Annotated in this window: 53 protein-coding genes (2 of these 53 running past the window's edge); 15 read left to right on the top strand and 38 right to left on the bottom strand. The window is 69.3% G+C overall.

Features of this window, described 5'->3' with window-relative positions:
* Positions 1-658 carry the 5' portion of an aldo/keto reductase gene (locus ACFV9C_RS24790; protein ID WP_380197141.1) on the bottom strand. The gene continues 332 nt to the left of window position 1, outside the view, so 658 of the gene's 990 nt are visible here — the first part of the coding sequence; the start codon lies at positions 656-658; the stop codon falls past the left edge of the window.
* Positions 659-809: 151 nt separating this feature from the next.
* On the opposite strand from ACFV9C_RS24790, the gene ACFV9C_RS24785 reads away from it, so the two are divergent.
* The 3 genes from ACFV9C_RS24785 (at position 810) to ACFV9C_RS24775 (ending at position 5453) form a co-directional block, all read left to right on the top strand.
* Complete coding sequence (locus ACFV9C_RS24785; RefSeq protein ID WP_380197139.1) at positions 810-3908, top strand: FtsX-like permease family protein; 3099 nt, start codon at positions 810-812, stop codon at positions 3906-3908.
* The gene (locus ACFV9C_RS24780; protein WP_380197137.1) at positions 3905-4741 is read left to right on the top strand and encodes an ABC transporter ATP-binding protein; all 837 of its coding nucleotides are present in this window, start codon (positions 3905-3907) and stop codon (positions 4739-4741) included. The genes ACFV9C_RS24785 and ACFV9C_RS24780 overlap by 4 nt, the downstream gene beginning before the upstream one ends.
* 64 nt (positions 4742-4805) lie before the next feature.
* Positions 4806-5453, top strand: coding sequence for an ATP-binding cassette domain-containing protein (locus ACFV9C_RS24775; RefSeq protein WP_380197135.1), 648 nt, complete (start codon positions 4806-4808; stop codon positions 5451-5453).
* Here ACFV9C_RS24775 and ACFV9C_RS24770 read toward each other — a convergent pair.
* The 9 genes from ACFV9C_RS24770 to leuA all read right to left on the bottom strand — a co-directional run bounded on the left by ACFV9C_RS24770 (position 5412) and on the right by leuA (position 15423).
* Complete coding sequence (locus tag ACFV9C_RS24770; protein ID WP_380197133.1) at positions 5412-5708, bottom strand: SAV_915 family protein; 297 nt, start codon at positions 5706-5708, stop codon at positions 5412-5414. The two genes, ACFV9C_RS24775 and ACFV9C_RS24770, sit on opposite strands and share 42 nt — an antisense overlap.
* 53 nt (positions 5709-5761) lie before the next feature.
* A complete protein-coding gene (locus ACFV9C_RS24765) occupies positions 5762-7216 on the bottom strand; it encodes a GNAT family N-acetyltransferase (RefSeq protein ID WP_380197131.1) in 1455 nt (484 codons plus the stop codon).
* A gap of 42 nt (positions 7217-7258) precedes the next feature.
* Positions 7259-9118, bottom strand: a complete 1860-nt coding sequence (locus tag ACFV9C_RS24760; protein WP_380197129.1) for an ABC transporter substrate-binding protein — start codon at positions 9116-9118, stop codon at positions 7259-7261.
* 63 nt (positions 9119-9181) lie between these two features.
* Entirely contained in the window at positions 9182-9388 is a 207-nt protein-coding gene (locus ACFV9C_RS24755) for a hypothetical protein (RefSeq protein WP_344189960.1), read from the bottom strand.
* Positions 9388-10431 carry an ABC transporter ATP-binding protein gene (locus ACFV9C_RS24750; protein ID WP_380197127.1) on the bottom strand — a complete coding sequence of 348 codons (1044 nt, stop codon included), beginning with the start codon at positions 10429-10431 and terminating at the stop codon, positions 9388-9390. The genes ACFV9C_RS24755 and ACFV9C_RS24750 overlap by 1 nt, the downstream gene beginning before the upstream one ends.
* Positions 10428-11504 carry an ABC transporter ATP-binding protein gene (locus tag ACFV9C_RS24745; RefSeq protein WP_380197125.1) on the bottom strand — a complete coding sequence of 359 codons (1077 nt, stop codon included), beginning with the start codon at positions 11502-11504 and terminating at the stop codon, positions 10428-10430. The genes ACFV9C_RS24750 and ACFV9C_RS24745 overlap by 4 nt, the downstream gene beginning before the upstream one ends.
* Before the next feature lie 5 nt (positions 11505-11509).
* A complete protein-coding gene (locus ACFV9C_RS24740; protein WP_380197123.1) occupies positions 11510-12406 on the bottom strand; it encodes an ABC transporter permease in 897 nt (298 codons plus the stop codon).
* A 4-nt stretch (positions 12407-12410) separates the two neighbouring features.
* Complete coding sequence (locus ACFV9C_RS24735) at positions 12411-13511, bottom strand: ABC transporter permease (protein ID WP_380197121.1); 1101 nt, start codon at positions 13509-13511, stop codon at positions 12411-12413.
* Between the two features lie 238 nt (positions 13512-13749).
* A complete protein-coding gene (leuA, locus tag ACFV9C_RS24730; RefSeq protein WP_380197617.1) occupies positions 13750-15423 on the bottom strand; it encodes a 2-isopropylmalate synthase in 1674 nt (557 codons plus the stop codon).
* Positions 15424-15711: 288 nt separating this feature from the next.
* Between leuA and ACFV9C_RS24725 the strand changes: the two genes are divergently transcribed.
* Both ACFV9C_RS24725 and ACFV9C_RS24720 read left to right on the top strand, forming a co-directional pair.
* A complete protein-coding gene (locus ACFV9C_RS24725; protein ID WP_380197120.1) occupies positions 15712-16131 on the top strand; it encodes a PPOX class F420-dependent oxidoreductase in 420 nt (139 codons plus the stop codon).
* 41 nt (positions 16132-16172) lie between these two features.
* Complete coding sequence (locus ACFV9C_RS24720; protein WP_380197118.1) at positions 16173-17159, top strand: GNAT family N-acetyltransferase; 987 nt, start codon at positions 16173-16175, stop codon at positions 17157-17159.
* A gap of 56 nt (positions 17160-17215) precedes the next feature.
* Here the strand turns inward: ACFV9C_RS24720 and ACFV9C_RS24715 are convergent, their stop codons facing one another.
* From ACFV9C_RS24715 to ACFV9C_RS24685, 7 genes are all read right to left on the bottom strand, one after another.
* Positions 17216-18169 (bottom strand): hypothetical protein, encoded by a 954-nt coding sequence (locus tag ACFV9C_RS24715; protein WP_380197116.1) that lies wholly within the window; start codon positions 18167-18169, stop codon positions 17216-17218.
* A 117-nt stretch (positions 18170-18286) separates the two neighbouring features.
* Positions 18287-18955, bottom strand: a complete 669-nt coding sequence (locus ACFV9C_RS24710) for a GNAT family N-acetyltransferase (RefSeq protein WP_380197114.1) — start codon at positions 18953-18955, stop codon at positions 18287-18289.
* Positions 18955-19884 carry a GTPase Era gene (era, locus tag ACFV9C_RS24705; RefSeq protein ID WP_380197112.1) on the bottom strand — a complete coding sequence of 310 codons (930 nt, stop codon included), beginning with the start codon at positions 19882-19884 and terminating at the stop codon, positions 18955-18957. Before era ends, ACFV9C_RS24710 begins: the two co-directional genes overlap by 1 nt.
* Entirely contained in the window at positions 19868-20200 is a 333-nt protein-coding gene (locus ACFV9C_RS24700; protein ID WP_380197110.1) for a cytidine deaminase, read from the bottom strand. The genes era and ACFV9C_RS24700 overlap by 17 nt, the downstream gene beginning before the upstream one ends.
* A 17-nt stretch (positions 20201-20217) precedes the next feature.
* A complete protein-coding gene (locus ACFV9C_RS24695; protein WP_380197109.1) occupies positions 20218-21522 on the bottom strand; it encodes a hemolysin family protein in 1305 nt (434 codons plus the stop codon).
* A 7-nt stretch (positions 21523-21529) separates the two neighbouring features.
* Complete coding sequence (ybeY, locus tag ACFV9C_RS24690; protein ID WP_380197107.1) at positions 21530-22006, bottom strand: rRNA maturation RNase YbeY; 477 nt, start codon at positions 22004-22006, stop codon at positions 21530-21532.
* Positions 22003-22929 (bottom strand): PhoH family protein, encoded by a 927-nt coding sequence (locus ACFV9C_RS24685; RefSeq protein ID WP_380197614.1) that lies wholly within the window; start codon positions 22927-22929, stop codon positions 22003-22005. Before ACFV9C_RS24685 ends, ybeY begins: the two co-directional genes overlap by 4 nt.
* 283 nt (positions 22930-23212) lie before the next feature.
* Here ACFV9C_RS24685 and ACFV9C_RS24680 point away from each other — a divergent pair, with 283 nt between their 5' ends.
* Positions 23213-23722 carry a SigE family RNA polymerase sigma factor gene (locus ACFV9C_RS24680; RefSeq protein WP_380197105.1) on the top strand — a complete coding sequence of 170 codons (510 nt, stop codon included), beginning with the start codon at positions 23213-23215 and terminating at the stop codon, positions 23720-23722.
* Complete coding sequence (locus ACFV9C_RS24675; protein WP_380197104.1) at positions 23719-24795, top strand: Gmad2 immunoglobulin-like domain-containing protein; 1077 nt, start codon at positions 23719-23721, stop codon at positions 24793-24795. Before ACFV9C_RS24680 ends, ACFV9C_RS24675 begins: the two co-directional genes overlap by 4 nt.
* A 1-nt stretch (position 24796) precedes the next feature.
* Here the strand turns inward: ACFV9C_RS24675 and ACFV9C_RS24670 are convergent, their stop codons facing one another.
* From ACFV9C_RS24670 to ACFV9C_RS24645, 6 genes are all read right to left on the bottom strand, one after another.
* Positions 24797-25129 (bottom strand): ArsR/SmtB family transcription factor, encoded by a 333-nt coding sequence (locus tag ACFV9C_RS24670; protein WP_380197102.1) that lies wholly within the window; start codon positions 25127-25129, stop codon positions 24797-24799.
* Positions 25130-25167: 38 nt separating this feature from the next.
* Positions 25168-25884: a 16S rRNA (uracil(1498)-N(3))-methyltransferase gene (locus tag ACFV9C_RS24665; RefSeq protein WP_380197101.1), complete on the bottom strand. Its 717-nt coding sequence runs from the start codon at positions 25882-25884 to the stop codon at positions 25168-25170.
* Positions 25885-26105: 221 nt separating this feature from the next.
* The gene (gene dnaJ, locus ACFV9C_RS24660) at positions 26106-27251 is read right to left on the bottom strand and encodes a molecular chaperone DnaJ (RefSeq protein ID WP_380197099.1); all 1146 of its coding nucleotides are present in this window, start codon (positions 27249-27251) and stop codon (positions 26106-26108) included.
* A gap of 25 nt (positions 27252-27276) precedes the next feature.
* The gene (gene hrcA / locus ACFV9C_RS24655) at positions 27277-28299 is read right to left on the bottom strand and encodes a heat-inducible transcriptional repressor HrcA (RefSeq protein ID WP_380197097.1); all 1023 of its coding nucleotides are present in this window, start codon (positions 28297-28299) and stop codon (positions 27277-27279) included.
* Between the two features lie 49 nt (positions 28300-28348).
* Positions 28349-29452 (bottom strand): Gfo/Idh/MocA family protein, encoded by a 1104-nt coding sequence (locus tag ACFV9C_RS24650; protein ID WP_380197095.1) that lies wholly within the window; start codon positions 29450-29452, stop codon positions 28349-28351.
* Entirely contained in the window at positions 29437-30078 is a 642-nt protein-coding gene (locus ACFV9C_RS24645; RefSeq protein WP_380197093.1) for a ThuA domain-containing protein, read from the bottom strand. The genes ACFV9C_RS24650 and ACFV9C_RS24645 overlap by 16 nt, the downstream gene beginning before the upstream one ends.
* Positions 30079-30171: 93 nt before the next feature.
* Between ACFV9C_RS24645 and ACFV9C_RS24640 the strand changes: the two genes are divergently transcribed.
* The 4 genes from ACFV9C_RS24640 to ACFV9C_RS24625 all read left to right on the top strand — a co-directional run bounded on the left by ACFV9C_RS24640 (position 30172) and on the right by ACFV9C_RS24625 (position 33773).
* Complete coding sequence (locus tag ACFV9C_RS24640) at positions 30172-30552, top strand: EF-Tu/IF-2/RF-3 family GTPase (protein ID WP_380197091.1); 381 nt, start codon at positions 30172-30174, stop codon at positions 30550-30552.
* A 10-nt stretch (positions 30553-30562) separates the two neighbouring features.
* Entirely contained in the window at positions 30563-31330 is a 768-nt protein-coding gene (locus ACFV9C_RS24635) for an MBL fold metallo-hydrolase (RefSeq protein ID WP_380197089.1), read from the top strand.
* A gap of 79 nt (positions 31331-31409) precedes the next feature.
* Positions 31410-32939: an NCS1 family nucleobase:cation symporter-1 gene (locus ACFV9C_RS24630; protein ID WP_380197087.1), complete on the top strand. Its 1530-nt coding sequence runs from the start codon at positions 31410-31412 to the stop codon at positions 32937-32939.
* A 9-nt stretch (positions 32940-32948) separates the two neighbouring features.
* On the top strand, positions 32949-33773 hold the full coding sequence (locus tag ACFV9C_RS24625; protein WP_380197085.1) for a DUF3097 domain-containing protein: 825 nt from the start codon (positions 32949-32951) through the stop codon (positions 33771-33773).
* On the opposite strand, the gene ACFV9C_RS24620 is transcribed toward ACFV9C_RS24625, so the two are convergent.
* The 13 genes from ACFV9C_RS24620 to ACFV9C_RS24560 form a co-directional block, all read right to left on the bottom strand.
* Entirely contained in the window at positions 33748-36324 is a 2577-nt protein-coding gene (locus ACFV9C_RS24620) for a DUF3376 domain-containing protein (protein WP_380197083.1), read from the bottom strand. The genes ACFV9C_RS24625 and ACFV9C_RS24620 overlap by 26 nt on opposite strands.
* Positions 36325-36383: 59 nt before the next feature.
* Positions 36384-37070, bottom strand: a complete 687-nt coding sequence (locus tag ACFV9C_RS24615) for an N-acetylmannosamine-6-phosphate 2-epimerase (RefSeq protein WP_380197082.1) — start codon at positions 37068-37070, stop codon at positions 36384-36386.
* Complete coding sequence (locus ACFV9C_RS24610; protein ID WP_380197081.1) at positions 37067-38053, bottom strand: ROK family protein; 987 nt, start codon at positions 38051-38053, stop codon at positions 37067-37069. Before ACFV9C_RS24610 ends, ACFV9C_RS24615 begins: the two co-directional genes overlap by 4 nt.
* A complete protein-coding gene (locus ACFV9C_RS24605) occupies positions 38050-38763 on the bottom strand; it encodes a GntR family transcriptional regulator (RefSeq protein ID WP_380197079.1) in 714 nt (237 codons plus the stop codon). Before ACFV9C_RS24605 ends, ACFV9C_RS24610 begins: the two co-directional genes overlap by 4 nt.
* A gap of 2 nt (positions 38764-38765) precedes the next feature.
* Positions 38766-39590: a carbohydrate ABC transporter permease gene (locus tag ACFV9C_RS24600; RefSeq protein ID WP_380197077.1), complete on the bottom strand. Its 825-nt coding sequence runs from the start codon at positions 39588-39590 to the stop codon at positions 38766-38768.
* Positions 39587-40456 carry a carbohydrate ABC transporter permease gene (locus ACFV9C_RS24595; RefSeq protein WP_380197613.1) on the bottom strand — a complete coding sequence of 290 codons (870 nt, stop codon included), beginning with the start codon at positions 40454-40456 and terminating at the stop codon, positions 39587-39589. The genes ACFV9C_RS24600 and ACFV9C_RS24595 overlap by 4 nt, the downstream gene beginning before the upstream one ends.
* Before the next feature lie 2 nt (positions 40457-40458).
* A complete protein-coding gene (locus ACFV9C_RS24590; RefSeq protein WP_380197076.1) occupies positions 40459-41802 on the bottom strand; it encodes an extracellular solute-binding protein in 1344 nt (447 codons plus the stop codon).
* A 110-nt stretch (positions 41803-41912) separates the two neighbouring features.
* On the bottom strand, positions 41913-42995 hold the full coding sequence (locus ACFV9C_RS24585; RefSeq protein ID WP_380197074.1) for a S1C family serine protease: 1083 nt from the start codon (positions 42993-42995) through the stop codon (positions 41913-41915).
* Between the two features lie 55 nt (positions 42996-43050).
* A complete protein-coding gene (locus ACFV9C_RS24580; protein ID WP_380197072.1) occupies positions 43051-44058 on the bottom strand; it encodes a LacI family DNA-binding transcriptional regulator in 1008 nt (335 codons plus the stop codon).
* Positions 44059-44163: 105 nt separating this feature from the next.
* Complete coding sequence (locus ACFV9C_RS24575) at positions 44164-45474, bottom strand: extracellular solute-binding protein (protein ID WP_380197070.1); 1311 nt, start codon at positions 45472-45474, stop codon at positions 44164-44166.
* Between the two features lie 126 nt (positions 45475-45600).
* Positions 45601-46701, bottom strand: a complete 1101-nt coding sequence (locus tag ACFV9C_RS24570; RefSeq protein ID WP_380197068.1) for a LacI family DNA-binding transcriptional regulator — start codon at positions 46699-46701, stop codon at positions 45601-45603.
* A complete protein-coding gene (locus ACFV9C_RS24565) occupies positions 46661-48721 on the bottom strand; it encodes a DUF2264 domain-containing protein (RefSeq protein WP_380197067.1) in 2061 nt (686 codons plus the stop codon). Before ACFV9C_RS24565 ends, ACFV9C_RS24570 begins: the two co-directional genes overlap by 41 nt.
* Positions 48722-48962: 241 nt before the next feature.
* A complete protein-coding gene (locus tag ACFV9C_RS24560) occupies positions 48963-50027 on the bottom strand; it encodes a hydroxyacid dehydrogenase (RefSeq protein WP_380197065.1) in 1065 nt (354 codons plus the stop codon).
* A 150-nt stretch (positions 50028-50177) separates the two neighbouring features.
* Here ACFV9C_RS24560 and ACFV9C_RS24555 point away from each other — a divergent pair, with 150 nt between their 5' ends.
* The 4 genes from ACFV9C_RS24555 to ACFV9C_RS24540 are packed head-to-tail and all read left to right on the top strand — an operon-like array spanning position 50178 to position 54956.
* Complete coding sequence (locus ACFV9C_RS24555; protein ID WP_380197063.1) at positions 50178-51143, top strand: ABC transporter permease; 966 nt, start codon at positions 50178-50180, stop codon at positions 51141-51143.
* A complete protein-coding gene (locus ACFV9C_RS24550; protein ID WP_380197061.1) occupies positions 51140-52033 on the top strand; it encodes a carbohydrate ABC transporter permease in 894 nt (297 codons plus the stop codon). Before ACFV9C_RS24555 ends, ACFV9C_RS24550 begins: the two co-directional genes overlap by 4 nt.
* Before the next feature lie 5 nt (positions 52034-52038).
* Positions 52039-53700, top strand: a complete 1662-nt coding sequence (locus ACFV9C_RS24545; RefSeq protein ID WP_380197060.1) for an extracellular solute-binding protein — start codon at positions 52039-52041, stop codon at positions 53698-53700.
* Entirely contained in the window at positions 53697-54956 is a 1260-nt protein-coding gene (locus tag ACFV9C_RS24540) for an alpha-L-fucosidase (protein WP_380197058.1), read from the top strand. Before ACFV9C_RS24545 ends, ACFV9C_RS24540 begins: the two co-directional genes overlap by 4 nt.
* Before the next feature lie 52 nt (positions 54957-55008).
* Here the strand turns inward: ACFV9C_RS24540 and ACFV9C_RS24535 are convergent, their stop codons facing one another.
* Both ACFV9C_RS24535 and ACFV9C_RS24530 read right to left on the bottom strand, forming a co-directional pair.
* On the bottom strand, positions 55009-56358 hold the full coding sequence (locus ACFV9C_RS24535) for a M60 family metallopeptidase (protein ID WP_380197056.1): 1350 nt from the start codon (positions 56356-56358) through the stop codon (positions 55009-55011).
* A 79-nt stretch (positions 56359-56437) separates the two neighbouring features.
* A protein-coding gene (locus ACFV9C_RS24530; protein ID WP_380197055.1) for a polysaccharide lyase 8 family protein crosses the window boundary here: on the bottom strand, positions 56438-56461 show its 3' portion. The gene runs 2352 nt beyond the window's last position; 24 of the gene's 2376 nt are visible here — the last part of the coding sequence; its start codon lies off the right edge, out of view; it ends in the stop codon at positions 56438-56440.

Below are 56461 nucleotides of genomic sequence, written 5' to 3'. Positions count from 1 at the left end.
CCGCCTCGGACGTGATCTGCCCGGTCAGGAACCCACGCCCGAGCGGGCTGAACGGCACGAACCCGATCCCGAGCTCCCGCAACGCCGGCAGTACGACGGTCTCCGGGTCGCGCGTCCACAGCGACCACTCGCTCTGTACGGCGCTGATCGGATGGACGGCGTGCGCCGCGCGCACCGTGTCGCCGTTCACCTCGGACAGCCCGAGGTACCGCACTTTCCCCGCCTCGACCATCGAAGCCATCGCGCCGACCGTCTCCTCGATCGGGACCTGCGGGTCCCGCCGGTGCAGGTACCACAGGTCGACGTGGTCCACGCCGAGCCGGCGCAGCGACGCGTCCAGGGCCTGCGCGGCGTACGCCGGGGAGCCGTCGACGACCGTCGGTACGTCGGACGCCGCGGCCGGGCGCTTGAACCCGAACTTGGTCGCGAGCACCACCTCGTCGCGGCGGCCGGCCAGCGCGCGGCCGACCAACTCCTCGTTCGCGCCGTCGCCGTACACGTCCGCGGTGTCGAGGAACGTGCAGCCCGCGTCGATGGCGGCGTGCAGGGTCGCGATCGACTCGGCGTCGTCCTGGCGGACCCCGTACGACTGGGACATCCCCATGCAGCCGAGGCCGAGGCTGGAAACGGTCAGGTCACCGAGCTGGGAAGAACGCATGTGCCGAACCTACCGCCGCGGCCGTCCGGCGGGCGAAAGGGGCACCGGGATTCCTGTCTGGACAACATTAATGTGACATTTTGCCGCCGCCGGCCCCAGTCGCCGAAACATTCCGTACATTCGGCGGGCGACACGGACGCTGGGGGTGGCGATGTTTCTACGACGGGCGCTGCAGTACCGCTGGGCACAGGCCCTGGTACTGACCGGCGTCAGCCTGCTGATCGGCACCTGCGCCGTGTTCGGGCCGTGGTTCGCGCGGGCCGTCGAGCAGACCGTGATGACCGAGACCCTGGACGGCCAGCGGCTGCCGGCGTCCTGGCTGATCGTCAGTCGCAGCGCGGTCGCTACGCCCGGTTGGAAGACCAGTACGACCAGTGATGCCCAGGTCACGCCGGAACAGCTCGACACACTCCTGCCCACCGATCTCCGGTCGCACTTCACCCCGCCCGTGCACGGGCTGTACGTCGACAGTTCGTGGCGCGCCACGGCAGCGGACGACCCGATCACGATGCGGCTGCGCTGGGGGGACGGGTACTGCGCCCAGCTCACGGTTGTCGAAGGCGCATGCCCGAAGGCCGCGAACGAGGTGATCGCGTCGGTCGCGGACAAGTCGCTGTGGGATATCAATGTCGGGCAGACCCTGGCCGCGGCGACCAGCGGCAGTTACCCCGCCCAGCCGGTGAAGGTGGTCGGCTTCTACCGCCCGAACGAGGCTCGCGGCGACTACTGGTTCGGCGACTACCCGACCGGCCACTCGCGCAAGCCGGCCGGCGACGAGCCCGGGTGGTCGGACGAGATGTTCACCGAACGTACGACGCTCACCGGCAACGCCAACTTCGCCGCCAAGGCCACGTCGGACCTCCGGCCGCTGCCCGGCGTGAACCGGCTCGACGACCTGGACCGGCTGCAGAACGCGACCCGGACCGTGAACGGGAACGCCCAGGAGCAACTCGGCGGCCTGGCCGAGGTGACGTCGTCGCTCGCCTCGCTGATCGATCAGATCCAGGCGGAACGCCAGCAGGCGACCACGATCATCCCGCTGGTGATGGTGCAGGTCGCGCTGTTCGCGGTCGTCGTACTGGCGCTCGCGCTGGCGGCGGTCGTCGACCAGCGCCGGCCGGAGATCGCGCTGTCGCGGTTGCGTGGTTCGTCTGCGCGCCGTACGCACCGGGTGCTGGCGATCGAGCTCGGGTTGCCCGTGCTGGTCGGGACGTTGCTCGGAGGCGTGCTGGGCTTCGGGATCCTGACAGTCGTCCGGCATACGTGGCTGCGCGGTGGCGCGCCGGCGGAGTTGCCGTGGACGGTGCCGGCCGCGCTCGGGGCGGCCGTTGCCGTCGCGCTGGCGGTGGTGGTGCTTGAGGTGCGTGGCGTCGTACGGCGTCCGATCTCGAGCCTGCTGCGGCGCGTCGCGCGGCGGCATGGGCGGGCGATCGGGGTCGCTGATCTGTGCATCATCGTGTTCGCCGTGGCCGGGCTGGTGGGAGCGCTCACCGGGAACGGGCGCGGGCCGTTGCCGGTGCTCACACCGGCGCTGCTGGCGCTCGCGGCCGGGCTGGCGTTCGCGCATCTGTTGCTGCCGGCGGCCGGGCTGATCAGCCGCGGCGCGCTCCGCCGTGGACGGCTTGGCCTGGCGCTCGGTGCGTTGCAGGTCTCGCGTCGTCCGGCGGTGGCCCGGATCGTGGCCGCGGTCGCGGTGGCCGCCGCGCTGCTCACGTTCGCCGGTCAGGCTGCGTCGGTCGGTTCCCGCAACCGCGATGACCGCTCCGGGTACGAGACCGGCGCCGAGGGCGTACTGCGGATGAACTCGCTGTACTTCGCCGACTTCCTGAGCGCGGTCGACACGATCGACCCGGACCGGCAGTGGCTGACGCCGGTGGTGGTGTCCCGGCCGGGCTCACCCGACGCCCTGCAGACCGAGATGATCGAGCCGGACAGCTTCCGCCGGATCGCGTTCCACGGCGAGCAACTGACCGACGCCGACGGATGGCGGACGTTGACGGCGCCGGACGTAGCACCGATCGAGCTTCGCGGTGCTCAGTTGACGATCACACTGTCGACCGGGCCGATCACCGCGCGGGCGACGACGACCACTGGCAGCGGCAAGCCGAAGTCCGTCGTCCTGCGGGCGAACGTCGTGAGCCATCGTGACGGTGCCCGGTACCTGGTCTCGTTCCCGCCGCTGACGCTGCCCGCCACGAAGCCGGTCGTGCTGCGGGCACCGATCGAGTGTCAGGCCGGGTGCGACCTGCTGCGACTCGGCATCGGGCGCGAGACGGCCGACCAGGTCGGGATGGAAGGCGATCTGACGATCAGCAGATTGTCGACAGCTGACAATCCGGCCGTCACGCTCGGGACGCCGAAGGACTGGTCGACGGTCAGTACGGTCGACGACGACCAGGGCTCGGCCACCGCCAAGCCCGGTGGATTGCTGACAATCGGAATGAAGAGCTTCGGCAACGACCAGTTCATGCAGTACCGGACGGTGCCGGCGGCGGTGCCCGCGCTGGTCACGCCGGAGTACCACTACGACAGCACCACCACCAGCCCGGGGATCGACAGTTCGCCGATGAAGCTGGACCGGATCGACCGGCTCCGCGGCCCGGTCAACCGGTACGGCACGCACACCGCGGTGGTCGATCTGGAGACGGTCCGCCGGCTCGGCGGTGCCGTGGACGAAGGCGGAACCGACTTCGAGGTCTGGCTGAACAAGGCCGGGATGGCGAACGTCGACCGGATCGCCGAGCAGTTCACGAAAGCCGGGCTGAACGCCGAGCTGGTCGATCGGCGGGACGACCGGATCGCGTCGTACGGGCGGTCCGCCAGCGCGCTGGCGCTGCAGCTGACGCCGGTCGTCGGCCTCGCCGCGTGGGTGCTCGCGATCGTCGTCCTATTGTTGACAATCGTCACGTCCTGGCGTTCGCGGGCGCAGGACTACGCGAGCCTGCAGCTCACCGGTGTACCGGCGAGTGCGACGGGACGGGCGGCGCGGTGGGAACAGACCGGTCCGGTGGCGCTCGCCGTACTGCTCGGGACGGTCTGCGGGCTGGTTGGCGCACGGGTCGCGTTGCCGATGATCCCGTTGTTCGCGAACAGCGACAGCCCGGTGCCGCTCGACCTGCGCTTCAACTGGCCGATCGCGATCGCCCTCTGGGCGGGAGGTACGGCGGTCCTCGCCACCGTGACGCTGATGCTCGGCAGCGGCGTGAACAGACGCTCCAGCTACAGCCGGATCCGGGAGGAGCTGACATGAGCGGGCTGGCCATCAGTACGACGGGGCTCGTGCACATCTACCGGGCGCACGGGCATGACGTCGCGGCGCTGTCCGGGATCGGGATCACCGTGCGGCCCGGCGAACTGGTCGGGCTGCTCGGGCCGTCGGGCGCCGGGAAGTCGACCCTCCTGCAACTGTGTGGCGGCCTGCTGACGCCGAGCGCCGGCCGGCTGCAGATCGGTGAGCACAACGTCGCGACGATGACCGAGGCCGAGCTGGACCGGATGCGCTCCGGCGACGTCGGCATCGTGCTGCAGGGCGCCGGCCGGAACCTGATCCCGTATCTGACGCCCGCGGAGAACATCCGGTACGCGCAACAGTCCGCCCCAGCAGGCCACCACCTCCCCGAACCGCGGGAGATTCTCGAACTCGTTGGCCTCGGCAACCATGCGGCGGCCGAGCTGGCCAGGTCGACGCCCGGACAGGTCCAGCTCTGCGCGGTCGCCGTCGGCATCGCCACGATGCCCGGTCTGCTGCTCGCGGACGAGCCGACCAGCCAGCTCGACCATCGCGCGCGCGACGAAGTACTCGAGGCGCTACGCACGATCAACCGCGAGACCGGGATGACCGTACTGCTGGTCACCCACGACCCCGAGGTGGCGGCGACACTCCCCCGGACGATCACGATCCGGGACGGCCGGATCGCCTCCGAGGGTCGTTCCGGTGAGGAGTACGCCGTGGTCGCGGTCGACGGGTCGTTGCCGCTGCCGCCGCATGTGGCGGAACTGCTGCCGGCCGGCACGCTCGTCCAGGTCAGCACCGATGGCGGCGAGATCCGGCTGACCCCGGTACGGCAGGAGGGCGACGAATGATCGAGGTCGGCCAGGTAACAGTCCGACACGGCGACCCGACCCCGGTGCGACAGGAGGAGCACGGATGATCGAGGTCAGCCAGGTGACGGTGCGGTACGGGGAGCTGACCGCTGTGTCGGACGTGTCGTTCACGGTGCCGCCCGGGTTCGTGCTCGCGGTCAGCGGTCCGTCCGGCGCCGGTAAGACGTCGTTGCTGTGGGCAATCGCCGGCGCGGTGCCGGTCGCCAAGGGGGAGGTCGAGATCGACGGGCTGGTGATCGCGAACCGGCCGGCCGCGGCGAGGCACGGCGTCGTACTGATCCCGCAGGGGAACGGGCTGGCGCGGGTCCTGACCGCGCGCGAGAACCTGTCGATCCCGTTGCTGGCGGAGAATCCGCCGGGCGAGGACGTCGACCGGCGGATCCAGCAGGCGCTCGAAGGTGTCGGGCTGGAGGAGAGCGGCGACCACCTGGTGGAGGAGCTGTCCGGCGGCGAGCAGCAGCGGGTCGCGGTGGCGCGCGGGATCGCCCAGCAGGGGCGGGTGATTCTCGCCGACGAGTCGACCAGCGAGCTCGACAGCAGCAACCGCGAACGGGTCCTCGGCCTGCTGCACGAGGAGGCCCGCCGGGGCGCGGCCGTTGTGATCGCCACCCACGACCCGAACGTCGCCGACAGCGCCGACGGCCACGCGCTAATGGACGAGGGCAGGCTGAGCTGGATACGACGGCTGTAGCACCGGATCCGGACCGACGAACACCGGGTCCAGTTGGATCCGGGTAATGCCGAGGGGTGTGAGGGTATCGCGGAGGGCTTGTTCGGTGAGCCGCATCCACTCCTGCCCGGGTCCGGACGCACGGCGGAGGTTCGCCAATGTGGTGAAGGCGATGCCGACCCGGGACCTGTCGGGCAGCCGCCCGATTCGCGGGGCGGCGATGTCGCCGATGGAGTGGACGGGGACGAACCAGTCAGCGGTATGCGGAGGCTTCACACCATCCACGCTAAGCCGGTTCGTTGCCCGGAGCGCCTTTTCTCACAGCACTCTTACAGCAGTGTAACCGGGGTGGTCGGAGGGCCTGACTCGAGAGCCCGGCGCAGCAGCGCAGGGAGATCAGCCGGCGCGAAGCGGCCTTCGTGGGCGGCGAGTTCGTCGGCCGTCCACCAGCGCATCGCGTGCACGTTCTCGTCCCGGAGCTCCGCGGCCGACATGGAGCCGGAGGGCTCGAAGTGGTCGGTGCGGATCAGGAAGTAGTCGTTGAGTACGCCGTCGTACCCGGCCGCGTGACCCTCGGCGACATGTTCCTCGTGCCACACGTGCGGCGGGTCGGCGAAGTCCCTGAGCCCGACCTCCTCGATCAGCTCACGACGCAGCCCCTCGAGCACGGTCTCACCGGCTTCCAGGCCGCCGCCCGGAGTCGCCCACACCGGCCCGTCGGCGAACTCGAAGCGCACCAGCAGCACCTGATCGGCAGGATCCACGATCACCCCGCGAGCAGCAGGCCGCAGCCGCGGCAGTTCGAGCTCCAGTTCACGATTCTGCTCGACGGCACGGAACCCGAAGCGGGCGTTGACCTTGCGCATCGGTGTGTTCGACAACGCGGTCCAGGTGTGCAGATACCGTTGCGAGGTGCGGTGTTTCGCCAGCTGCGAGAGGTTCGCGAGCTTCAGGAACGTGCCGAGGTTGTGGCCACGGTGCTCACGCAGTACGAGCGTGTCGTCCTGCTGGGCGTGCTCGGCGTTCGCGCGCGGCAGGTAGATCAGCGTGTACCCGGCCGGCGCACCGTCGAGCGTGTGCGCCATCGTCACCAGCGCGAGGTAGTTGCGGTCGACCCGCGCTTCACTCGCCTCCAGCTTCTCGACGGTCCACGGCACGATCTCGCGGGTCATCCCGCCGGTCGGTACGTCGAGGTCCATCGCGCTGTGCAGGTCGGCGTACGCCTGCCGATGTTCCGGCGGGCACACCCCCGCCCAGGACGTCAGCCGGTACCCGTCCAGCCGCCCCGCCGAGGACCGCAGATCCTCCAGCAGCAGGTCGTCGTACGGCAGCGGCACGACGAGATGCTCCTCCACGTGCTCGACCGCGAACCCGAGCCGCGCGGCGAACGTTGCCCCCGACCACGGATCCGCCGGTACGCCGAGCTCGGTCTGCACGATGGTCCGCCCGAGTTGCGCCGCGCGGGTGACGGCCCACTGCCACAGCGCCGTACCGATCCCCCGCCGCCGGTGCTCCGGCGGTACGTCGATCTCGACCTCGACCGCGTCCAGGTTGTCGGCCAGCCGGTACTCGAACAGCATCGCCCCGAGCACCCGGTCGTCCTCGAACGCGCCGACCGCGCGCCGGGTCTTCAACGGGCCGGGGTTCCGCAGCGAGGACCCGAGCGCCTCCCGGGTCTCGACCAGCGCCGCCTCCCGCCCGGCGACCGCGCCGGCCCGGAGGGCGTCGTACCACTCGTCGAACAGGGCCAGGTCGGCCGGGTCGATCTCGCGTATCACGATCACCCGGCCGACCCAATCAAACAAACAGGTCAGAACGCCAGTCCTTTAGACCGGGGCGACCTTGCCCTGGTACATGTACATGATCACGAAGTTGTCCGCGTACGGCGCGTTCTTCAGGATCGGGTCGTCGTCCGCCGGGAACTTCGCGACCCGCTTGCCCTCGAGCGCCGGGTTGTTCCCGTAGCGCTCCCAGAGCGGGATGATCGGCAGCAGTTCGTTGAACGCCATCGCCGCGGCGGTGACGTTCTTCTTCTGCGCGTCGAGGTCCAGGCCCTGCGCGGACTTGTCCACCACGGCCTTCAGGTCGATCGGACCGGTCGAGGTGGTCTGCTTGAGCGGGAAGTTCATGCCCTTGCCGCCCTGGTTCGCGGCGACCACGTAGTTGAAGGTGTACAGGTCCTGGACGTACGCGAAGTACGGGTGCGGGTGGTTCGACGCGCCCCAGCTCTGGATCGCGAAGTCGAACTTCCCGGTCAGGACGTCGGGGTTCAGCTGGGTGAAGGTGATACCGCGCTTGGTGATGTTGAAGCCGAACTTGTTCAGCTGGTCGGCCGCGTTGGTGGCGGCCGGGTTCCAGTCCGCGAACTCGGTCGGGAACTTGATGTCGTAGGCGGCCGGCTTGCCGTTCGGCAGCATCCACTTGCCGCCCGTCTTCTTCCAGCCGGCGGCCTGCAGCAGCGACGTGGCCTTGGCCTCGTCCTTGTCGTACGCCTGGAGCTTCTTCTGGTCCGCGTCCGAGACCCAGTCCGGCACCAGGATGTCGGAGAAGCCGGCCATGAACTTGCACGGCTTGCCCGAGTCGCCGAGCGCGACCGTGCCGTTCTCGGCCCGGTCCAGGACGTACGCGATCGCCTGCCGGACGCGCGGGTCGGACAGCTCCGGGTGCGCCGTGTAGTTGAACACCAGCGCCGGGCCGGAGTACACCGGCGGCCGCAGGATCCGGAAGCCGCTGCCGAGCAGGGTCTTCTCGGTGGCGACGGCGAACCCGTGGGTGGCGTAGTCGACGTCCTTGTTCAGGACGACCGGCGTGACGTCGGAGGTCTCACCGTTGTACAGCACGACCTTGTCGAAGCCGATCTTGTCGGCGAACAGGCCCTTGGGGTTCTTGACCAGCGTCATCTGCGAGTTGGTCATGCTCTTGACGTCGAAGTTGAACGGACCGGAGACGACCGGGTTCTCCGGGCGGAACTTCTGGAAGTCGCCGTTCAGCTGCTTGCCGTCGCCGCTGTCCAGGCTGCCCTTGGCCTTCCGGACCGTCTCGGCCTTGGTCGCCCACTCGCCGTACACCGAGTCCGGCAGGATCGGCGCCCGGAGGATGAAGCGCTCCAGCACCGTGGAGGGCGTGCCGATGGCGAACACCACGGTGGTGTCGTCCTTTGCCGTGACGTCGGACAGGAAGTCCCACGGGGGCTGCCGCATCAGCCACTGCAGGTTGAACGTCGACACGACGTCCTTCGCCGTCACCGGCTTGCCGTCGCTCCAGGTCAGCCCGGAGCGCAGTTTCATCGTGTAGGTCTTCGTCGCCTCGTCCAGCGTGCCGGACTCGGCCATCATCCATTCCCACTTCTTGTCGGCCCAGTAGTACAAGCCGGCGCTGGGGTAGATCAGGTCGTTGTACGGGCTGGTCGCCATCTGGATGCCGTCGAGAACACCCGCGGCCAGGTTGAAGTGGCCCTTGGGCGGCAGCTGGTACGGGTACGCGCCGTGGAACTCCTTGCTGCCACCGCCGTTGCCGCCGCTGGCGTTCGGCTTGCTCGGCGAGCAGGCCTCCAGGGACCCGATGCCGGCCGCGCCGACACCGGCGATGCCGAACAGCTGGAGCACGTTGCGGCGGGAGATGGCATTGGTCCGGGCGCTCGCGCCCGTCCCGTTGGAGCCGGAATCGTTGGTGCCGGTGGGACTCATTCCTTGGTCCTTTCTGGACTGACCGCACGCCCATGTGGGTCAGGTACTACTCATTGGTGGGGACTAACTACCGCCCTCGCGTTTCTCCCGCCGCCGGGTGATGACCACCCCGACGACGACCACCAGGCCCAGCAGCAGGCCCAAACACAAGGTGAACAGGGTGACGACGAACTCCGGGGTGCCCGGCGTCAGGGTGAGCAGCAGGACCCCGCTGGCCAGCACGAGAAACGCTGCCCAGCCGAGCGCCGCCCGGCCGATCTGGGGGCCCATCAGCTCCCCGGTTGCTGTTCGGGTACGCCGTCGCGCGCGACCACGTGGCACGCGGCCGACTGCCCGGACCGGATCTCGATCAGCTCGGGGACCTTCCCGTCGCACAGCCCGTCCTCGAACTGCGGGCAGCGCGGATGGAACGAGCACCCGGACGGCAGGTGCGCCAGACTCGGGATCTCCAGGCTGCGCAGGGATTCCCGGCCCTTGGTCTTGGTCAGGTCGGGGTCCGGCTCCGGGATCGCGTCGATCAGCGCCCGGGTGTACGGGTGCGTCGGCGCATTGATGATCTTCGGCGTCGGCCCGAACTCGACGATCCGGCCGAGGTACATCACCGCGGTCTTGCCGCGCCAGCCGAAGTACTTCGCGATCGCGAGGTCGTGGGTGATGAACAGGAAGCCGACGCCGAGGTCGTCGCGGAGCCGGCCGAGCATCGCGAGCACGCTGATCCGGATCGACACGTCCAGCATCGAGGTGGACTCGTCGGCGATGATCAGCTTCGGGTCGAGGGTCAGCGCCCGGGCCACCGCGACCCGCTGCCGCTGCCCGCCGGACAGCTGGTGCGGGTACTTCGGCAGGTAGTTCTCCGGCGGCGTCAGGTCGACCTGGGTGAGCAGTTCGGCGGCCTTGTCCGCGGCCTCCTTCTTGCCCTTCACGAGGCCGTGCTTGAGCAGCGGAGCAGTGAGGGTCTGCTGGATCGTACGCGTCGGGTTCAGGGAGGCGTACGGGTCCTGGTGCACGTACTGCACGCTGCGCCGGAACTTCGTGAAGTCGCCGCGCCGCAGCGACCAGATGTCGGTGCCCTCGAACGCGACCTGCCCGCTGCTCGGCCGGGCCAGACCGGCCGCCATCCGGGCCGCCGTGGTCTTGCCGGAGCCGCTCTCGCCGACCAGGCAGAGCACCTCGCCGGGGTTGATCGACAGGTTGATGTTGTCGACTGCCCGGATCGGGCCGGCCTTGGTGTCGAACACCTGGCTGACCCCGCCGAGCGTGATCAGCGGTGCCGTGTTCGCGGTGGCCTCGGGGGACTTCTCGAGTGCGCTCATGATGCCGTCCCCAGGTTCTCGCTCGGCACCTCGCGCTCGAGGTGCACGTCCTTGGCGTGGATACAAGCTGCCTCGTGCGCGTCACCCGGTTCGTCGGTGATCGGGGTCAGCGGCGGGTCCGTCTCGTTGCACTCCTCGGTCGCGTACTTGCACCGCGGCGCGAAGGTACAGCCGGCCGGCAGCGACGCCAGGCTGGGCGGGCCGCCGGGGATCGACTCCATGTCGGGCAGGTCGCCGACGATCGGCGGCACCGCCTTGATCAGGCCGAGCGTGTACGGGTGCCGCGGGCGGTAGAACATGTCCCGGACGCCGCCGGTCTCGATGATGCGTCCGGCGTACATGGTGGCGACCCGGTCGGCGAGCTCGGCGGCCAGCGACAGGTCGTGCGAGATGAAGATCATCGAGAACCCGAGCCGGTCCCGGACCTCGTGCAGCACGTCGACGACGGACCGCTGGGTGAGGATGTCGAGCGCGGTGGTCGGCTCGTCCAGGATCAGTACTTCGGGTTCCAGCAGCAGGCTCATCGCGATCAGCACGCGCTGCCGCATCCCGCCGGAGAGCTCGTGCGGGTAGCTGTCCATCACCCGCGACGGCTCGAGCCGGACCAGCCGGAGCAGCTCGCCGGCCCGGTCCTCGATCTCCTGCTTGGAGGCCTTGGTGTGCGCGCGCATCGTGTCGTGCATGTGCGCGCGGATCTTCAGCACCGGGTTGAACGCGTTCATCGCGCCCTGGAACACCATCGCCGCGTCCCGCCAGCGGAACTCTCGCAGGTCCCGGCCGTCCAGCCCGAGTACGTCGATCTCGGTACCGTCGCCGCGGTTGAACTGAACCTTCCCGCTGGCGTGACCGAGCCGCGGCAGCAACCGCAGCAGGCCGAGGCCGAACGTCGTCTTGCCGCAGCCGCTCTCCCCCACCAGCGCCAGGCTCTCGCCCGGGTACAGGTCGAGGTCCACACCGCGGACCGCCTGCACGGTCGCGCCGGCACCGGTCCGGTACTCGACGTGGAAGTCACGCACCGACAGCAGCGGCTTGCCTTCGCCGCCACGTTTCGCCCGAGTGTTCGAAGTGGTCATCGAGATCACCGGTCCCGGAGCCGCGGGTTGAGGATCTCTTCGAGGGACCGAGTCATCATCACCAATCCGACCAGCAGCAGGACGATCGCGATGATCGGGCTGAGGATCCAGCCGAGGCTCGCGTCGTTGAAGATCGCGCCGGCAATCCAGGCGCGGTTGAGCATGATCCCCCAGTTGGAGCCGGTCAGCGGGGCGAGACCGAGCAGGTACAGGCCGACCAGCTGGTAGATCGCGTTGGTCACGCCGATCATGAAGTTCATCAGGATGAAGCTGGCCATGTTCGGCAGGATCTCGACGAACACCACCCGCGCGGTGCCGAGGTCGAGCAGCCGGGCCGCCTCGACGAACTCGCGCTCCTTCAGCGAGAACACCTGGGCCCGGACGGCCCGGGTCAGCACCGGCCAGGACAGGCCGCCGACCAATAGCGCGAGCAGCAGCGGCGAATCGAGCTTGAAGAACGCGCCCAGGACCGCGAGCAGCACGATCTGCGGCACCGTCAGGAAGACGTCGGCCAGCGTGACCACGACGGAGTCGACCCAGCCGCCGAGGTACGCCGCGAGCGAGCCGAGCACGATCGCCAGCGCGGTCGAGATCGCGGCCGCGAAGAAGCCGACGAAGATCACCGTCCGGCCGCCGCCGATCAACTGGATCAGGACGTCCTTGCCCTCGTTGTCGGTGCCGAGCAGGTGCCCGGGCGAACCGGCCGGGAGCAGGATCTCCTTGACGTTCGGCGACACGTCCGGGAGGAAGAACGGCACGATCGCGGTGATCAGCACCATCAGCGCGACGATCACGAACCCGATGAACCCGGCCGGGCTGCGGCGCAGCGACCTGAGGATGCCGGCGAACCGGGAGACGCCCGGCGTACCGATCGCGGCGACGGGAATGGTTGCCTCGGTCATCTCGTCACCCCTTGCCCTTGCCCTGGACCCGGATCCGCGGATCCAGCTGGCTGTACAGCAGGTCGGCCAGCAGGTTCGCGACCACGACCGAGATCGTCACGACCAGGAAGATGCCCTGCAGTACGGCGTAGTCGCGGCCGTTGACCGCGTTGTACAGGCTGAACCCGATGCCCTGGTAGCCGAAGATCCGCTCGACGAAGATCGAGCCGCCGACCACGAACCCCAGCGACACCGCGAGCTGGCTGAACAGCGGCAGTACGGCGTTCCGCCCGACGTACCCGGACCGGATCCGGTTGTCCGACAGGCCGCGCGCCCGGGCCACGGTCACGTAGTCCTCGCCGAGTGTCTCCACGGTCGACGACTTCATCACCAGCGCCCACGAGCCGACCGTGGTCAGCGCGTACGCCAGGATCGGCAGCGTCGCGTGGTAGAAGATGTCGTTCAGGAAGCTGAAGCTGAACGACGGTGTCACGCCCGGTGTGTACGAGCCACGGGCGGCCGTGAGGTCGAAGAATTGCAGCTTCACGCCGAGGAAGACCACGATCAGGATCGCCAGGATGTAGTTCGGGATCGCGTGCAGCACCGAGCCGATCGACGTCAGCAGGTGGTCGATCCAGGTCTCCCGCCGGTACGCCATGATCATCCCGGCCACGATGCCGATGACGAAGCTGAACACCGTCGCGACGCCGACCGAGAACAGCGTCCACGGCAGGTACGTCTTGATCACCGAGGCGACCGTCGTACCCGGCGACAGCAGCGAGTTGCCGAAGTCGCCGTGCAGCATGTTGACCATGTAGTGGAAGTACTGCGCGATCAACGGCTCGTTCGGGTCCAGCGAGAACAGGTTCTTCGCCTGCGCGGCCGCCGCCTCGTACGAGATACCCGTCTGCGCGATCTGCGTCTGGATATAGGTGTCGACCGGGTTACCGGGTAACAATCTGACCAGGAAGAACGTCCCGGTTGTCACGATGAAGACTGTCAGGACCGCTTTGAACAGTCTTCGCACCAGCCAGGCGTTGAAGAACCGCCGTACGGCCGAAGGTCTCGGTTCGACGGCGGGACCTTCGATCAGTTCCGCCGCGGACGTGTCGACCGCACCACTCACTGCTCACCTCCACGCGACTACCAGGGAAAGTCGGTGGCGCAGATCCCACTCAGCTCGACTTAGTAACACTGTCTTGCAAGGATCTGCGCATAGTGTCGCTAGTGTGCGCAACCTCAGTCACCGAGTCAACGACTTGAGGCAACAGTGAGACAACGTTGCGGACCGTGACGAAACGGTACCGGGGAGTGCAGGAAGTGCCCGCCTCCGACACGGAGACGGGCACTCGGGGTTGCAGGGGTCAGCGAGTGGCGCGGTTGACCGCCGAAACCACGGCCTTCAGCGAGGCAGTGAGAATGTTGGCATCCCGGCCGACACCCCAGAACACCTCGTCGCCGACCTCGCACTCGACGTACGCCGCCGCCAGCGCGTCACCGCCGGCCGAGAGCGCGTGCTCGTGGTAGTCCAGCACCCGGACGTCGTACTTCAGCGGCTGCAGCGCGTCCACGAACGCCGACACCGGGCCGTTGCCCTCGCCGACCAGCTCGTGCGGTACGCCGTCGGCGTACACCTGGACGCGGAGCTGGTCGCCGTGCCCCTCGCCGGACGTCGAGTTGACGCTCAGCAGCGAGAGCTTGCCCGGCGCCAGGTACTCGGCCGCGAAGATGTCCCACATCACCTGCGGGCCGACCTCGCCGCCCTCGGTGTCGGTGTGCTGCTGGATCACCCGGCTGAACTCGATCTGCAGCCGGCGCGGCAGGTCGAGCCGGTGCTCCGACTTCATGATGTACGCGACGCCGCCCTTGCCGGACTGCGAGTTGACCCGGATCACGGCCTCGTACGACCGGCCGACGTCCTTCGGGTCGATCGGCAGGTACGGCGCCTCCCAGGCGATCTCGCCGACCGGCCGGCCCTCGGCCGCGGCCTGCTTGTCGAGCGCCTCCAGGCCCTTCTTGATCGCGTCCTGGTGCGACCCGGAGAAGGCGGTGTAGACCAGGTCACCGGCGTACGGCTGGCGCTCCGGGACGCGCATCTGCGTGCAGTACTCGACCGTACGGCGGATCTCGTCGATGTCGGCGAAGTCGATCTGCGGGTCGATGCCCTGGCTGAACAGGTTCATCCCCAGCGTCACCAGGTCGACGTTGCCGGTCCGCTCGCCGTGGCCGAACAGGCAGCCCTCGACGCGGTCGGCGCCGGCCATCAGCGCCAGCTCGGTCGCGGCCACCGCCGTACCGCGGTCGTTGTGCGGGTGCAGGCTGATCGTGCTGTGCTCACGGCGGGTCAGGTTCCGGCCGAACCACTCGATCTGGTCGGCGTACACGTTCGGGGTGCACATCTCGACGGTGGCCGGCAGGTTCAGGATGATCTCGCGGCCCTCAGCGGGCTGCCAGACGTCGCTGACCGCCTCGCACACCTCGAGCGCGAACTCCAGTTCGGTGCCGGTGAAGATCTCCGGGCTGTACTGGTAGCCGAACTCGCAGTCGCCGAGGATCTCGTCGGCGTACTTCATCACGGTCTCGGTGCCCCGTACGGCGATGTTGCGGCACTCGGCCTTGTCGACGTTGAAGACCACCCGGCGGAACAGCGGCGCGGTCGCGTTGTACAGGTGGATGGTCGCCTTCGGCGAGCCCTGCAGCGACTGCACGGTGCGCTCGATCAGCTCCTCACGGGCCTGGGTCAGCACCGAGATCGTCACGTCGTCCGGGATCACGTCGTCCTCGATCAGGCTCCGGACGAAGTCGAAGTCGTACTGGCTGGCGCTCGGGAAACCGACCTCGATCTCCTTGTAGCCCATCTTCACCAGCAGGTCGAACATCCGCCGCTTGCGGGCCGGCGACATCGGCTCGACCAGCGCCTGGTTGCCGTCCCGGAGGTCGGTGGACAGCCAGCGCGGGGTCCGGTCGACGGACTTGGCCGGCCAGGTGCGGTCCGGCAGCTCGATCGGCGGGAACGGGCGGTACCGGTGGATCGGCATACCGGACGACTGCTGGACGGGCTTGGGCTGGTTCTTCGGTGCCACGGGGTTCTCCTCGCGAGTACGGGTGTCGTGCGGGACGACCGGCGTACGACAGAACTCCGCGGCGAGGAAACCGGCCTGGGTCAGGCCTCGCCGCGGCAGCGAAGGAGGAGAAGCTGGTGCCGAATGATGCAGCCGAGTTTATGCACACCTCCCCCACCCCGTCGAACCGGGGGTCTCACCCGCCGAGACACGCAGCGTGACGTTCCTTGCCTTCAAGCGCGCTTGAGTTCATACAGTGGCGGCATGACAGAAACTCTGCTCGACCGGGTCGGTACGCACGGGCTCGCGGCGCTGGTGACGATCAAGCGGGACGGGCGGCCGCAGCTGTCCAATGTCACCTATGTGTTCGACGGCACCCGGATCCGGGTCTCGCTCACCGACGATCGCGCGAAGACCAGGAACCTCCGCCGCGACCCACGCGCGAGCCTGTACATCAACGGGCCACGTGGGCGCTCATACCTTGTGCTGGAAGGGAAGGCCGAGCTCAGTGCGGTTGCGGCGGACCCGCACGACGAGGTCGTCGAGGACCTGGTCGACTACTACCGGACCGCGTCCGGCGAGCACCCGGACTGGGACGAGTACCGCGCCGTGATGGTGCGGGACAACCGGCTGATGTTCTCGATGACGGTCGACCACGCGTACGGAATGCCGGCCCCCAGATAAACCAGATGCGGGAACCGAGCGTTCCGGTGGACGCTGGGGGCGTGAAGATCACCCAACTGTCCCCCGACGACGAGGTCGGATGCGCAGAGGCCGTGGCCGTGGACTCGGCCGGCTGGAAGCTGGACTGCCCTGAGTTCGTCCAGCACACCCCGCGGACCTTCGCGAACATGCTGCGCTACGGCTGGGACCTGGAGCCCGCGCAGGCCTACCTGGCCCGCGAGGGCGACACCCCCGTCGGTGTGCTCACGGTCAACGTCCCGCAGTACGAGAACACCAACCAGACCTGGCTCGACGTCAAGGTGCACCCGGACCACCGGGGCCGCGGGATCGGCTCCACACTGATCGAGTACGGCGAACAGGTCACCCGCGACCTCGGCCGGACGACGACCGGCCTCGGCGGGCTCGACCTGCCCAAGGCCGAGGCCTTCGCCCAGCGGCACCGGTACGAGCAGAAGGCCGTCGAGGTGAACCGCCGCCAGGACCTGGCCGGCCTCGACTGGGGCCTCGTCCAGCGGATGTACGACGAGTCGCTGGCCGCGGCGTCGGCGTACGAGCTGGTCAAGCTGACCGGGCCGCTGCCGGAGGAGCTGCTCGAGGACATGGTCGCGGTGACCGAGTCGATCAACGACGCGCCGAAGGACGACCTCGACCTGGAGGACGACGTCTACAGCCCGGAGCGGCTGCGGGCGTACGAGGAGGCGCAGGCGAAGAGCGAGCGCACCGTCTACCGGGTGATCGCCCGGCGGAAGGACACCGGCGATCTGGCCGGCCATACGGTGATCGCCGTCGAGCGCGAACGCCCGTACATCGGCGAGCAGCACGACACTGCGGTCTCCCGGGACCACCGCGGCCACCGCCTGGGCGCGCTGCTCAAGTCCGGCATGCTGCTCTGGCTGCGCGCGGCGGAGCCGGCGCTGACCCAGATCGACACCTGGAACGCCGAGTCCAACAACCACATGATCGGGATCAACGAGGCGCTCAACTACCACATCGTCGCCCGCATCCTGAACTACCAGAAGAACCTCTGAGACAGACCGGGGGCGCCGCGTCGAGCGGCGCCCCCGGGCTCTGCACTACTGCGGGATCACTCGCCCACGAGCTGGTTCCAGTGCCCGGTGACCGAGAAGATGCCGGTACCCGGGACGGTGCCGCCAGGGATCCGGCCGTAGGACGTGATCGCGGTCTTCGAGCCGTTGAACTTGCTCATCGCGTACTGGTAGACCGAGTCGGTGTCGTTGTCGAAACCGGTCACCAGCGTGCCGCCCTTGGTACCACACTCCATGGCGGCCAGGGACTCGTACGCCGCGAAGCCCGTGCTCCGGACCAGCTTCAGGATCGGCTTGGTCGAGGCCGCGGCCGGGATCCGGACCGTCCAGAGCGCGCCTGCCTTCGTGGTCATCAGCAGCGTGTCGTAGGTCGGGTTCTCGGAAATCACGGTCATCGCCTTGAAGCCCTTGAAGCCCGCGAAGTGTCCGAGCGCCCGGAAGGTGGCGCCCGACGCCGCGTAGCGGTACAGGCTGCCGTTGGTGCTCAGCCCGTACAGGTACGACCGGTTCGGCGCGGTGATCGCGTAGTTCGACGTCACGAGCTGGGTGAAGCTGGTCCAGCCGGAGCCGATCCGCGCGTACGTCGGCCGCGCGTTGTCGGTGTCGAAGTAGGTGACGCCGCGGTACAGCGTGCCGTTCTGCACGAACAGGCCGTGGTAGTAGAAGTGCGCGTCGGTCTGCACGCCGTACCACGCCGTGTTGAGACGGGTGCCGGCGAACGGGAACTCGGCGTACCACTGACCGCGCGGCGGCCTGCCCGGCGTCACCAGGACGTCGTTGATCCCCGGCTTCGGGGTGTTGAAGCCCACGTCCTGGTTGCATCCCCCGGAGGCGAGCTTGGTGTTCGGCGTGGTCTTCAGGTTGCCCTTGGCCGGATGCGCGATCGCGGGCGTCGGGTCGGACCGGACGGCGGCGGTCGCCGGGCCGGCGGCGGCCGTGGCGGCGAGCATGCCGACCCCGGCCAGGGCGAGCGCGAAGCGCTGCAGTTTCATCGTGGGACTCCCCCTCAGGAGACGAACAACCTCGATGGGCCTCGAGATCGTGCGCGCGAGCATAATGCGCGCGGGGGCAGGACGCGCCGCGATTGCACCTTGTTGCAACGTTCCAGGCTAGACCGCTGACACGATCGTTACCTTCATCTCGTTCGACAGCGTGAAGCCGAGCGAGTTGTAGAGCCGGATGGCGCTGGCGTTCGTGCCACCGGTGTGCAGGAACGGGTGCCGGCCGGTCGCCGTGATCTCCGCGGCGACCGCCCGGATCAGCCGGGTCGCGAGGCCCTCGCCGCGGGCCGACGGGTGCGTGCAGACCGCGCTGATCTCGACGTACCCGGGCAGGCTGAACCGGGTGCCGGCCATCGCGATCAGCTCGCCGCCGCGGCGGATGCCGAGGTACGTCCCCAGCTCGATCGTGCGGCTGCGGAACGGGCCCGGGTCGGTCAGTGCGACCAGCGCCAGCATGTCCGGTACGTCGTCCACGCCGAGCAGGACCGCCTCCGGGTCCGCCGCGGGCAGGTCGTCCGGCGCGGTGAACTGGACCAGGTCGAACACCCTGTCGATCTTGATCCCGTCCGGGACCTCGAACTCGGGCCGCATCATCGCGGCCGATCCGCCGGCCCGCAGCAGCTCGGTCGCGTCCATCCAGTCGGCGTCGGTGAGTACGTCGGGCAGCCCGAGGAAGGGCGCGACCGCGGCCGGGTAGCGGCGGGCGTTGCCGGACACCTCGGCGAAGGACGCGTGCGGGCCGGTCAGGGCGCCGTACACCGGATTCTGCAGGATCATCAGAACCCCAGTTTGCGCAGGTTCTTGGCGTCTGTCTGCCAGTTTTTCGCGATCTTCACGTGCAGATCGAGGTACACCGGCGTACCGAGCAAGGCCTCGATCTGTTTGCGGGCGGCCGCGCCGACCTCGCGCAGCCGGGCGCCCTTGTGGCCGATCACGATGCCCTTCTGGCTCTCCCGCTCGAGGAAGATGTTCGCGTACACGTCCAGCAGCGGCTTGTCCGCCGGGCGGTCCTCGCGCAGGTTCATCTCGTCGATGGTGACCGCGATCGAGTGCGGCAGCTCGTCCCGGACGCCTTCGAGCGCGGCCTCGCGGATCAGCTCGGCGACGAGCGTCTCCTCGGGCTCGTCGGTGATGTCGCCGTCCGGGTACAGCGGGAAGCCCTCGGGCAGCAGCTTGACGAGCTCGTCCGCGACCAGGTCCACCTGGAACCCGGACGTCGCCGAGACCGGGATCACCGCGGCCCACTCGATCCCGGCCGACTCGCCCAGCGCCGCGATCTCGGCGAGGTGCTCGACCATCCGGTCCGGCGCGACCAGGTCGGCCTTGGTGGCGAGTGCGACCTTCGGGGTATTCGCGACCTTGGCCGCCTCGCCGACCAGGAACCGGTCGCCAGGGCCGATCTTGTCACTGGCCGGCAGGCAGACCGCGATCACGTCGACCTCGGCCCAGGTGGTCTTGACCAGATCGTTCAGCCGCTCACCGAGCAGCGTGCGCGGCTTGTGCAGACCGGGCGTGTCGACCAGGATCAGCTGCGCGTCCTCGCGGTGCACGATTCCGCGCACCGCGTGCCGGGTGGTCTGCGGCTTCGACGACGTGATCACGATCTTCTTCCCCACCAAGGCGTTGGTGAGGGTGGACTTGCCCGCGTTCGGCCGGCCGACGAAACATGCGAAGCCGGACTTGAAGTGCTCAGGTGTTGACGACATCGCGGACCTCTCCGGTGCCTTGCGCAAGTACTACGGGAATGTTGGCGCCGGCGAAGTGCCGTACGACGTTCACGTCCGGGGCCTCGCCGTCGGTGACCACCGCGGCAGCCTCCAGGCCCTTCACGCCCGAGGCGAGCGCCATCGCGACCGCCAGCTGCAGCGCGGTCAGCTCGACGGTGTCGAGCGCCACGGTGCAGGCGGCGTACGTCCGCCCGTCGGAGTCCCGTACGGCGGCGCCTTCCAGTGCACGGGTACGGGCGCGCGCGGCGCGAGCCAGCGTGACGAGTTTGGCGTCCTCGGCGGACAGGTCAGACAAAAGTACTCCTCAGGCGATCAGGCGTGCTGGTGGTTCTGGTCGTGCGGCGCGGGGGTTGGCTCCTCGCGCCGTACGAGAACCGTACCTACCTGGTTCCGGCGGCCGGACGGGCGCTCCGCGGTCAGCGACAGGCCCTCGATCGCGACCTCCGCCCCGGGGATCGGCACCTTGCCGAGCAGTTTCGCCATCAGCCCGCCGACGGTGTCCACGTCGTCGTCGTCCAGCGGTACGCCGAACAGCTCGCCGAGCTCGTCGATCGGCAGCCGGCTGGAGACCCGGTACGCGCCGTCGGACAGCTGCTGCACCGAGTCCGGGTCCTCGTCGTACTCGTCGGTGATCTCGCCGACGATCTCCTCCAGGATGTCCTCGATCGCGACCAGGCCGGCGGTGCCGCCGTACTCGTCGACGACGATCGCCAGGTGCATCCGGGCGGCCTGCATCTCGCGGAGCAGCTCGTCGGCGGGCTTGGAGTCCGGGACGTACATGCACGGCCGCATCACCGACTCGACCCGCTCGGTCGACTCGGACTGGGCGTTGTCGTACACCCGGCGCATCACGTCCTTGAGATAGACGACACCGACGATGTCGTCCAGGGACTCGCCGATCACCGGGATCCGCGAGTACCCCGAGCGCAGCGCCAGCGAGGTGAGCTGGCGGAGCTTCTTCTGCTTCTCGATGAACACCATGTCGGTCCGCGGCACCATCACCTCGCGGACGATCGTGTCGCCGAGCTCGAACACCGAGTGGATCATCTGCCGCTCGCCGGACTCGATCACGGCGGACTTCTCCGCGTAGTCGACCAGCGCGCGCAGCTCCGCCTCGGTCGCGAACGGGCCCTCGGCGAATCCCTTGCCCGGGGTGAGTGCGTTGCCGATCAGGATCAGGAACTTCGGCAGCGGCCCGAGGATCCGGGTCAGCGCCATCACCGGGCCGGCCGAGATGATCGCGAACCGGTCCGAGTGCTGCCGGCCGAGCGTCCGCGGCGCGACGCCGATGATCACGTACGACACCAGCACCATCACCACCGCGGTGATCAGGATGTGCTCCCAGGTCACCGACAGGACGCCGGACAGCGCCTGGGTCACCAGGACGATCGCGGTGATCTCGCAGATCAGCCGGAGCAGGAGCAGCGAGTTCAGGTACCGCGGGGCGTCGGAGAGCAGGTCCCGCAGCCGGACCGCGCGCAGGTTGCCCTGCTCGACCTGCTCGTTCGCCCGCACCTTCGAGTACGACGACAGCGCCGCCTCCGCACCGGCGAACAGCCCGGCCAGCAGAACGAGCACCGCAGCCACAACCAGCAGAACCAGGTCGTGGGAAGTCATCGGATTATCACGCCTCTAGCCGATTACCAGGGGCGCGCCATGCTTCCAGCAGGCGGCCCTGGACGTCCCACATCTCGGCTTTCTCGGCGGGTTCCGCGTGGTCGTACCCGAGCAGGTGCAGGATGCCGTGCACGGTCAGCAGCTCCAGCTCGGCCCACGTGCCGTGGCCGGCCTTCGCGCCCTGGGCGGCGGCCACCGTCGGGCAGAGGGCGATGTCGCCCAGGTGCCCGAGCGGCAGGTCCTCGTCCGCCTCGCCGTCCGAACCCGGCCGCAGCTCGTCCATCGGCCACGACATCACGTCGGTCGGACCCGGCAGGTCCAGGAACTCGACGTGATACCGCGCCATGGTGTCCTCGTCGACCAGCTTGATCGACAGCTCACACTCCGGGTGCAGCCGCAGCGACGACATCACGAACCGGCTGAGCCGCATCAGTCCGTGCGCGTCGATCTCCACGCCGGACTCGTTGTTGACCTCGACGTTCATCGGTGGGAATCAGCACTGCCTTCGTAGTTTTCGTACGCCGACACGATCCGGCCGACCAGCTTGTGCCGCACCACGTCATGCGATGTCAACCGGCAGAATGCCAGATCCTGCACCCCTTCGAGAATTTCCTGCACGACCCGCAGGCCGGATTTCGTCCCGTTCGGCAGGTCGACCTGGGTCACGTCGCCGGTGACCACCATCTTCGAACCGAAGCCGAGCCGGGTGAGGAACATCTTCATCTGCTCCGGCGAGGTGTTCTGCGCCTCGTCCAGAATGATGTAGGCGTCGTTCAGCGTCCGGCCGCGCATGTAGGCCAGCGGCGCGATCTCGATCGTGCCGGCGGTCATCAGCCGCGGGATGGACTCCGGGTCGAGCATGTCGTGCAGTGCGTCGTACAGCGGCCGCAGGTACGGGTCGATCTTCTCCGACAGGGTGCCGGGCAGGAAGCCGAGCCGCTCACCGGCCTCGACGGCCGGCCGGGTCAGGATGATCCGGTTGACCTCCTTGGCCTGCAGCGCCTGGACCGCCTTGGCCACCGCCAGGTAGGTCTTGCCGGTACCGGCCGGGCCGATGCCGAAGACGATCGTGTTCTTGTCGATCGCGTCGACGTACCGCTTCTGGTTCAGCGTCTTCGGCCGGATGGTGCGGCCGCGGCTGGACAGGATGTTCTGGGTCAGCACGTCGGCCGGGCTCTCGGCCGTCGCCTGCTTGATCATCGCGATACTGCGCTCGACGGAGTCGGCGGTCAGCCCGTGCCCGGTCCGGATCACCGCGATCAGCTCGTCGATCAGCCGTTCCGCGAGGGCCAGTTCGGCGGGCTCACCGACCAGCGTGATCTCGTTGCCGCGGACCATGATGTCGGCGGCGAACTCCTTCTCGATGATGCGGAGGAACTCGTCCCGGGCTCCGAGCAGGGCCACCATGTCGATGCTGTTCGGCACGACGATCTTGTGGGACGCCTGCGTGGCGGTCGCCGCACCGTTGCGGTGCGCTTCCGGTTCGATACTGCGTGGCCTGGACAGGCTCTTCCTCCTGAGTACTGGTGATGTGAGTCTCCATGCTAGCCGTCCCCGCCGACAGCCTCACGTGTAATTCCCCGGGTGACGCTCAGGTTGTCATCAGAACCGGCTGTGGTGTTGTCAACCTGGGACGGAGTCTTGGCGTCGTCTTTTCGTGGCACAACCGGCCGTGGTGTACGAAGAGTGCGTGACACATGAGTCCTCGTGGAGTGCAGACGAGGCGCTGACGGCTGTCTACACCGCGCACTACACGTCGCTCGTCCGCCTCGGCGCGCTGCTGCTGCGCGACACCGGCACGGCCGAGGAGATCGTGCAGGACGCGTTCGTCGCGATGCACGGCCGCTGGAACCGGCTGCGCGATCCGCACAAGGCGCTCGCGTACCTGCGGACCGCGGTGGTGAACCGCTGCCGGTCCCGTCAGCGCCACCTCGTCGTGGTGGACAAGCACACCCCGAAGTCGCTGCCCGACGAACCGAGCGCCGAGCAGGCGGTACTGCGGACCGAGGAGACCGACCGGGTCGTCGAAGCGATGCGGACCCTGCCGGAGAAGCAACGCACCGTGATGGTGCTGCGGTACTACGGTGACCTGTCGGAGGCGGAGATCGCCGACACGATGGGCATCAGCCGGGGCTCCGTGAAGAGCCACGCCGCGCGCGCGACCAAGTCGCTGCGCCAGCTCCTGGAGCAGAACGTATGAACGACAACTCTCACGACCCGTTCGACGAGCTGATGCGGCGGGCACTCCACGAGGAGGCCGACCGGATCGAGCCGGCCGACGCGCTGCTGGAGATCCGCAACCGCGCGCACGCCCAGCGCCCGTCCTCGCACCGCCCCTGGTTCCTGACCGCCGGCGTCGCCGCGGTCGGCACCGCCGCCGCGATCGGCGCGTTCACCGTCTTCACCAACACCGAGAACACCGCGAACGACGGTGACGCGGTCGCCGGCCAACGCACCACCACCTCCGCCCTGCCGGCGACCCAGACCCCCACGGTCCTCACTGCCTCCCCGATGCCCACGCAGGCCCCGAGGACCCGCGGCGTACCGGAGACGTCGGTGCGCGACATGGTCGTCCCGGTCTACTGGCTCGGCACCCAGGTGGGAGCGCAGAAGAAGACGTCCGCGCGGCTGTACCGCACCTGGGCGAAGGTCAGCGGTCACCCGGCGGAGCAGGCGGTCCGGATCATGACCACGAAGAACCCGAACGACCCGGACTACTACTCGGTCTGGCGCGGCGCCGCGGTGAACACGGTGACCCGCGACGACGACGAGGTGACGGTCGACTTCAAGCAGCTGCCGAAGGCGACGCTCGACGAGGATGTGGCACGGGTCGCGGCGCAGCAGCTGGTCTACACGGTCCAGGGCGCGCTGAAGGACGACCAGACCCCGATCCGCGTCACGCAGAACGGCCAGGCGGTGCAGCAGCTGTTCGGTCAGATCGACGCCAGCTCGCCGCTGAACCGGGCGCTGGCCTCCGACGTGCAGGCACTCGTGTGGATCGACTCGCCGACCCAGGACCAGGCGCTGACGCCGAAGGTCACGGTGCAGGGTGTCGCGGCCGCGTTCGAGGCGACGGTCAACTACCAGGCGACGAACCTGAAGACCCGTGAGGTCCGGAAGAGTCACACGAACACCAAGCAGGGTCAGGCGTTCTCGCCGTACTCGTTCCAGCTGACGCTGAGCCCGGGACCGTGGCAGATCAGCGTGTACCTCGTGTCCCCCGCCGACGGCACGGTCACCGACACCGACAGCAAGGCCATCCTGGTGAAGTAGGTCAGTCGGCGTCGCGGTCGATGGTGGCGGTGAGGAGGCCGGGGAAGGCCGCGTCGAACTCGGGGCGGCGGAGGCGGTTCAGGCGGCGGGCGCCTTCGTCGCGTTGCTCGATCAGGCCGGCGGAGCGCAGTACGGCGAAGTGGTGGCTGGCGGTCGCCTTCTTGACCGGGAGGTCGAACGTGCCGCAGGCGCGGGTCCAGTCGTCGTGGGCGGCGAGGTCGCGGAGGATCGAACGGCGGACCGGGTCGGCGAGGGCGTCGAGGGCGGACTGCAGGGTCACCTCGACCGGGTCGACGTGCGTGAGCGTGCGGGCTCTGGCGGTTTCGACGGCCATGGGTTCAGTCCTCGCGTGTTCGGCTGCTGTCTAACAGGTTATCGCCAGCGCGACGGCGCGAGCAGCGCGGCGGCAGCGGCGACGCCGGCCGTCGAGGTGCGCAATACCGTGTCGCCGAGGCGGATCGGGGTGGTGGCGAAGGCGTCCAGTTCCGCCGGGGCGATACCGCCCTCGGGGCCGATCACCAGCACGATGTCGCCGGCCGGCGGGGTCGTGAGGGAGGCCAGCGGGACGGTGGCCTCCTCGTGCAGTACGACGGGGAGCGCCGCGGCGCCGAGGAGCTTCGCGACGTCGGCCGTGGTGGCCAGCGGGGCGACCTCGGCGAACCAGGTGCGGCGGGACTGCTTGCTCGCCTCGAACGCCCAGGCCCGCCATTTCGCGAGCATCTTCTCGACCCGCTCCGGGTTCGCCCGGAACTGACTGCGCTCCGCGTTCCACGGCACGATCACGTCGACGCCGACCTCGGTCAACATCTCTACGGCGAGCTCGGCCCGCTCTCCCTTGGGCACCGCCTGCACCACGACCACCCGCGGGTCGTACGCCGGCGTACTCCCCCGCTCGTCCACAGCCACCGTCACACCGGCCTTGGACGCGGCGACCACAGGCCCTTCGGCCCAGTCCCCACGCCCGTCCGTCAGCCGCATCCGCTCCCCCGGCCCGATCCGCCGTACGACGGCCGCATGCCGCCCTTCGGGTCCGTCCAGCACGAGCTCATCCCCGTCGAGCCCGGCCCGGAAGAAGACCGCAACACCCACCGACCACACCTCCACGCACACCGCCGCCACCACCACCACACTCTCACGACCCGCCCGCCCGGGGTTGCCCCCTCAGCTGGAGGGTTGCCCTGCCAAATTCTCAGGGGGCAACCCTCCAGCTCAGAGGGCACCCCCTGAAGTGGAGGGTTCGCCCAAGCGGGAGCGGCGGGGCCGGCCCGGTGCGCGCCGGTGGCGGGTGTGGGTGTGGGTGTGGGTGTGGGTCAGTGCGCGCCGAAGGCGTCGCGGAGGCGGCCGAAGACGCCCTTGTGGGTGGCCTGAACCTGGCCCTGGGGGCGTTCCTCGTCGCGCGCCACGGCGAGCTGGCGGAGCAGGTCGGCCTGGGCGTCGTCGAGCCGGGTGGGGGTCTCGACGATCACCTGGACGATCAGGTCACCGCGCCCGGCGTGCCGCAGCCGGGGTACGCCGCGCGCCGTCAGCGTCTGCGTCGTCCCGGACTGCGTTCCGGGCCGGACCTCCAGCGGCGTGGTCTCGCCCTCCAGCGTCGGCAGGTCGATCGTGGTACCGAGCGCGGCCGCCGTCATCGGCAGCGTGACCGTGCAGTGCAGGTCGTCGCCGTTCCGGGTGAAGATCTCGTGCGGCTCGACCTCGATCTCGACGTACAGGTCGCCCGCCGGGCCGCCGCCGGGGCCGACCTCGCCCTGACCGGACAGCTGCACCCGCGTCCCGCTGTCGACGCCGCCGGGGATCTTCACGGTGACGGTACGCCGGGAGCGCACCCGCCCGTCGCCGGAGCACTCGACACACGGGTTCGGGATCGTCGTACCGTAGCCGCGGCAGTTCGGGCAGGGGCGCATCGTCCGCACCTCGCCGAGGAACGACCGCTGCGTGTGCGTCACCTCGCCGCGCCCGTGGCAGATCTCGCAGGTGACCGGCTCGGACCCGGCCGCCGCGCCGGACCCGCTACAGGTCGGGCACAGTACGGCGGTGTCGACCTTGAGCTCCCGCGTCGTACCGAAGGCCGCCTCGGCCAGGTCGATCCGGAGCGGGATCAGCGCGTCCTGACCGCGCCGGGTCCGCGGCCGCGGCCCGCGGGTCGCGCCGCCGGTCTGCCCGAAGAACGCGTCCATGATGTCGGTGAACGTGAACGCCTGCCCGAAGCCCGCGGCACCGCCCGGCCCGCCGGCCGCGGAGGCGAACGGGTCGCCGCCGAGGTCGTGCAGCTGCCGCTTCTGCGGGTCGCTGAGCACCTGGAACGCGCGCCCGATCTCCTGGAACTTCTGGTGCGCGTCCTCGGAGTCGTTCACGTCCGGGTGGTACTGGCGCGCCAGCTTGCGGTACGCCTTCTTGATCTCGTCCGGTGACGCGTCACGGCTGACACCTAGGACGGCGTAGTAATCGGTGCTCATACTCCAGACCAGGGGGTTGTAATCGTCATGATTCAGCCAGGATCTGGCTGACATAGCGCGCGACGGCGCGTACGGCGCCCATCGTGCTGGGGTAGTCCATGTGGGTCGGCCCGACGATGCCCAGCGTCGCCAGCACCTCCGACTTCGGCCCGTACCCGGTCGCGACCACCGACGTGGTGGCCAGCTCCTCGAACGGGTTCTCGTGACCGATCCGGACGGTCAGCGTCTGCGGGTTGGTCGCCTCGCCGAGCAGCTTGAGCAGGATCACGTGCTCCTCGAGCGCCTCCAGCACCGGCTTCACGTTCCGCTCGAAGTCGTCGCCGTACCGGGTCAGGTTGGCGGCGCCGCCGACCGCGATCCGCTGCTCGCCGACCTCGTCGGTGAACGCCTCGAACAGCGTGGTGACGATCGACGAGACCAGCGCGCGGTCCGTCGGCGCGAACAGCTCGGGCAGGCCGGCCAGCGTCGTCGCCGCGTCGGTCAGTCGCTGACCGGCGAGCGTGGTGTTCAGCCGGGACCGCAGGTCCGCGGTCAGCTGCTCGTCGACGTCGTGCGGATGCTCGACGATCCGCTGCTCGACCCGGCCGTTGCTGGTGATCAGCACCAGCAGCAGCCGGCGCGGGGTCATCGTGACGACCTCGATGTGCCGCACGCTCGACCGGTTGAGCGACGGGTACTGCACGATGGCGACCTGGCGGGTGATCTGGGCGAGCAGCCGCACGGTCCGCCGGACCACGTCGTCCAGGTCGACCGCACCGGCCAGGAACGACGTGATCGCCTTCTTCTCCGCCACCGACAGCGTCTTGACCGTACTCAGCTTGTCGACGAACAGCCGGTAGCCCGCGTCGGTCGGGATCCGGCCGGCGCTGGTGTGCGGCTGGGTGATGTACCCCTCCTCCTCCAGCGCCGCCATGTCGTTACGCACGGTGGCCGGTGAGACACCGAGGTTGTGCCGGTCGACCAGTGCCTTCGACCCGATCGGCTCGTGGGTCGCGACGTAGTCCTCGACGATGGCGCGGAGCACATCCAGCTTGCGGTCGTCCAGCACGCGCACCACCCTTTCAGACCCTTGGCACTCAGTCGTTCAGAGTGCCAGTCTAGGCGGTCCCGGGCGCGGCTCCCAACGGAACGGGCGCCGGACGCGTCACGGTACTGGCCACATCGAGCGGCTGATCCTGTACGGCGGAGTCGATGAACGACTCCAGTACGTCGAGCACGTGGTACGCCAACTCCCCCGACGCGCGGTGCGGCTCGCCGGTGCGCAACGCCCGGGCCATGTCCGCGACACCGACCCCGCGGCCGGCCCCGGCGTACCCGCCAGCGACCGGCACCTCGGTCCACTCGCGCTGCTCCGGGGTGACGATCTCGACAGTCCCGTCGAACCCGTTCGGATCCGGTACGGACAGGCTGCCGTCCGTCCCGTGGACCTCGATCCGGGGCAGCCGCCCGGCCCACACGTCGAACGACATCAGCACGGTGGTCAGCGCGCCGGACTCGTGCTCCAGTACGCCGGTGACGTGCGTCGGCACCTCCACGTCGAACACGGTCCCGGCGCGGGGGCCGGTGTGGACCTTCCGCTGCTGCTTCGCCCGGCCCGCGCGGGCGGTGACCCGGACGACCGGCCCGAGCAGTGTGACCAGGCTGGTGACGTAGTACGGGCCCATGTCGAGGACCGGGCCGCCGCCGGGCTTGTAGTAGAACTCGGGCGCCGGGTGCCACAGTTCGTGGCCGGGGGTGACCATGAACGCGGTCGCGGCGTGCGGCGTACCGATGTCGCCGCGGTCGATCACCGCACGCGCCGTCTGCGTACCGGTGCCGAGGACCGTGTCCGGCGCACAGCCGATCCGCAGGTCGTTGGCGGCGGCGTACTTCAGCAGTGGCTCCGCCTCGGCGCGGTCCATCGCCAGCGGCTTCTCGCCGTACACGTGCTTGCCCGCCGCCAGTGCGGCCTGGTGCACGGCGGCGTGGGCCGCCGGGATGGTGAGGTTGAGGACGATGTCCACGTCGTCGGCGGCGTACAGCTCGTCCGGCGACAGCGCGCGGATGGCCGGGTTCTGGTCCGCGATCGCCTGCGCGCGCGAGACGTCCAGGTCCGCGACGGCGACCACGTCGACGCCGGGCAGCTTGGCCAGGTGGTCCAGGTACGTGCCGGAGATGACGCCCGTACCGACGATGCCGATTCCCGTCACTTGCTCGCCCACAGCAGCCCCCGCTCGATGATCGTCCTGACCTCAGGCGTCTCCAGGTCGTCCAGCTTGTGGCCGACCGTGCAGACGAACACCTTGCCCTCACCCCAGGTCCGGGTCCAGATCGCCGGCATCACGGCGCCCTCGATCCACGGGTAGTCCGGGTGCGACTCGAACGTGGTGGTGGCCAGCACGTTGTTGGTCGGGTCGGCGTGCACGTAGTACTGCTCGGTGTGGACGTCGAAGTGCTTGATGCCTTCGACAATCGGGTGGTCGGCAATGATGTCGACGCGATAGTCGGTGAAGCCGTGCGGGTGCGAGATGAACTGCCCACCGGTGATGAAGCTGTAGTCGACGTTCTTGCGGAACGAGTCCGCGATCCCGCCGTGCCATCCGGCGAACCCGGTACCGCGCCGGATCGCCGCCTCCAGGCCCTTGAAGTGGTCGTTCTCGATCTCGCTCATCGTCACGCACTGCACGACGAGGTCGACGCCGTCCAGGTCGAGATAGGCCGCGGTGGTGTCCGAGACCGTCACCTCGTAGCCGTTCTCCTTCAGGTACGGGATGAACAGGTCGGTCGCCTCGACCGGCGAGTGCCCCTCCCAGCCACCCCGGACCACAACCGCACGTCGTGTCGTCACACCGGCCACCCTTCGAAAGTTTCGGAGTTCCGTTCGGAACACTTGCGACCTTAAGTCGAAGGGAGAGGGCTTGCCAACCACTACTCTCAAGGCATGGGCTGGAAGTTCTGGAAGCGGTCGAATCCGATGGATCCGCAGGAGATGCTGGCGCGCGGGCACGCCCAGCCGAACAGCTTTCCCGAGCGCCCGCAGGACACCCTGCCGGTGGGGTCGTTCGGGCTGACGGTCGAGGACGTGTTCTCGATCACCGGGCGCGGGACCGTGGTCACCGGGCAGGTGCGGACCGGGACCGTGTCGGTCGGCGAGCAGGTGATGATCAGCCGCGCCGGGCAGCCGCTGGCGCAGGTCGAGGTGACCGGGGTCGAGATGTTCCGCAAGATCATGCGGACCGCCAAGGCCGGCGACAACGTCGGGCTGCTGCTCCGCGGCGTCAAGCGGGACCAGGTCGCCAGGGGCGATGTGCTCAGCAAGTAATGTCGAGCGCATGAGTTGGACGGAACTCGGCGACCGTACGTGGGTCCGCCGGTACGACGAATGGGACCTCAACGTCGGCTTGGTCGCCGGCGCCGACGGCGCGCTGGTGATCGACACCCGCGCGACCACCGCGGAGGCCGAACAGCTCCGCGACCACATCCGTGAACTCACCGACCTCCCGGTGAAGTGGGTCGTCAACACCCACGCCCACTTCGACCACGTGAACGGCAACGGCGTCTTCGAGGGCGCCGAGGTCTTCCTGCACGAGAACGCCGCCGCTGAGGAGAACCTCGCCGGTACGACGTTCGCGGCCGCGAAGGTGATCGACCTCGGCGACCGCCGCGTCGAGCTGCTGTGGGTCGGCAACGCGCACACGTCCGGCGACACCGTGGTCGCGGTACCGGACGTCGAGGTGTTCTTCGTCGGCGACCTGCTCGAGGAGTCGGCGCCGCCGTCGTACGGCGCGGACTCGTTCCCGCTGGAGTGGCCGGACACGATCCAGGCCGTGGTCGGGATGATGCCGCCGACCGTGCGGATCGTCCCGGGGCACGGTGCCGTCGTCGACCTGGAGTTCGCGCACGACCAGGCGATCGAGCTGGGCAGGGTCGCGAACCTGATCTCGTCCCTGCACCACGCCGGCACCTCGCTGGACGACGCCCTGCGGAGCACCGAGGACTGGCCCTGGCCGGTCGAGAAGCTCCAGGACGCGATCCGCCGCGGCTACGCCGTACTCGGCACCCCGCAACGCCCGAGTCTCCCGTTGCTCGGCCCTGGATAAGCCCTTTCCGTTGACATCGGGTCGCTGTTCCCGCAATTTGTTCGGAACGGACTTCGCCCGACCGGATGGGGTGGGACCTATGGCCATACAGACCGTTCATCCCGACGGACGCGTCGAGCTGACAGATTCCGAAGCACTCCGAGGCAGTCCGTACGCGAACGCCGAGTTGGCGCCGACGCGGCTGCCCGAGCGGACCTGGACGACCTACAACTACGCCGCCCTGTGGATGGGGATGGCGCACAACATCCCGAGCTACCTGCTCGCGTCCGGGCTGGTCGCGCTCGGGATGAACTGGCTGCAGGCGTTCCTCACGATCACCCTCGGGAACCTGATCGTCCTGGTCCCGCTGTTGCTGAACAGCCACGCGGGCACGAAGTACGGCATCCCGTTCCCGGTCTTCGCACGGGCGTTCTACGGGGTCCGCGGCGCGAACTTCCCGGCGCTGCTCCGGGCGTTCATCGCCTGCGGCTGGTTCGGGATCCAGACCTGGATCGGCGGCCAGGCGATCTTCGTGATCGTCGGCGAGCTGTTCGGCAAGGGCTGGACCGAGGCGTCCGCAGTCGGCGGCCACCCGTGGACGATGTGGCTGAGCTTCCTGTTCTTCTGGGCCCTGCAGATGGTGCTGATCTTCCGCGGCATCGAGGGCCTGCGCCGGTTCGAGAACTGGGCCGCGCCGCTGGTCACGATCGCGTTCGTGGCGCTGATGGTGGCGATCCTGGTGAAGGCCGGCGGCTTCGGGCCGATCCTGTCGCAGCCGTCGAAGCTCGGCTGGGGACCGGACTTCTGGAAGATCTTCGCGCCGTCGCTGATGGGCATGATCGCGTTCTGGGCGACGCTGTCGCTGAACATGCCGGACTTCACCCGGTTCGGGAAGGGCCAGCGCGCGCAGGTGTGGGGCCAGGTGATCGGCCTGCCGACCACGATGTCGTTCATCGCGCTGGTCTCGATCATCACCACGTCGGGCACCGTGGTGCTGTACGGCTCGGCGATCTGGGACCCGGTCGAGCTCACCCGCCGGTTCCAGAACCCGGTGATCGTCACGATCGGCCTGATCATGGCGATCCTCGCGACGATGTCCTGCAACGTCGCGGCGAACGTGGTGAGTCCGTCGTACGACTTCGCGAACGCGTTGCCGCGCTGGCTGAACTTCCGCACCGCGGGCCTGCTCACCGGTGTGGTCGGGATCGTCATCCAGCCGTGGCGGCTGATCTCGGACCCGTCGATCTACATCTTCGTGTGGCTGTCGTTCTACGGCGGTCTGCTGGCGTCGGTGGCCGGCGTACTGATCGCCGGGTACTGGCTGCTCGACCGGACGAACCTGCAGCTCGCGGACCTCTACAAGGTGGACGGCCGGTACTGGTACTCGGCCGGCTGGAACTGGCGTGGCGTGGTCGCGACCCTGCTCGGCTCGGTGCTCGCGGTCGGCGGCGCGTACTCGAACCCAGGCGCCGGCCCGTTCCCGCAGAACGGCCTCATCCCGTTCCTCAAACCCCTGTACGACTACTCCTGGGCGGTCGGTCTGGCGGTCGGATTCCTGGCGTACCTCGTCCTCACACTGACGGCGCCGAACCGCCAGTCGACGGCCACGCACGCGGCTCCTACTTATTAGAGTTGGCGCGTGGCCGACAGGTATGGGAACGACGTACTCGCGGGTGACTGGCGCAAGCCCAAGAACGGGCGGACCGTCGAGGTCGAGATCGAGAAGGGGATGGTCGTCGAGGAGCCCAGCTCCGGGTTCGTCGGGGCGATCGTGCGCTGGGAGCACGGCGTCGTCGACCTCGAGGACCGGCACGGCAAGATCCGGACGTACCCGCTCGGGCCGGGGTTCTGGCTGGACGGCAAACCGGTCAGCCTGAAGCCGCCGAAGAAGGCCGGCCCGGCGAAGAAGACCCGGACCGCGTCCGGTTCGGTGGCCGTCGACAACGTCCGCGCCAAGGTCGCCCGGGCCGGCCGGATCTACGTCGAGGGCCGGCACGACGCCGAGCTCGTCGAGAAGGTCTGGGGCGACGACCTGCGGATCGAGGGCGTCGTGGTCGAGTACCTCGAAGGCGTCGACGACCTGGTCGAGATCGTCAACCGGTTCCAGCCCGGCCCCGGCCGGCGGCTCGGCGTCCTCGTCGACCACCTGGTCGAGGGCTCGAAGGAATCGAAGATCGCGGCGCAGGTCAGCAACCGCTACGTCCTCGTCGTCGGGCACCCGTTCATCGACATCTGGGAGGCGGTCAAGCCGGCGTCGGTCGGGATCAAGGCGTGGCCGCGGATCCCGCACGGGCAGGACTGGAAGAAGGGCGTGCTGCAGTCGTTCGGCTGGCCGGCCACCGACCAGGCCGACGTCGCCGCGGCCTGGAAGCACATCCTGTCCAAGGTGAACAGCTTCGCCGACCTCGACCCGTCGCTGCTCGGCCGGGTCGAGGAACTCATCGACTTCGTGACTCTGGACTGATCGGCGGCATCCGCGTCTCCAGCCACGCGCGGATGCGCCGGCGGGTCCGGCGGACGTACCAGGTGATGGCGCCGAGGACGGCGCTGAGGGCCAGGATCGCGCCGGCGAGTACGGCGGCGATCAGCCGGAGCGGGCCGACCGCGGCGGCGACCACCAGCAGCACGATCCCCAGCGCGGCTGTTGCCAGGGGCAACCATGGCTCGAAGACCGGCGGCCGTTGCGCGGGCGTCAGCTTGGCACCGCGCACGGTCCGCTCCCACACGGCCTCCCGGGCCGGCTCGGTGAACCAGCGCGCGGTCCGCAGCAGCCACGAGCCGGGCTGGTGCTTCCGCCCGGCGGTCGCCTTCACCCAGTCGCCGACCTGCGGGCCGAGTCCGCCGGACACGTCGACCATCCGGTCCGCGAGGCCCTTCGTGATCGCGCGGCCCTCCGGTGACGCGTTCAGTTCGTCCCGCATCGTCAGCAGCGCGCCCATCCCGGCGTCGACCGGGAAGTCGCGGGCCAGCCGCTCGATCCGCTCGGAGACCGCGTCCAGCTGCCAGCCCTCGGCCTGCAGCACCTGGTGCTGGGTCTCGCGGATCCAGTCCGCGTCGGCGCCGAGCATCGCGCCGAGGTGCGCGACACAGTGCAGCCGGCCCATCAGCCAGTCCCACCGCCGCCAGTCCGCGGCACCGAACGCACCGAAGTGGCCGACCTGGCTGCCGTACAGGATGCGGTCGTTGAGCTCGTTCGCGATCGACCCTTCCTGCAGGTCGTCGAGCACCGCGAGCGGGATGTCCGGCCCGAGCCGGAGGAACTGGAACGGCGCGCTGCGCTGCTCCGGTGTCCGCGCCGACGTACACCGGGACACGATCTCGACGTCGAGCGCGAGGTCCACCAGTTCCTGGCCGACACTCTTGGTCAGCGCCGCGAACGTGTCGCCGAGCGTGCGCTGGACCTGCAACTGCTCGAAGATGTCGTTCAGCCCGACCGCGACCGCCTCCGCACCGCCGGCCGGGCGCAGGTCGAGGTGCGCGGCCGCCAGCTGTACGTCGAGGGCGTCGCGGACCGCCTGCACCTTCAGCAGACAGTCGCTCGCCGCGGTCAGCCGCTTCTCCAGCCCGGGTCGTTCCGCGCGCCCCGACGCGCTGATCTCGGTCCGCAGCGAGCGCAGGATCAGCCGGACGATCCGTTCCGCCGAGCCGGTCCCCCACAGCCAGACCGGCTTTCCGTCGGCGTCCTCGTGCAGCGCGGTCGTCGACCCGTCCGGCGCGGGCACCCACGGGTGTTCGGTCCGCAGTACCTCGTCGATCTCGGACTCCGACAGGGCGGTCGCCGCGTCCAGGACGGTCGACTGGTCGTGGCTCGCGATCGTCACGGCCTCCCACACCCCGCCGGCCGCACGGCCCCGCGAGTACGCCGGTTGCAGCGCGGTGGCGGCCGCCCGTAGCCGGGTCCGCTCGTCCGGTTGCTCCAGGCAACGATCGAAGAGCCGCTGGGTGTCGGACCAGGACGCGTCCGCCTCCAGCAGCAGGCGTTCGAGCTGCTCGACGTCCGACCGGAAGTCCACCTCGCGCGGGAACTGCACCGCGGACAGCGCGGACACCCGCCAGCTCGGCTCCTTCGCCGCGGGCAGCGCCGTCGACGCGTGCCCGATCCCGGCGGACGGTACGACGTACAGCACGTAGCGGGTCGCCTTGCTGGTGACCGGGCGGCGGGCGACGACGTCGAGCACCGGGCCGAACGGCGCGTTGTCGAGTACGCCGCCGTCGATCAGCCAGGCGCCGGCCTCGGCCGGACCGGGACGCATCCGCGGCGGCTGGGCGGCCAGCTCGGGCGTCTCGAGTACCGGGCCGAACGCGGCCGGGAACGACGCGGACGCCCGCGCCGCGCGCGCCAGCAGCTCGGTGTCCTTCAGCCCGTTCTTGTCCTCGGTGACGAACTTCCGCTTCGCCCCGTCGTACGTCGGCGCGTCCTCGCTGGTGAAGCCGTACAGATACCGATGGTCCGGTACGACGAACGCCTGGCCGGCCGCGTCCTTCGCCTCGAACTGCTGCACGCCCAGCCCGGACGCGGTCACGAACAACGTCACCGGCTCCTCGGCGGCGCTCTCGCCCGCGTCGGCGACGTCCTTCAGCAGCCCCTCGACCTGTTTCAGGAAGTACTTGCCGTCCAGCACCGACGGCGACTTCACGCCCGCGGACGGGACCAGCTTGCCGACGTCGAGCGACCCGAGCGCGACCCACTTCTGCCGCAGCCACGGTCCGTTCTCGCTGTCCGGGTCGAGGGTCGACCCGTTCGCGATCGCGGTCGCCAGCAAGGACCCGTTCAGCCCGCCGGCGCTCGTCCCCGCGATCACGTCCACGACGACCCGCCGCTGCTCGTCGCCCCGCCGGCACAACTCCCGCCACCGGTCCGCGATCACCGCGTCGTACCGCTGCGGACCCGGCACCCCGGACCCGCCGGACGCCCGCCGGATCAGATCCAGCTCGTGCGTCACGCCCCCCATCCAGACCGCCAGACTGACACCCCCGTTCAGTACCAGAGCAATCCGGATCTCGTGGTCACTCATCCGCCGCGTACCCTCCAGCCCTCACCGAAGCCGAACGTCTACCGTACCGACTCTTGCGGTCAGGTGTGCAGATGGTCGACGAAGGTTCGGGTGATTCGGGTGGGGTGGGTGATCGCGGTGCCTACCACGACGGCGTAGGCGCCGGTGGTCAGGCAGGTCTGGGCGTCCTGCGGGTTGCGGATCCGGCCTTCGGCGATCACCGGAACGTTGAGGTGACCAACGAGTTCGGCGAGGAGTTCGAGGTCCGGGCCGCGGCTGAGCGGGCGGGCGCCGGTGTAGCCGGCCAGCGTGGTGCCGACGCAGTCCGCGCCGGCGTCGATGCTGTGGAGCGCGTCGTCGAGGCTCCCGCAGTCGGCCATCACCAGCGCGCCGCGGTCGTGGACGGCGGCGATGCTCGCGGCCAGCGGCCGGCCGTCCGGGCGTTCGCGAGCGGTGCCGTCGAGCGCGACGATGTCCGCGCCGGCGGTGACGCAGTCGACCGCGTCCGCGACGGTGGGCGTGATGAAGACGCCGTCCGAGCCGCGTTTCACCAGGCCGATCAGGCAGACGTCGATCAACGGGCGGATCGCCTTCAGGTCCTCGATGCCTTGCGCGCGGACGCCGTACGCGCCGCCCTGCACGACCGCCTGCGCGACGGCCGCCATGATGGCCGGCGACCGCATCGGCTCTCCGGGGTACGCCTGGCAGGACACGACCAGTCGCCCCTTGATCGAGGCAAGCGCCGATTCCCCCGTACGCGCGATCATGCCTTCATCCTCCTCATCACGTAATGCGCTGCCCCGCGCAGCGCCGTCTCCGCACCACCGTCCGACACCTCGAGCGGCGTCTCCGCGACCGCCGGGATCAGCCCGTCCCGGTACGCCGTCCGCAGCGCCGACTCCCACACCTCGCCCGCGCGGGCGACACTGCCCGCGACGACGACCAGCCGCGGATCGATCGCGTTCACCAGACCGGCCGCCGCGGCCCCCAGCGCCGTACCGCCGGTGTGCAGGGCCGTCCGGGCGAGTTCGTCCGTACGGCGGGTCAGGTCGCGGGTCGTGGTGACCGCGGGATCGCCGCCGTTGGCGTGGTACCAGGCAAGGATCCCGTAGCCGCTGGCCACCGCCTCGAGATGGCCGATCCGCCCACAGGGACAGGGCATCCCCGCCGCCTCGGCAGAGACCACATGCCCGAAGTGCCCACCCGCATGGTGCGCCCCGAGCACCGGCTCGCCGTCGAGGATCAAGCTCCCACCGATCCCCGTCCCCGCGACCAACGCCAACAGGTCCGGTACGCCGTACTCGATCGCCAGCCCGACCCCGAAGGCGTTCCCGTCCCCGAGCACCCGCACCGGCAACCCGACTCGCGCAGACACACGCTCCGCGAGCGGCGTACCACCCCACCCACCGATACTGCTCGTCGAACTGAGCACCCGCCCCGCACCAACATCCACAACCCCAGCAGCGGAAATCGCCACACCAACGTCACCGGGCCCCCGCAGCCCCTCCAACAACTCAACAACCGCGTCGACGACGCGGGCCGCCCCGCCGGCGGAGGTGGTGAAGGTGGTGGAGGAGGCGGACGCCTCGCCCGGGGGCCAGGTGGAGGAAGCGGAGGGCTCCGTTCCGTCCGGAGCGGGCGCGTCCTCGGGCGGGGTCGGAGCCTGGTGGATCTCCGAGCACAGTGCGCCGTCGCCGCCGACCCGGGCGGCGGCGATCTTTGTTCCGCCGATGTCGGCGACCAGGATCACTGGGCCGCCCGGGAGATCACGAGGTCGTAGTCGTAGCGGTCGCCGCGGTAGATGGTTTCGGCGATCTCCACCGGTACGCCGGCCTCGGTGTAGCTGACGCGGGTGACGCGCAACGCGGCGGCGCCGACCGCCTGGTCGAGGTGGTACGCCTGGTCGCGGTCGAGGTTCACTGCGTGGATGGACTGTGCGGCCCGCTCCACGGTGATCCCGGCCGCGCTCAGCTGCGCGTACAGCGACGCGGCCGGATCGAACGCGGACCAGTCCGTCCCCATCGCCGGCAGGTGCACCGACTCCAGCGCCATCGGCGTACCGTCCGCCAGCCGCAACCGTTCCAGCACGAGTACGTCGGCCCCCGGCTCGATCCGCAGCCGCCGGGCGACATCGTCCGTCGCCGGCTGCACCGCCGTACGCAGAACTGTCGTCGACGGCGTCAGCCCACGCTGCTGCATGTCCTCGGTGAAGCTGGTCAGCCGGAGTGTCTTGGTGACCACGTCCGGGTCGGCGACGAACGTCCCGGACCCGTGCACCTGGTAGATGACCCCGCGCCGGACCAGCTGATCGATCGCGCGCCGCACGGTCATCCGGCTGACGTCGAGCTGCTGCATCAGGTCGCGCTCGGACGGGAGGTGGTCGTGCGGCTGCAACTCTCCCGCCCGTCGCGCGATCTCGTCCGCAACTTGTTCGTACTTCGGCCGCTCCAGTGCTGGCATGGTCACCCCTTCACCGCGCCGGCCGCGAGGCCGCTGACCAGGTACCGCTGGGCGAAGACGGCGAACAGCACCGGCGGCAGGGTTGAGAGGATAGCCGTCGCCGAGATGTCGCCCCACCGGATGCCGGTGCTGGTCACGAAGTTCGCGGCGCCGAGCGTGATCGGGGTCGCGTTCGACGAGGACAGCACCAGCGCGAACAGGTAGTCGTTCCAGGAGAAGATGAACACCAGAACGGCGACCGCGACCAGCGACGGCGCCAGGATCGGCATCAGCACCGAGTACAGGATCCGGTAGGTGTTCGCGCCGTCGACCTTGGCGGCCTCCTCGATCTCGACCGGTACGTCGCGGAACCCGGCCGACAGCAGGATGATCGCCAGCGGCAGGTTCAGGAACGTGTTCGCGAGGATCAGCCCGGGCACGGTGTCGAGCAGTCCGAGGTTCGACATCAGCAGGAAGTACGGCACCGCGAAGAAGATCGCCGGCAGCAGCCGCAGCCCGCTGGACGCGTTCATGACGAACCGGCCGCCGAAGCCGAGCCGGATCGCGGAGTACGTGCTGGGGATCGCGATCGCCAGCACCAGCACGACCGCGCCGAGCGCGATCAGGCCTGAGTTCAGGAAGAACCGCGGGAAGTCGTACCCCGCGGCACCGAGCGCGTTCGCGTAGTGCGCGCCGGTCGGCGTACCGATCGCGGTCGCGCCGCGGGAGATGTCGCCGTCGGACCGGAAGCTGACGAACAGCGCGTTGAACCACGGCACGTTGACGACGACGGCGATCAGGCCGACGGCGGCCGTCGTACCCCACAACCGCCGTTTGCGGGCGGTCATCGGGCCGCCCCGTCCGGGTTCGCGATCCGCTTCACGAACAGCGGGACGAACGGCAGCAGGACCACCATCACGATCGCCGACGCGGCCGCCGCCAGCCCGAACCGCCCGGACTCGAACGCGGTCTTGTAGATGTAGATGCTCATCGTGGTGGTCTTCGTCCCCGGTCCGCCGGCGGTCAGTACGTAGATCACGTCGAAGGTCCGGAGCGCGTCGATCAGCCGCAGGAAGATCGCCGCGAAGATGATCGGCTTCATGATCGGTACGACGATCGAGCGCACGGTCCGCAGCCGCCCGGCGCCGTCGACCTGGGCGGCCTCCAGTACGTCGGCCGGGAACGACTGCAGGCCGGCGTACATCACCAGGAACGCGAACGGCGTCCACTGCAGGACGTCGAGCAGGACGAGCAACGGGACCACCGTGTCCGGCGCGAACAGCGAGACGTCCAGGCCCACGCCGCGCAGGGCGGCCGGCACCAGGCCGATGTCGCCGTTCAGCAGCAGCCGGAACATCACGCCGAGCAGCGCCGGGGCGACCATGATCGGCACCAGCAGCATCGTGAAGAACACCTTCTTGCCGGGGAACTCGCGGTTCACCAGCAGCGCCAGGCCGAAGCCGAGCAGGGTCTCGATCGCGGTCACCGCCAGCGCGAACAGCGCGGTGAACCTCGCGGCCGCCCGGAACCCGGGATCGGTCAGCACGGTGCGGAAGTTCTCCACACCGGTGAACGCGGTCTCCGGGTTCTGCAGTGAGAGGCCGTAGAAGCCGGTCTGGATGCCCTGGTAGACCGGGTACGCCACGAAGATCAGTGCGAACACGATCAGCGGCGAACCCAGCACCCACTTCGGGACGCGGGACGTGGAACGCATGCTCACCCGAGCAGCTTCTGCAGCGCGGTGTTCGCGGTCTCCACCGCCGTACCGGCGTCCTGCTGGCCGACCCACGCGCCGCTGAGGCTCTCGGCGAGCTTGCTGTACGCCTCGAAGGTGTTCGGGAACACCGGCACCGAGTAGCCGTACTTGTCGATCGACTCCGCGATCTGCCCGAACGCCGGGTTGATCGCGGTGTTCGCCTTCAGCACCGATGGCATCGCCGGGATGCCGCCGGCCTTGGCGTACGCCGTCATCGCGTCCGGGGTGGCGAGGTAGCCGAGGAACTTCTTCGCGGCGTCCTTGTTGCCCGAGTACTTGTTCAGCGCCACCGCGAGCGCGTGCACGTGGGTCTTCTGGCCCGGCACCGGGGCGATCGCGATCTTGCCCGCGACCAGCGGCGACTTGGCCTTGTCGTTGAGCTCGGCGAAGCCGGCCGACCACTGCAGCGCGAACGCCGTCGTACCGGCCTTCAACGCGGCCTGGGTCTCCGGGAACTCGGCCTGCGAGCTGTCCTTGGAGGTCCAGCCGTTCTTGTAGATCGTGCTGTAGACACCGACCGCCTTCTTGGCCGCGTCGGTGTTCAGGTTGGCCTTGCCGTCCGTGGTGGTCCAGGAGCCGCCCTCGCCCCAGAGCACGTCGTCCCAGATCATCGTGTTGTAGAGCAGGTTCTTGGCCTGCAGGATCGTGCCGTACCGCGTCGGCGACGCCGGGTTCGCGGTCTTGCTGAACCAGGCCGACATTGCGACATAGTCCTGCCAGTCCCATTCGGCGGCGGGCTTCGGGTCGCGCTTCTCCCCGATCGCCTTCGCGGCCACGGCCTGGTACGCCGGCCACTGGCTCTTGGTCGCGAGCAGCGCGTCGACGAGATCCTTGCGGTACAGCAGGAAGTGGTTCGAGACGTCCAGCGGCAGCGCGTACTGCTTGTCCTGGTACTTCAGCCCGTCGACCGCGACCGGGAAGTAGTTGCTCGCGTCCACCGACGTCAGCGGGTCGAGCGAGTTGGCGTACTGGCCGACGTTGTAGCTGGCCACGAAGTAGATGTCCTGCTGGCTCGACTTCGCCGCCATCAGCGTGGCTTCCTTGGAGAAGGTGTCCTGGCGGGACAGCAGGGTCATCTCGACCTTGATCTTGTCCGTCGCACCTTGGCCGGCGTTGTAGGCCTCGACGACCTTACCCATGGCGTCACCCTCGGGCCCGGGCCACAGCACCATCTTCACGGTCCCGCTGCCACTGCCGGCAGCACCGGCGCTGCCGCCGGTCTTGGACCCGGTACTGGGCGCACAACCCGCCAGCGCGATGCCGGCGGCGAGGGCGAGGGCCAGCCCGGCTGCCTTCACATTCATCCTTGGACTCCCAACTGGTACGGACCAATGAAGGGAGAATAGGCACAGTTTGCGCTCATGTCCAGCGAAAGTGAGTGCAAGTGGTCAGGTCCACTTGCGGAGCAGATCGGTCAGGAGGCGGCGAGCACCAGCGTGGTAGTGGCCGCGGTGCCGTTCCGGGAGTAGCCGATCTCGATCTTGTCGCCGGCCTTGCGGGTCAGCGTCGCGACCACGAGCTGCTCGCTGTTGGTCGCGGGCCGGCCGTCGATCGTGGTGATCACGTCACCGGCACGCAGGCCGGCCTCGGTCCCCGGGCCTTCGGCGGCGAGGACGAACAATCCCTGCTGCTGCTGGGATTGCGGCAACGTCTGCACCTGCAGGCCGGTCGTCGGATGCCCCGGCCGTCCGGTGCTGATCAGCTGGCCGGCGACCTCTTTCGCGACGTCGATCGGGATCGCGAAACCCAGCCCGACGCTGCCGCCGCCGGAGACACCGCTCGCGTTCGGCACGGTGGCGATCGCCGCGTTCACCCCGATCAGGTGGCCCGCGCAGTCGACCAGCGCGCCGCCGCTGTTGCCCGGGTTGATCGACGCGTCGGTCTGGATCGCGCCGATCAGGTGATGCGTGACGCCTTCACCCGGCACTGGTACGTACCTGTCGAGCGCGCTGACGATGCCGGACGTGACCGTACTGCTCAGCCCCAGCGGTGCGCCGAGCGCGACCACCGGCTGGCCGACCCGCAGTGTCGCGGACGACCCGAGCGCGATCACCGGAAAGCCCTTCGCCCCGTCGGCCGCCTTCAGTACGGCGAGGTCCGTGCTCGGGTCCCGCCCGACGATCGTCGCCGCGGCCGTGTGCCCGTCGCTGTACCGGACCGTCACCGCGCCGCCCGCCCCGGCCGCGACCGAGATGACGTGGTCGTTGGTGAGGATGTAGCCGCCGTCCCGGAACACCTGCCCGGACCCGGTCCCGCTCTGGTTGCCGCGCTGCGCGGCGATCGTGACGACGGACGGCAGCACCTCGTTCGCCACCGGGATCGCGGCGCACATCGCCGTACCGGTGTCCGCAGCAGCGGCCGGTGTGGTCCGATCGCCGCGGGTCGCGAGGAAGACAATCGCGGTGATCAGCGCGCCCACGACCAGCCCGACGGCCACCGCCACCATCAAGGGCGGCGTCGGACGCCAGCCGGACGAACCGCTGTCAGCTTGGACCAAGTGGCTCCCCTCCTCATGGCCCGCCGTTCGACGCTACCACCGGGGAGAGGAACGGTCACGCGCTGTCGCGGATCACCAGTTCGGTGCTGTAGATCTCGGGCGTGGTGTGCTCGGCGCCGGCGATCTTCGCGAGCAGGATCTCGGCCAGCCGCGCACCGAGCTGCTCCACCGGCTGCCGGACCGTGGTGAGCTTCGGCGTGGTCGTGGTGGCCAGCACCGAGTCGTCGAAGCCGACCACCGCGACGTCGGCGGGGACCCGCCGCCCACTCTGCGAGAGCACCCGGAGCGCGGCGGTCGCCATCAGGTCGGAGGCCACGAACAGCCCGTCCAGGTCGGGGTGGTCGTCCAGCAGCCGGAGCGTCGCCTGTTCGCCGCCGTCCGCGGTGAAGTCGCCGTACCCGATCATCGCGGGCAGCCCGGCCTCCTTCATCACTTCCTGGTAGCCGGTCAGCCGGTCGATGCCCGCGGTCATGTCGAGCGGCCCGGCGACCGTCGCGATCTTCCGGCGCCCGATCGCCAGCAGGTGCTGTACGCCGGTCCGCGCGCCGGCGACGTTGTCCACGTCCACACTCGCGACCGGTACGTCGACGCCGAGCGGCCGCGCGCTGAACACGATCGGCAGCGGCAAGAGCGCCAGCTCCTGCAGCACGTTGTCGCGGCCGTGGTGGCTGATGATGATCGCGCCGTCCACGTGCCCGCCGCGCAGGTACCGCAGCAGGCGCCGGTCATCGGCCTCCGCGGGCTCGATCAGCAGCACCAGCTGGGACGGCGTCGGCGCCAGCGTCCGGCTGACCCCGCTCAGCATGCCGGCGAAGAACGGGTCCGAGAACACCCGGCTGTCCGGCTCCGGTACGACGATCGCGATCGAGTCCGTACGCCGGGTCACCAGCGCGCGGGCCGCCCGGTTCGGGACGTAGCCGAGCTGGAGGATCGCCTGCTCAACCGCGGCCACCGTGTCCGGCAGCACCTTCGGCGACCCGTTGACGACTCGCGAGACGGTCGCCCGGGACACACCCGCGAGCGCCGCAACCTGTTCCAGTGTCGGAGAACCGGACTCGTTCATGGCCCTCCTCGGTACGTGATCGGCCTGCGTTCACACCGTAGTACCTCGCCGGTCGATCACGCGTCGGTCGTTGGCCACCGAGGTGGGGCGTGTCGGCAGAAAACTTCAGCTGCCGACCCGGACGTTCGCGACCTTGTCCGCCTCGGCGAGCGCCTGTTTCCAGGCGGCGTCCGGCGGCTGCTTGCCGGCGTCGACCCGGGCCAGCGCGGCCGTGAAGATCTGGTTGATCTCGCCGTCCCGCGGGCCCTTGTGCTGCTTGAGGATCACGCTGCGCGCCCGGTCGACGAAGATCTGCCCGACCGGCGCGTTGTTGAAGTATGCGTTCACCTGCGACTTCACCTGCGGGTCGTCGTACGCGTCCAGCGTGGACGGGAACGAGCCGATCTTCTTGAACACCTTCACCTGCTGCTCCGGCGCGGTCAGCCAGGCGGCGAGCTTGGCGGCCTCCTCGGGGTGCGGCGACTGCACCGGGACGGTCAGGTACGACCCGCCCCAGTTGCCACCGCCGCCGGGGAACACGTCCGCGACGTCCCACTTGCCCTTGCCGAAGGCGCCCGCGTTGTCCTGGATGACGCCGAGCAGCCAGCCCGGGCAGGCCATCGTCGCGAACTTGTCGGTGCGGAACGCCGAGTTCCAGGCGTCGCTCCAGGCCGGCAGCCCTGCCGACAGGCCGTCCCTGCTGCCCGCGACGACCTGGTCCCAGGTGCGTTTCAGCAGCGGGTTCTCGGCGCCGAGGAAGCGGTCCTCGTTGGAGTAGTACGCCTGGATCAGCTGGTTGCGCATCGCCTCCCAGGTCAGGACGGCGGAGTCGTACCACGCCGATCCCGGGACGCGCTGCTTGAACTTCCGGCCGGCCGCGAAGTACGACGGCCAGTCCTGGAACAGCGTTGCCACCCGCGCCCGGTCGGTGGGCAGCCCGGCCTTCGCGAACAGGTCGCGCCGGTAGCAGATCGCCTCCGGCCCGATGTCCGTGCCGTACCCGATGATCTTCCCGTCGGTGCTGGTCGCGCCGTCGAGCTTCCAGCCCAGCCAGCGGTCCTTCAGGTCGTCCGCGCCGTACTTGCGCAGGTCGACGAACTTGTCCGACTTCGCCAGGTACTTGTAGATCCAGCTGACCTCCATCGCCTCGATGTCGGCCAGCCCGGTGCCGCGGGCCAGGTTGGCGTCCAGGTTCTTCACATGGTCGTCGACGGTCTTCGCGTGCTGCTCGGTGATCGTGATGTTCGGGTGCTGGGCCTCGTACTCGGCGTACAGGTCGGCGTACCCGAACTCGTTGAACGTCGCGACGGTGAGCTCGATCTTCGGGCCGTCGGCGGCCCTGGAGCCGTCGGATCCACCGGCGCAGGCGGTGACGAGCAGCATGGCGGCACCGGCGAGCAGGCCGGCTACGGGGCGATAGCGGACACTCGGCCGCATGGGGTGTGCTCCCTGGAGCTGGACGGGTTTGAGAGCGCTCTCGGATCGCGAAAGTGAGCTGAGTCTCAAACCTCGGCACCAGATATGTCAAGTGCCGTTTCGTCACCGTGCGTCAACACTGAGTGATCAGCGGGCGCGGGGTGGTGCCACTGAGTCACGAACCACGACGACGGTGCCGAGCGTGGTCACCTGCTGCTGGTGCGCGAACGGGTCCGCGCTCGGCTGCTGACCGGCGATCCCGGCCCGAACGGCGGCGCGGCCGAGCTCCTCGAGCGGAACCCGGACGGTGGTGAGCGCGGGCTGCAGTTCGACCGCGACCGGTACGTCGTCGTACCCGACCACCGAGATGTCGCCCGGGATGCTCAGCCCGCGTTCGCGGAGCGCGGCGTACACGCCCGCCGCGACGATGTCGTTGGCGGCGAAGACCGCGGTGAAGTCGAGCCCTTCGTCGAGGGCGCGGAGGGTCTGGTCGTGGCCCCACTGGCGGCCGAAGGCGCCGGTACGGACCAGTGCGGGATCGTGCTCGAGCTTGCGGGCGGCGTACGCCTGCCGGAAACCGCGGACCCGGGCCGTTGTCGTGGACAGCGTCGTCGGTCCGCCGAGATACAGGATCTTTGTGTGACCGGCGCTCAGCAGGTGGTCGGTGATCGCGGCCGCGCCGCCGGCGTTGTCGTAGTCCACGGCGTACGCCGGTACGCCGGACTCCAGGCCGGGCCTGCCGCAGAGCACCAGGCTGGACCCGTTGTTCGCCAGCTGCCGCGCACGCTGCCCGATGGTGGCGAAGTACTCCTGGTCCTCGACCGCGCCGCCGACCAGGATCACCGCGTCCGCGCGCTGCTCGAGCAGCAGGTCCACGAACCGCAGCTCGGCCGCGTCGCCGCCCTGCGTCGAGCAGACCAGACAGAGCCGGCCGGACGACAGCGCCTCGGACTGCACCCCGCGGGCGATGTACGCGAAGAACGGGTCGACGATCTCGCTGACCACGATCCCGACCACCCGCGTGGTGGACCCGGCGAGCGCCCGCGCGTGCGCGTTCGCGACGTACCCGAGCTCCCGCATCGCCCGCTCCACCGCGGTCCGGGTCCCGGCCGCGACCGGATAGTTGCCGTTGACAACACGGGAGACGGTCGCGGTGGACACCCCGGCCCGGGCGGCCACGTCCCGGATGGTCCGCGCCGCGTCCGGATCACGCCGGCGCGCCCGCGCCCGCGGCGGTTCCGTCGCCATCGTCCACCTCCTCACCCAGCTGTACGGCGGCCCGCGTACCGTCCACGAACCGCACGCTCACCTGGGTCCCCTGCACCGTCACGCCGATGCTCTCACCCAGTTGCCGCGCCCACACCGTGTCGCCGGACAGTACCACCGCCGCGACCAGCACCCGGGGACCTTTCCCGTCGTACTCCGCCTCCAGGTACGGCGTCGCCGAGTGCGGCCCGAACGCATTCGCATCCAGCCCCCGCCGCACGCCGGCCCGCTCGTATCCGTGCAGCCCGACCACAACCGAACTCAACCGATCCCCCCTCGTCGCCCGCGCCCACACCTCACCACCGGCCTCACCGGGCCGCTCAACCCCAGCAACCGCATAACCCCCATGCCGCACCACCCCCGCCGGCCCCTCCACCAACGCACACCGCACCTCAACCCGCCCGTGTACAACGGACACCACCTCAACCCGAACCTCCCCCACCTCCCACCAAGACGCCGTCGAAACTGCCCGCGACTCCTCCACCCCACCCACCACACCGCACCCCGGCGCCGCGTATCCCACGCCGAGCGCGTGCGGCGCATCCAGCGCCTGCCCCGCGTGCGGCGCGTGCGGTATGTGCTGCGGGTGGGGTGCGGGGTTGGTGGTTCGTATGAGCCGACGGTGGATGTGGGTTCGGGCGCCCTGGGAACCGAGGAGGAGTTGGTTGTCGACGGCGTCGTCGGTCAGCTCGGGGGCGGTGCGACTGGAATAGGCGAGGCGGTTGTAGTGCGGGTCGCCCTCGCCGCCGTGGTCGCTGCCGTGGTTGAGGAGGCGGACGATTCCGTCGTGCTTGGTCGCCTGGATCACGAATCCGGGCGCCGGCATCGCCCGCACCTGGTCACGTACGTCGAGCGGCACCGCCTCCTCCCGCGCCGTCCACACCTCGTGCTCAGGCGGAAGCAGCAACCCGAGGAACCCCTTCGAAGCCCAGTACGGCGACGCGGGACCGGAGTACGGCTGCGTCACCGGAAGGAAGTGGTGATGCCACCCGAGCGTCAGCAACCCCCGCTCGTCCGGTACGCCGTGATCGACGAAGTGCCGCAACGTCCCCGAACACAGCCGCCGTGTCTGCCCGGGCGTCAACGGCGTCGCGTCGAGCAGCGCCCCCATCCAGTACGGCGCCGCCGTACCCATCCGGTAACACAGCGACCGCCCGAAATGCACCGGCGCCCCGTCCGATCCGGTGAGATGTACGGCGTCCTCGATGAAGCGATGCAGCCGCTCCCGATACACCGCCAACCGCCCGTCCGCCGACGGTCCGGCCATCCGCGTCCACAGCCCCGGGTACAGGTGCATCGCCCACCCGATGTAGTGGTCGAAGTTCTGCCCGGGCCCGTCGGAGTACCACCCGTCGCCGACGTACCAGTCCTCGATCCGCTCCAGGCCCGCGTCGATGTCGTCCTGCGAGTACGGCGCCCCGACCGACGCGAGGAACTGCTCGCCGACGACCTGGAACAGCCGCCAGTTGTTGTCCCACGTCCGCGAGCCGACGAACCCGCTCAACCAGTCGACGACAACCTGCTGCTCCCGCCCGTCCAACCGGTCCCACAACCAGGCCCGCGACTCGTGCAACCCGACCGCGATCGCCGCCGCCTCCACCATCTGCTGCGAACACGGCGTCAGCCGAGGCCACTCCCCGGCGGCGCCCGCCACCAGCCCCCGCGCGTACCGCTCGACCAGCCGCTCGTCACCCGCCCCCGCCGCGATCCGGAACGCCGCCAGCAGAAACGACCGCGCGAACCCCTCCAGCCCGTCACAGTCCGCCCCCGACCAACTCCCCCGCCCCGGCAACCGAACCTGCGCCCCACTCCCCGAGAACCAAGGCACCAACGAATCCAGCAAATGATCCGCGACCGCCAACCACGTCTCCCGCGTATACCCCGTCCGCGAAGACACCACCCGATCCGGCGCCGGCAACCCCACGCCCACCTCCCGCCCAGCCACCACCTCGCGCCCGGCCGCCACTTCCTGCTCCGGCACCACCTCCCCCACAGCCGTCACTTCCTGCACCGGCGTCGGCGGCCGTCCTGCCCGTCCCCCCACAAGCGGGGATATCCCTTCATGTGGTGGGTTATCTGCTGGTGTACCAGGGGACAACCCCCAACCCGAGCGGATATCCCCTCTTGTGGTGGGCGGTTGATCGGGTCCCGTCGCGCGAGGTGCGCCGGGTCCTGCTGCGGGAAGGTCGCGGGGGTCCCGAGGTCGGCAGGGGCCATGCGACACGGGCCGAGGTCGGCGGGGGTCATGCGATGCGGCCGAGGTCGGCGTGGGTGATGGGGTGGGCCAGGGGCTGGCCGGCGGCGAGGCGTTCGAGTTCGGCGACGGCCGCGTCGCCGAGGCGGGTGGATTCGTTGCCCATGGCACCGGCCAGGTGGGGGGTGATGAAGACGTTCGGCAACCGCAGCATCGGCGAGTCCGGCGGCAGCGGTTCGGGGTCCGTGACGTCGAGGACCGCGTCCAGCCGCCCGGCAACGCACTCCCGTTCCAGCGCCGCGTGATCCACCACCGGCCCCCGCGCCGTGTTGATCAGTACCCCGCCGTCCGGCATCGCCGCCAGCAACTCCGCCGTCACCAAACCCCGCGTCTCCGGCAGCAACGGCGCGTGCACGGTGACGATCTCGCTCGCCGCGAACAGCTCGGGCAGCTCGCACCACCGCGCCCCGAGCGCCGCCGCCTCCGCCCGGCTCAGGTACGGATCACTCACCAGTACGTCGACATCGAGGTGCCGCAGCCGCTCGATCACCTGCCGCCCGATCCGCGACGCGCCGAGCACGCCGACCGTCGTACCGAGCGTGCCGAGGATCGGTGCTCCGGGCAACGGCCGCTTCGTGCCCGACGTCCGGTACCAGTCCCGCTGCCGGAACGCCCGCTTCGCCGCCAGCACGATCGCCGCCACCGTGAACTCCGCCACCGGGATCGCGTTCGCCGCGGCCGCCGACGACACCTCGACCCCACGCTCGAACACCACCGGATCCACGAACGTCTTGATCGTGCCGGCCGCATGCACGATCGCCCGCAACTTCGGCGCCGCATCAAGCACCTCGGCGGTGATCCGCGGACAGCTCCACCCGGTCAGCAGCACCTCGGCCGCAGCCAATTCGTCAGCCACCGAAGCAAACGACCCCCGCAACCGCGGCACGCTCCCCAGCACGCCGGCCCCACCCGCCCGCAGGCCGAGGAGGTCGGCGACGGTTGCCAACCGGGTGCGGGCCGCCGGGGTGAAGACCTCCGACCAGGTGTCGGCGGGCATCGCGACGAGGGTTCGCAACCTCGGTCGGCGGACCGGGTCGGTGTCGGGTTTCGGCACGGATCACTCCTAGTAAACGGTTACTGGAAACCGTAATCATCGAACCAGACCCCGGTCAAGAGAACTTCCCACAAGTGCTTGACAGCAACGCGGTGCAGGTTTCATGGTTGCTGACACATCCGACAGCAAACGCTTACTATCGGGAGGAACATGCATCGCGTCAGCCGTTCGTCGCGCCGGCCCGCGCCCACAGGCCCGGTCCGGCAGCCCGGCCCCGGCCTGTGGGCACGGCTGCGCCGGGACCGGGTGATGCTGCTGCTGGTGCTGCCCGGCTTCCTGTTCTTCGTGGTGTTCCACTACGTGCCACTGCTCGGCAACGTGATCGTCTTCAAGGACTACCAGCCGTACCTCGGCTTCAAGGACAGCCCGTGGGTCGGCTTCGGGAACTTCACGGTGTTCGCCGAGCCCGCGTTCTACCGGGCGCTGCTGAACACGCTGAAGTTCGCCGTACTCCAACTCGTCCTGTTCTTCCCCGCGCCGATCGGACTCGCGCTGTTGTTGAACAGCATCGTCAGCCCGAAGATCAAGCGGTTCGTGCAGAGCGTCGTGTACCTGCCGCACTTCATCGGCTGGGTGATCCTGATCTCGATCAGCCAGCAGCTGATCGGCGGCACCGGCCTGCTCCCCCAACTGCTCGGCGACCTCGGGCTGCCGCGCGTCGACCTGATGACCAGCCCCGGCTTCTTCCCCTGGCTGGTGACGTTGCAGCTGATCTGGAAGGACGCCGGCTGGGGCACGATCATCTACCTCGCCGCGCTGCTGAACATCGACACCGAGCACTACGAGGCGGCAGCGATCGACGGCGCCGATCGGTGGCGGCGGCTGTGGCACGTGACGCTGCCGGGCATCGTGCCGGTGACCTTGCTGCTGCTGATCCTCAACCTGGGCAGCATTCTCTCGGTCGGCTTCGAGCAGATCCTGCTGCAGCGCGACGCGGTCGGCGCGGACGCGGCCGAGGTACTCGACACGTACGTCTACTTCCACGGCGTACTCGACGGCCAGTGGGGTCCGGCCGCCGCGGTCGGCCTGGTCAAGGGCGTGATCGGCCTGGCCCTGATCCTCGGCGCCAACAAGCTCGCGCACCGCTTCGGCCACGAAGGGATCTACTCGCGATGAAGACCTCGCACCGCCCACCGTGGATGGAGGCGCCGAGCAAGGCCGGGCTGGCGATCAAGAGCGTGGTGATCGCGATCGTCTGCCTGCTGGTGCTGTACCCGTTCGTCAACATCGTCGCGACCAGCCTGGCCAGCGAGTCCGAGATCACCCGGCGCGGCGGGATCATCGCGCTGTTCCCGAGCGAACCGACGCTGGCGGCGTACCGGACGATCTTCGCCGGCGGCGTGGTGAGTCATGCGCTGCTGGTCAGCGCGGCGATCACGGTGATCGGTACGGCGCTGAACCTGGTCGTCACGATCGCGCTCGCGTACGGGCTCAGCCGGCCGATCGTCGGCGGGCGGTTCCTGTTGACAACAGTATTGCTGACAATGTTGTTCGGCGCCGGGATCATCCCGAACTTCCTGCTGGTCAAGGCGCTCGGGATGTACGACTCGTACACGTCGCTGATCGTCCCGGGCCTGGTCAGCGCCTTCAACTTCCTGGTACTGCGCAACTTCTTCCAGAACATCCCGGCCGAGCTGCTGGACAGCGCCCGGATCGACGGCGCCGGCGACCTCGCGATCCTGATCCGGATCGTGCTGCCGCTCTCGAAGGCCGTCCTCGCGGTCGTCGCGCTGTTCTACGCCGTCGGCCACTGGAACGCGTTCTTCAACGCGCTGCTCTACCTCAGCGACACCGGCAAGTGGCCGTTGCCGCTCGTACTGCGGCTCTACGTCCTGCAGGGACAACCCGTCGGCGGCGGCACCGAGTCCCCCGGCGAGGCGGTCGCCTCGATCCAGGCCGTGCAGATGGCGGTCGTCGTCGTGGCGCTCGTCCCGATCCTCTGCGTCTACCCGTTCCTGCAGCGCTACTTCACCAAGGGCGTACTCACCGGCGCCATCAAGGGTTAGGAGAAATGACCGTGACCACCCCCTCTTTGAGCCGCCGCAGCCTGCTGCGGAGCGCGGTCGGTGTCGCCGTGATGAGTGCCACCGGCGTCCCGACGCTGGTTGCCTGCAGCAACGGCAGTACGACGGCCGGGACCGCCCGCGCGTCCACGGTCACACTGCCGTCGTACGTGCCGTTCGCCGGACCGAAGCCAGATCTGGCCGGCACCGCGGACGGCGTACCGCCGGGCTACCGGACGTACCCGAAGGAGCTCGTCACCACCGTGAAGTCGCCACCGTTGAGCAGCGGCAAGGTCAGCGTGATGACCGACATCTTCGACCCACTGCCGCCGTCGAAGGACAAGAACGCAGCCTGGCAGGCGGTCGAAAAGCAGCTCGGCGGGACGCTGGATCTGACCATCGTCCCGGACAGCGACTGGGCAACGAAGTTCCAGACCGTGCTGGCCGCGAACCAGCTGCCGGACCTGTTCCTGCTGTCGGATTCGACGCTTGTCAACAATCTACCGGCGTTCCTGGCGGCGAAGTGCACCGACCTGACGCCGTACCTGAGCGGCGACAAGGTGAAGGACTACCCGAACCTGGCGAACGTCCCGCAGGTGATCTGGCAGGCGTGCGTCGTCCAGGACAAGATCTACGGGCTGCCGATCCCGCGCAGCATCACCGGCGGCGCCGGCTTCTACAACAAGCGACTGCTGGACGCCGCGGGCATCGAGTACCCGGCCAGCGCCGAGGACTTCCTCGCCGCCTGCAAGGAGCTGACCAAGCCGCAGCAGGGCCAGTGGGCGATCGTGAACTCGAAGGGCAACACGTTCTTCACGTTCGTCCAGCAGATGTTCGGCGTCCCGTACGGCTGGAAGGAGGACGGCGGCAAGCTCGTGAAGAGCTTCGAGACCCCGGAGTACAAGGCGGCACTCGAGTTCGCCGTCCAACTGGTGAAGGCCGGCGTCACCGTCCCCGGCTCCGACGGTGCCGACGGGACCGCCCGGAAGAACTCGTTCAAGTCCGGCAAGGGCGCGTTCGTGTACGACGGGTTCCCGGCGTACACCGACTACAGCAAGGCGATGAAGCGGCTCGACCCGAACAACGACCCGCGCGCGTTCGTGCCGATGGCGCCGAAGGGCGGCAAGGCGAATACCTGGGCCGACAACGTGCTGTTCGCGTACACGCTGATGAAGAAGTCCGACGAGGCCCGCGCCAAGGAACTGCTCGCGGTCGCGAACTTCTTCGCCGCGCCGTTCGGCAGCACCGAGAACCTGCTGCTCACGTACGGCGTCGAGGGCGTCGACTTCACCCGGGACGCGAACGGCAACCCGAAGCAGACCAGCAAGGGCGAGGCCGAGCTGACCGTGCCGTGGAAGTACATCGCTGCTCCCCCGCAGGTGCTGTTCAACGCGACCGACCCGACGTACGTCGACAACGCGCACGCGGACCTGACCAAGCTGCTCGGGATGGTCGTGAAGGACCCGACCACGTCGATGATCTCACCGACCAACGACAAGACCGGCGGCGACATCGGCCAGGCGTTCTCCGACGTCCGCAACGACGTGATCGCCGGCCGCAAGCCGATCGCCGCGTTCGACGCGGCGCTGGCGAAGTGGAAGAAGGACGGCGGCGACAAGATCCGCGGCGAGTACGAGACGGCGCTGAGCGGCGGTGCGAGCCCTCGATGAGCTGGCTGACCGAGGCCCGGTTCGGGCTGTTCGTGCACTGGGGCATCTACGCGGCCGCGGCGCGGCACGAGTGGGTGAAGTCGTACGAACAGCTCACCGACGCCGACTACCAGCCGTACTTCGACCACTTCGAGCCGGATCTGTACGACCCGGAGCAGTGGGCCGAGGACGCGTGGAACGCCGGCATGCGGTACCTGGTGATCACCACCAAGCATCACGACGGGTTCTGCCTGTGGGACTCGAAGCTCACCGACTACTCGGCGCCGCACACGCCGTACGGCAAGGATCTGCTGGCGCCGATGGTTTCCGCGTTCCGCGACCGCGGTTTCCGGATCGGGCTGTACCACTCGCTGCTGGACTGGCACCACCCGGAGTTCCCGGTGGATCTGTACCACCCGCAGCGGAAAGACGTGGACTTCATCGACCGTACGGCGGATCGCGACGTGTCGAAGTACGCCGACTACCTGCACGGACAGGTGCGGGAGCTGCTGACGTCGTACGGGCGGATCGACGTGATGTGGTTCGACTTCTCGTACGCGGATCGCGGGTTCAACGCGAAGGGGCCGGACGAGTGGCGGTCCGCGGAGCTGCTCGCGATGGTGCGGGAACTGCAGCCGGGGATCCTGGTCAACAACCGGCTGGGCCTCGGGTCGGGTGACTTCACGACGCCGGAGCAGGTGCAGCCGCCGGGGAACGAGGTTGCCGCCGGCAACGGTACGCAGGTGCCGTGGGAGGCGTGCCAGACGCTGAACGGCAGCTGGGGGTACCACCGCGACAACCACGACTGGAAGTCGCCGGCGTTGCTGATCCGGATGCTGGTCGACTCGGTCTCGAAGGGCGGCAACATGCTGCTCAACGTGGGACCGAACGGTCGCGGCGCGTGGGAGCCGCGGGCGCTCGAGGCGCTGGCCGGGGTCGGCTCGTGGATGAAGCTGCACGAACGGTCGATCCGCGGATGCGGGCCTAGTGCTTTTGTGCCGCCGGCTGATTGCCGGTACACGCAGAACGGGCGGCGGCTGTATCTGCACGTGTTCGCCTGGCCGATGGGTCATCTACACCTGCCGGGGCTGGGCGATCAGGTCGAGTACGCGCAGTTCCTGCACGACGCGTCGGAGGTCAAGCGGATGACGGTCGACCCGTCGGCGCCTGCCCACACGTACCTGACCGGGCTGCCGGAGAACACGCTGACCCTCAAGCTGCCGAACCGGGCGCCCGACGTCGACAGCTGCGTGATCGAACTCTTCCTGCGCGACTGAACCCCCGAACGACGAAGGCACCCACCTCGACCCGGTGGGTGCCTTCGTCCTTTCAGTCGCGGATCGTGGTCGGGTCGGTCGGCGGCGGGGTCAGGTGGAGAGCGCTGAGCTGGGCGGTCGCCTCAGCATCCACCGGTACGCCCCAGGCGCGGAAGAAGTCGCTCAGGTCGTGTCCGGCTGTGCGGCTGCAGAGGACGACCAGGTTGCGGAGGCGGAGTGCTTCGTCGGTGTAGTCGCCGGCGTACGGATGTTCTCCCCGGACGAGCTTGTGGAGGGTGGCCCAGAACTGGTTGCCAAAGGCAAGCCGTAGTTGTTCGAACATGACGAGTTTCTCGTACGGGTCGAAGGTGGTGCCGTAGGTGACTCCTGGGGAACGCAGCTTGCCGGGGGCGCTCTGCCACGGGGTGAGGCCGGTCTTCGCGTCCGGCGCGTGCAGCCGCGGCACCTGGCCGTACTTCGTCGCGAACACCGCGTTCACCGCGAGCGAGTAGATGTTGACCGTGACCTCGGTCAGCGAGCTCGGCTTGTACGTGATCTGCTGATGCTGGTGCCCGAGCTCGTGGTAGATGCCCCAGCCGCGCATCCTCAGCCCCTCGACGGTCAGCATCCGGTCCTGGATCGGCGGCGGGAACGACATGTGCCCGTGCGTCGCGTACGCGCCGACGCCGGTGATCGCGGACGGGTACCCGACGAAGTGGTACCGGTGGACGAGCCGCGCGTGCACCGGCGCGGAGCCGTCGTACCCGCTGGTCGCGTCCTCGATCCGGATGACGTCCTCGTAGGTGGACAGCAGGTCGGTGTGGTTCTCGTTGCGGTACGTCAGCGCCGACGCTCGCTCGACGGTGATCATCGCGTGCGGGCTGACGAACTCGACGTACGGCGTGGTCCGCTCGTCGAGCTGGCGCTGGAAGTCGGCCTCGCCGGTGCAGCCGAGGACGAAGTACGGCATCGGCTGGGCCTGCTCGCCGATCGTGACCTTCGCGCTGCCGGAGTCGCCGATCAGCTTCAGGTAGACGACGCCACCGCCGGCGTCGGAGATGGTGTTGCGGCCGGCCTGCAGCGGGTACTCGCGGGACGACTTGAAGGCGGCGCGGGCGTCGGCGTCCGGGGCGCCGATCACCAGCGTCGGGACGAGGCCCGTGTGCACGACGACGTTGAGCGCGGTGTCGGCGGGGAGGTAGAAGCCGGTGGTGCGGAGTTCGCTCGCGCTGAGCGAGTCCTGGGTGCGGTCGAGCTCCGTCGTGCGCGCGGACGGGAGCGCCGGGATCGTGATCGTGTTGCCGCCTGGTTGCACTTCGGCGGCTGCAGGTAGGGCAGGTACGGCGGCCAGTGCGACACCGGCTCCGGTGAATTGAAGGACACGTCGCCTGGTGAGCTGCGTGGGGCGGGCGTGCGGCATCATCGAACAACCTCCTGGTTGAACTTGCCAGCACCCGGCGACCCGGCCGGCCCTGGTGGCCGGCCCCGGTTGCTTGCGAAAACTAGTTGAAGGACACGCTGTGCGT

It is taken from the genome of Kribbella sp. NPDC059898, from assembly GCF_042730855.1.
GTDB lineage: Bacteria > Actinomycetota > Actinomycetes > Propionibacteriales > Kribbellaceae > Kribbella.
This window is presented reverse-complemented; position numbering and strand designations above follow the sequence as displayed.

What these genes read in the sequence shown, in the direction of transcription:
- ACFV9C_RS24535 (WP_380197056.1), bottom strand. Translation starts at nt 56,358, where the DNA reads ATGATGCCGCACGCCCGCCCCACGCAGCTCACCAGGCGACGTGTCCTT.
- ACFV9C_RS24775 (WP_380197135.1), top strand. Translation starts at nt 4,806, where the DNA reads ATGATCGAGGTCAGCCAGGTGACGGTGCGGTACGGGGAGCTGACCGCT.
- ACFV9C_RS24780 (WP_380197137.1), top strand. Translation starts at nt 3,905, where the DNA reads ATGAGCGGGCTGGCCATCAGTACGACGGGGCTCGTGCACATCTACCGG.
- ACFV9C_RS24740 (WP_380197123.1), bottom strand. Translation starts at nt 12,406, where the DNA reads ATGACCGAGGCAACCATTCCCGTCGCCGCGATCGGTACGCCGGGCGTC.
- ACFV9C_RS24590 (WP_380197076.1), bottom strand. Translation starts at nt 41,802, where the DNA reads ATGAATGTGAAGGCAGCCGGGCTGGCCCTCGCCCTCGCCGCCGGCATC.
- ACFV9C_RS24750 (WP_380197127.1), bottom strand. Translation starts at nt 10,431, where the DNA reads ATGAGCGCACTCGAGAAGTCCCCCGAGGCCACCGCGAACACGGCACCG.
- ACFV9C_RS24605 (WP_380197079.1), bottom strand. Translation starts at nt 38,763, where the DNA reads ATGCCAGCACTGGAGCGGCCGAAGTACGAACAAGTTGCGGACGAGATC.
- ACFV9C_RS24635 (WP_380197089.1), top strand. Translation starts at nt 30,563, where the DNA reads ATGAGTTGGACGGAACTCGGCGACCGTACGTGGGTCCGCCGGTACGAC.
- era (WP_380197112.1), bottom strand. Translation starts at nt 19,884, where the DNA reads ATGTCGTCAACACCTGAGCACTTCAAGTCCGGCTTCGCATGTTTCGTC.
- ACFV9C_RS24725 (WP_380197120.1), top strand. Translation starts at nt 15,712, where the DNA reads ATGACAGAAACTCTGCTCGACCGGGTCGGTACGCACGGGCTCGCGGCG.
- ACFV9C_RS24595 (WP_380197613.1), bottom strand. Translation starts at nt 40,456, where the DNA reads ATGCGTTCCACGTCCCGCGTCCCGAAGTGGGTGCTGGGTTCGCCGCTG.
- dnaJ (WP_380197099.1), bottom strand. Translation starts at nt 27,251, where the DNA reads ATGAGCACCGATTACTACGCCGTCCTAGGTGTCAGCCGTGACGCGTCA.
- ACFV9C_RS24695 (WP_380197109.1), bottom strand. Translation starts at nt 21,522, where the DNA reads ATGACTTCCCACGACCTGGTTCTGCTGGTTGTGGCTGCGGTGCTCGTT.
- ACFV9C_RS24570 (WP_380197068.1), bottom strand. Translation starts at nt 46,701, where the DNA reads ATGGCGACGGAACCGCCGCGGGCGCGGGCGCGCCGGCGTGATCCGGAC.
- ACFV9C_RS24630 (WP_380197087.1), top strand. Translation starts at nt 31,410, where the DNA reads ATGGCCATACAGACCGTTCATCCCGACGGACGCGTCGAGCTGACAGAT.
- ACFV9C_RS24640 (WP_380197091.1), top strand. Translation starts at nt 30,172, where the DNA reads ATGGGCTGGAAGTTCTGGAAGCGGTCGAATCCGATGGATCCGCAGGAG.
- ACFV9C_RS24575 (WP_380197070.1), bottom strand. Translation starts at nt 45,474, where the DNA reads ATGCGGCCGAGTGTCCGCTATCGCCCCGTAGCCGGCCTGCTCGCCGGT.
- ACFV9C_RS24615 (WP_380197082.1), bottom strand. Translation starts at nt 37,070, where the DNA reads ATGATCGCGCGTACGGGGGAATCGGCGCTTGCCTCGATCAAGGGGCGA.
- ACFV9C_RS24715 (WP_380197116.1), bottom strand. Translation starts at nt 18,169, where the DNA reads ATGAAACTGCAGCGCTTCGCGCTCGCCCTGGCCGGGGTCGGCATGCTC.
- ACFV9C_RS24710 (WP_380197114.1), bottom strand. Translation starts at nt 18,955, where the DNA reads ATGATCCTGCAGAATCCGGTGTACGGCGCCCTGACCGGCCCGCACGCG.
- ACFV9C_RS24550 (WP_380197061.1), top strand. Translation starts at nt 51,140, where the DNA reads ATGAAGACCTCGCACCGCCCACCGTGGATGGAGGCGCCGAGCAAGGCC.
- ACFV9C_RS24545 (WP_380197060.1), top strand. Translation starts at nt 52,039, where the DNA reads ATGACCGTGACCACCCCCTCTTTGAGCCGCCGCAGCCTGCTGCGGAGC.
- ACFV9C_RS24620 (WP_380197083.1), bottom strand. Translation starts at nt 36,324, where the DNA reads ATGAGTGACCACGAGATCCGGATTGCTCTGGTACTGAACGGGGGTGTC.
- ACFV9C_RS24785 (WP_380197139.1), top strand. Translation starts at nt 810, where the DNA reads ATGTTTCTACGACGGGCGCTGCAGTACCGCTGGGCACAGGCCCTGGTA.
- ybeY (WP_380197107.1), bottom strand. Translation starts at nt 22,006, where the DNA reads ATGAACGTCGAGGTCAACAACGAGTCCGGCGTGGAGATCGACGCGCAC.
- ACFV9C_RS24685 (WP_380197614.1), bottom strand. Translation starts at nt 22,929, where the DNA reads ATGGTGGCCCTGCTCGGAGCCCGGGACGAGTTCCTCCGCATCATCGAG.
- leuA (WP_380197617.1), bottom strand. Translation starts at nt 15,423, where the DNA reads ATGCCGATCCACCGGTACCGCCCGTTCCCGCCGATCGAGCTGCCGGAC.
- ACFV9C_RS24675 (WP_380197104.1), top strand. Translation starts at nt 23,719, where the DNA reads ATGAACGACAACTCTCACGACCCGTTCGACGAGCTGATGCGGCGGGCA.
- ACFV9C_RS24580 (WP_380197072.1), bottom strand. Translation starts at nt 44,058, where the DNA reads ATGAACGAGTCCGGTTCTCCGACACTGGAACAGGTTGCGGCGCTCGCG.
- ACFV9C_RS24600 (WP_380197077.1), bottom strand. Translation starts at nt 39,590, where the DNA reads ATGACCGCCCGCAAACGGCGGTTGTGGGGTACGACGGCCGCCGTCGGC.
- ACFV9C_RS24760 (WP_380197129.1), bottom strand. Translation starts at nt 9,118, where the DNA reads ATGAGTCCCACCGGCACCAACGATTCCGGCTCCAACGGGACGGGCGCG.
- ACFV9C_RS24540 (WP_380197058.1), top strand. Translation starts at nt 53,697, where the DNA reads ATGAGCTGGCTGACCGAGGCCCGGTTCGGGCTGTTCGTGCACTGGGGC.
- ACFV9C_RS24555 (WP_380197063.1), top strand. Translation starts at nt 50,178, where the DNA reads ATGCATCGCGTCAGCCGTTCGTCGCGCCGGCCCGCGCCCACAGGCCCG.
- ACFV9C_RS24755 (WP_344189960.1), bottom strand. Translation starts at nt 9,388, where the DNA reads ATGGGCCCCCAGATCGGCCGGGCGGCGCTCGGCTGGGCAGCGTTTCTC.
- ACFV9C_RS24670 (WP_380197102.1), bottom strand. Translation starts at nt 25,129, where the DNA reads ATGGCCGTCGAAACCGCCAGAGCCCGCACGCTCACGCACGTCGACCCG.
- ACFV9C_RS24745 (WP_380197125.1), bottom strand. Translation starts at nt 11,504, where the DNA reads ATGACCACTTCGAACACTCGGGCGAAACGTGGCGGCGAAGGCAAGCCG.